The organism is Streptomyces sp. NBC_00212 (genome assembly GCF_045206365.1).
Lineage (GTDB): Bacteria > Actinomycetota > Actinomycetes > Streptomycetales > Streptomycetaceae > Streptomyces.
Window position 1 is genome coordinate 676,442 of sequence record NZ_CP108115.1, and the last position, 56,726, is coordinate 733,167.

The window sequence follows — 56,726 nt, forward strand, 5'->3', positions numbered from 1 at the left end:
GACGTTCTCCGGCCGGGTCACGTACGCCTGGAGCAGATCGAGGATCTTGCGGGACTCGGCCACCGACAGGCCGACGATCCGCTGGGCGAACCCGCCGATGAACAGGCCGCGTTCACCGGTCAGCGGGTGGACGCGGACGACCGGGTGGGCGGTCCGGAAGTTGATGGAGGTGAACTGGGCGCGCTGCTCGGCCTTGTCCTCGTCGACCTCCTCGTCCGGCACCGCATAGTCGTAGTCGTTGGTGTGCTCGGCCCACAGCGTGTCGGCGAGCAGTCGCAGCGGTTCCGGCAGGCTCCGGTACGCGGACGCCGAGTTGGCGATCAGGGTCTCGCCCCCGTACGGCGGGACGGTGATGCTGCGCAGGGTGCTGGCCTGCGGTGGGTTGAGGACGAAGGTGACGTCGGTGTGCCAGTGGTTGGCGCGGCCGCGCTCGCTGTCCACGGGCAGCACGTTGGGCGCGTCGTCGACGGCGGGCACGGTGGGGTGGGCGGTGGTCAGGTCGCCGAAGTGGCGAGCGAAGGCCTGCTGGCCCTCGTCGTCCAGGTCGATGTCCTCGAAGACCAGCGCCTTGTGCTCGTTGAGGGCGGCGCGCAGGGCGGCGACGCTCTCCGGGTCGAGCGGCCTGGCGATGTCGACGCCGGACACCTGGGCGCCGATGTGCGCGGTGACCTTGCGGATCTCTATGCCGGACATGGTGGGGTCCTTTCAGACTCGGGTGAGGGTCGGGGAGGTGGTGTGCTGGTTGGCGGGGCGCGGGAGGCCGTAACGGTCGCGCAGGGTGCCTCGCGGGCCGTACTCCGTGCGGAACAGGCCGCGGGCGCGCAGGATCGGCACGACGTGGTCGACGAAGAGGCCGAGGCCGGAGGGCAGGACGGCGGGCATGATGTTGAAGCCGTCGGCGGCGCCCAGGCTGAACCAGTTCTCGATCGCGTCGGCCACCTGCTCGGGCGTACCGGCGAAGGTGAGGTGGCCGCGCCCGCCGCCGAGGCGGCCGATGAGTTCGCGGACGGTGAGCCGCTCGCGCCGAGCGAGTTCCACGACGAGGGTGTAGCGGCTCTTGGCCCCCTCGATGTGGCTCTCCGGCGGCAGATCGGCGGGCAGCGGGGCGTCGAGTTCGAGAACGCCCGGCTCCAGGTTCAGCAGGCGTTCGAGCCGGTGGAGGCCGTGCTCGTGGACGATGTGCTCCTCCAGGACCCGCTCGTGCGCACGTGCCTCGGCCTCGGTGGAGCCGATGACCGGCACGATGCCGGGCAGGATCTTGAGGTGGTCGGGGTCCCGGCCGGCCGCACGCGCCCGGGTCTTGAGGTCGGTGTAGAAGGCCTGCGCGTCCCCCAGCGTCTGCTGCGCGGTGAAGACGGCCTCCGCGTACCGGGCCGCGAAGTGCTTGCCGTCCTGCGAGGAGCCCGCCTGCACGAGCAGCGGGTAACCCTGGGGGCTGCGGGGGACGTTGAGCGCGCCCTCGACGCTGAAGTACGTGCCTTTGTGGCGCGGCGGGTGGACCTTGCGCTCGTCGCCCCAGACGCCTTGCGCCTTGTCGGCGACGACCAGGTCGTCCTCCCAGCTGTCCCAGAGCTTGAGCGCCACGTCCAGGAACTCGGCGGCCCGCTCGTACCGAGTGGCGTGAGTGGGTTCGTCGTCGAGCCCGAAGTTGCGGGCGGCCTCGGCGCCTGCCGTGGTGACGATGTTCCAGCCCGCCCGGCCGCCGCTGATGTGGTCGAGGGAGGCGAACCGGCGGGCCAGGTTGTAGGGCGAGTTGTACGAGGTGGAGGCGGTGGCGATGAGCCCGATGTGCTCGGTGGCCACCGCAAGGGCGGTGAGCAGGGTGAGCGGTTCGAGCACCCCGGCCGGGCGCTGGCCCACGTTGCTGAAGAGGACGGGGCCGTCGGCGAGGAAGAGCGAGTCGAAGGTGCCGCGTTCGGCGATGCGGGCGAGCTCGCGGAAGTGGTCGAGGTCGACGCTCGCGTACGGGTCGCTCTCGGGCAGCCGCCACGACGCCTCGTGATGCCCGGTGCTCATGAGGAAGGCGTTGAGGTGGAGTTGGCGCCGGGTCACTGGTGGTCCTCCTGATGTTGTGCGTGCTCTTGGTGTGCTGTTACGCCGAGGGCGGTGAGCAGCCGTTCCCTGTGCTCTCCCCCAAGTTCTCGACTTCGCTCGAACAGGGAGGGGCCCCCATGGAGCGGGTCGCGGTACGAGCGCGGGTGCGGGCGCTCGATGGTCAGGTCGAGGCCGATGCGGCCCCGGTCGAGCACGAGGACCCGGTCGGCGAGGACGATCGCCTCGTCCACGTCGTGCGTGACGAGCAGGACGGAGGGCCGGTGGCGCTGCCACAGCTCGCGCAGGAGTGCGTGCATGCGGATCCGGGTCAGTGCGTCCAGGGCGCCGAACGGCTCGTCGGCGAGGAGGAGTTCGGGCTCACGGACCAGGGAGCGGGCCAGCGCGGCGCGCTGTGCCTCGCCGCCGGACAGCTCGTTGGGCCACGCCCGCTCGCGCCCCGCGAGCCCCACTTCGGCGAGGGCGGCGCGCCCGCGTTCGGCGGCCTCCTTGCCGTCCGTCCCGAGCAGTACGTTGTCGAGGACGCGGCGCCAGGGCAGCAGCCGGGAGTCCTGGAAGACCACGGACACGCGCTCGGGGGCGGCCAGTTGACCGCTGCCGGTGACCTGGTGGTCGAGCCCGGCGATGGCGCGAAGCAGCGTGCTCTTGCCGGAGCCGCTGTGCCCGAGCAGCGCGGTGAACTGGCCGGCCGGGAGGTCGAGGTCGATGTGGTCGAGGACCGTACGGCCGTCGAAGGAGCGGGTCAGTCCCGCGAGGCGGACCGCAGGGGCTTCCTCGACCGTGGTCAGTTGCTCAGCGTGCGTCGCCACGACAGCACCCTCCGTTCGACGATGCGGACCGCGCTGTCGGAGACGAGACCGAAGACGCCGTAGATCAGCAGGCCGACGAGGATGATGTCGGTGCGGCCGTAGTTCTGGGCCTGGAACATCAGGTAGCCGAGTCCGCTGGTGGCGTTGATCTGTTCCAGGACGACCAGGGAGAGCCAGGAGCCGGTCACGCCGAGCCGCAGGCCCACGAAGAAGCCGGGCAGCGCGCCGGGGATGACGATCTGCCGGACGAAGCGGACCCTGGACAGGCTCTGGACTTCGGCGAGTTCGACGAAGCGGTGGTCGATGCCGGACAGCGCGGCGTGCAGGTTCAGGTAGATAGGGATGTAGACGACGATGGCGATGATCGCGATCTTGAAGGTCTCGCCGATGCCGAGCCAGAGGATGAACAGCGGGATCAGACCGAGGGTCGGGATCGCCCGGTTGAGCTGGACGGTTCCGTCGATCAGCGCCTCGCCGACCCGGCTGAGCCCGGCCGCGAGCGCGAGGACCACGCCGGCGGTCAGCCCGAGTGCGAACCCGTATCCGGCGCGTTCGAGCGAGGTGAGCACATCGGTGGACAGCGTTCCGTCGCTCCACAGTTGACCGGCGGTACGCAGCACCGTCCACGGGGCCGGGATCGCGGCGGGGTCCAGTTGACCGGCGGCGGACGCGGCCGCCCACAGGGCGAGGACGAGACCCGGGCCGATGAGCCGGGAAGCGGGCAGCCTCTTGCCGGGCGCGAGGGCGCGGCGCCGGGCGCGAGGGCGCGGTGGGGCTTGCTCGGCGGGTGTCGACACCACGGGTGTCGCGGCGGTGGTGGTCATGGCCGTCACCTCTGGTACTCGGCCGGGACGGCCTTGGCCGCGAGACCCTCGAAGCGCCGGTCGAAGAGCGAGTCGACCTTGAACCTCTTCACGAAGCCGCCCTCGGCCAGCAGGTCCGCGGTCTCCTGCTCCCACTTCGCCGCCTCGTCCCAACTGGGCGGAAACAACGGCTTGTTGGCGAGCTTGGTGATCGACTGGGCCTGCGCGGTGGTGAGGTTCTGGGTCTTGACGTAGAACTCCTCGTTCCAGGCGTCCGGGTGCTCGTACGCCCACACCTGGCCCTTCGCCCAGCGGGGGACGTACGCGGCGACCGCGGCGGCCTTCGCGGGGTCGGCGAGGACGGAGGTGGGAGCCCACAGCAGGTTGAGGAGGTCCACGACGTCGGTCGGGATGGTGTGCGCACCCTTGGGCCCATACTGCTTGAGGTAGGCCGGGGCCTGACTGTTGGCGAGCGGGGCGATGTCGACCTGGCCCGCCTGGAGCGCGGTGAAGAACTGATTGCTCGTCAGCGGAACGAGGTGTACGTCGTCATGCGTCAACCCGGCCTGCTTCAGGGCCCGCAGCAGGACGACGCCCTGCGCCTGCCCCTGCGAGAAGGCCAGCTTCTTTCCCTTGAAGCGCTGGACGTCCCTGATGTCGCTGCCGGGCTTGGTGGCGAAGACGTAACTCGGCTTGCGGGTGATGTCGATCGCCACGATCTTCGCGTCGTACCCCTGGAAGTGCGCCTGGATCGGCGGGATGCCCGCGTTGTTGGCGACGTCCAGGGACTTGGCGCGGAAGGCGTTGATGACATCGGGACCGGCGCCGGTGTTCACCCAGTCCGACACGGTGAAGGGCAGGTCGGTCAGGCCCGCCAGCTTGAACTGGAGCTGTTGGACACCCTGGTACGAGGCGATCTTCAGGCTCGTGCCGGAGGGCACAGAGGCGGCCAGCGGGGCGGACGTGGACCCCTTGACCTTGGAGTCGGCCGCGCTGGCACCCGCACAGCCGCTGAGTCCGGCAGCGGCGGCGACGCCCAGCAGGGAGGACAGGAACAGCCGCCGGTCGACACCGGGCACGGCTGGGGACACTGGTGGCATGGAGGGACTCCGTGAAGTCAAGGGGAACTCAGAAGGACACAGCAGGGTGGAATTCGTGCGCCATTGCGGAATATGGGCACGGCGAAGTCAGGAAAGCCGGGAGGAGAAGTGCGCGCGGAATTCAGCGCACGCCGAAGGCGCCGTAGGGCTGGCCCGGTAGAGCTACCGGGGGGCAAGGCGGGCTCGACTGCGCTATTGCGTCAACGTGCCCGCAACAATGCGTCGCTTCGTCGTCGTACCAACCCGCCGGGCCGCCGCGTCACATCAGCAACAAAGGGTGCGGCCGATCCGCATCAGGTCGATGAAGCGGCACTTGATCAGCGGAACCTGCCGCGAGGGTGCCTGCGCGACGCCGGTGATCATCGAGTCGCGGACCTGCCGCGACTCGATGGTCACTGGGGAGAATTCCTGCGCGCTGCTCATGCCCAGAATGTTCGCGGCACGGCGCGACCCGTGTCAACATTCGGAGTTTCTGAATTAATTCGGCCCCGCCGACGCACCCGATATCGCCGACGCACTCAGCGGATCGCGGTAGAGCACGTCGAGAGCGACGGACCCGCCCGCCACGGCAAGGACGGAGTCCGGGAAGCTGCTGGGGACGACCAGCGCCGCACGCTCCTCCCCCACCGCCTCGCGCAACGCATCGAGGCAGTCGTCCCGGTACAACACCCCGGCCTCGGTGATGACGACCGTCTCCGGGTTGAGTACGTCGAGCAGCAACCGGGCCGCCCGCCCGACCATCCTGGCCCGCTCCACGAGGAGTCGTGCCGCGACCGGATCTCCGTCGGCGGCGGCGCGCACCACGTGCATCGGGTTCATCGTGCCGATGACACCCGCCTCGCGCGCCCGGCGGCACAACGTCCGTTCGCTCAACTCGACTTGGAGGCACCCGGTCCGGCCGCAGTCGCACGGCTCCGTACCGCCCAGCGGCAGATGGGCGATCGCCCCGGCCTGCGAGCGGGGGCCGTGGTGCACCTCGTCGTGGGTGGCGAAGGCGGCGTCCACCACATTGCCGACGAAGAGGTGCAGCACGCTCCGGCTCCCCCGCACCCGCCCGAACAGTCGCTCACCGTTGACCAACGCCCTTGCGTGTCCGTCCACTTGGACCGGCAGGCCGGTGTGCGCGCCGATGGCCTCGCGCACGGCCACGTCGCGCCAGCCGAGGAGCCCGTGCTCGACGATGGTGCCCGAGTCGCGGTCCACCCAGCCCCCGGCGGCGACCCCGATGCCCAGCGGCGTGCGGTCGCCGGCCTCCGCGAGGAGCGCGCCGAGCCCGTCGGCGGCGTTCGCGAGAACCCGCCCCGGCTCGGTGCCGTCGCCGTGACCGAGGCGCCGCTCGACGACCACCTGCCCGCGCAGGTCTAGCAGCGCGACGGTGGTGTACGGCACGGCCACGTGCACCCCGCCGACCACGAACCGGGAGGCGTCCAGATCGACCGGTATGTGCGGGCGCCCGGCCCCGTTCGACTGCCGGGGCGCGGCGGCCTCCCGGATCAGGCCGAGCGCGCCCAACCGGGCGCAGTGGTCGGTCACCGATGCCGGCGAGAGGCCGGTCAGTCGGGCGATGGTGCTCCGGGCGACGGGACCGTGCTCAAGGACGGACCGCAGGACGACGCTGGCGCTTGTTCTGCGCCGCGCACTGTCCGCTGCCCGCCGGGCAGCTGGGGGTGCTGTTGAAAGGGACATGGGTACTTCCTCGGGAGCTGGTCCGACACCGCGCCGTCTCGTGGTCGGCGGTCCGGACTCGCTCGGGCCGCCTCAGCTGGGGCGACAGGTGGCCGCGCCCTGGCGTCGCAGGTCGACATAGCGACGCGACGCGAAGTTCTCAGCCTGGGCGACCATGGCTCGAAGCTAGCAAACCGGCCGACGGCTGCCCAGGTGCCGCCCACGGTACGGACGGCCCTCTCGCCGTCAGCAGGATGTCCCGGGGCCGGGCGTGGAGTGCGGGTTGGCGGCCGGGCCCTCCGTGCTGAGCAGCACGACCACCGAGGACGGGTCGAGCCCCAGCATCGTACGGCGTTCGTCGGCGCCCACACCGGTGAGCACCGCCCGCAGTCCGGCGAGCGCCGCGGCGCCACAGGGGCCCGAGGAGACGCCGAGGTCCGCGAGGCGGGCGGCCGCGTGCGCGGCGTCGGAGTCGGTGATGGCGACGGCTGCGTCCAGGCCGTCGCGCAGGTAGGGCCAGGCGATGCTGGAGGGGGTGCCGCAGTTCAGTCCGGCCATGGTGGTGACGCCGGTGGTGATGCTGACGGGCGCACCGAGCGGGAGGCTTTCCAGGACGCAGGCCGCGGCCTCCGGTTCCACCGAAAGCAGCGCGGGGGCGCGCCCGGAGGGACGGCTGCGGTAGTGGGTGACCACGGCCTGGGCCAGCGACCCCACCCCCACCGGCACGGCTACGAGGCCGGGCCCCGCGGCGGCTCCGGCGGCCGTCAACTGCTCGTCGATCTCGGCGCAGAGGGTGGAGTAGCCCTCGACGATCCACCCCGGGATCCGCTCGTAGCCCGGCCAGGCCGTGTCCTGGACGAGGACGGAGTCCGCCGCCGCGCTCGCCTCGGCCGCCAGCCGTACGGCCTCGTCGTACGGCCCCGCGACCCGGGTGACCTGCGCCTGCTCGGCGGCGATGGCGGATGCCGCCTGCGGATGCACCCCCTGCGGCACGAAGACATGGGCGCGCTGCCCGAGCAGGCGGGCCATGCGGGCCACCGCGCGGCCGTGGTTGCCGTCGGTGGCGGTCACCAGCGTGACCGGGCCCGCACCCTCGCCGCTCGCCGCCCGGTCGGCGAGGATGCGGTGGACCGCCCAGGACGCCCCCAGCGCCTTGAAGGCGGGAAGGCCCAGCCGGCACGACTCGTCCTTGACGAAGACACGCGCGACTCCCAACTCCCCTGCCAGCAAGGGGAGTTCGGCCAGCGGGGTTGGCGCGTAGTCGGGCAGCGAGGCGTGGAAATCCCGTACGTCGGTGGGAGCGGGCTCACACCGCCAGTTACGGGCGCCGGGCCGCGCGGACCACGGCAGGGTACGGAAGGTGGAAGCGTTGTCTGGCACCCGACCAGGATGCGGCGGCGCCGTCCCATCGGTCCAGCGAATGCTTCCGACCTATACTCATCGAAAAATCCGACCTTGGGCCATGGGGAGCTGTCGAGACGAAGGCCCACGACGGCGAGGAGAGCGGACCGGCGATGTTCGATCTGCACCGACTGCGCCTGCTGCGCGAACTCAAGCACCGTGGCACGCTCGCGGCCGTCGCCGCGGCCCTGTCCTATGCCCCCTCCTCCGTCTCCCAGCAGCTCTCGCAACTGGAGGCCGAGGTCGGCGTCCCACTCCTCGAACCGGTCGGGCGGCGAGTGCGGCTGACCGAGCAGGCCGAGATCCTCGTCGCCCACACCGAAGCGGTGCTCGAACGCCTGGAGCGCGCGGAAGCGGACATCGCCACCTCCCTGACCGACCTGACCGGCACGTTGCGCATCGCCTCGTTCCAGACGGCCGCCCTGGCTCTGGTGCCGACCGCGCTCAGCCTGCTGCGTGACGCGCATCCGCACCTGCGCGTCCATGTCACGCACATGGAGCCGGAGAGCGCCCTGCCCGCCCTTCAGGCCCGGGACTTCGACCTGGTCCTCACCGAGTAATACCCCGGCGACCCCAACCCGCGCCCCGCCGAACTCGAAGCGGAGGACCTCCTTGACGACCTCCTCCGCCTCGCCCTGCCGAAGGCCGACATGCCGGGCACCGGGACTCCGTCGGCGGCGCTGCGCGCCCTCGCCGACCACCCCTGGGTCATGGAGCCCGAGGGCACGACCGCGCGGCACTGGGCCATGACCATGTGCCGCGACGCCGGCTTCGAGCCCGACGTACGGTTCGAGACCCCCGACCTCCTGCTCCACCTGCGCCTGGTCGAGCAGGAACACGCCGCGGCGTTCCTGCCCGACCTCGTGTGGAACGGGCGGCGCCCGACGGTCCCGCTGCGCCAACTCCCCCGCGGCCGGCGCACCCGGCGCGTCTTCACCGTCGTACGCCGCGGAAGCAGCCGCCACCCCGCGATCCAGGCCTGCCGAAGCGCCCTCCTCCGGGCGGTGGACCCGCCCTCCAACAAGGCGTGACAGCAAGGGAGTTCACGCCTGGTCGGGGGCTCGCAGGTCGTCCAGTTCGGCGGCGAAGAGTCGCCCGGGGTCGAAGCCCATCCCGGTGAAGTGGCCCGCGGCTTCCAGGGACAGCACGCCGTGCAGCCTCGTCCAGAAGGCCAGGGCTCGGCGGAGTGCGGCGGGCGGAGCGGGGTGACCCTCCGCCCACTGCCGGTGCTCCGCGAGGTGTGCGGCGAACGGTGACGCGGGGCCGTCCAGGGGCAGCGCCACGCACGCGTCGAGCAGCATCCTCATGATCTCGTCGGCGATGCCGGTGATGTCATCGGGCGCGTGGTAGCCGGGGACGGGCGTGCCGTAGACGAGGAAGTAGCGGTTGGGATCCTCCAGGGCCCAGTCGCGCAGCGCGTTCGCCAGGATGGCGATGTCGGGGCCGGACTTGGAGGCCTCAGTGGCCGCGCGGAGGGTGTCGGCGAGGCTCCGGTACGCGTCCCGGACGAGCTCGGTGATCAGTTCGTCGCGCCCGGCGAAGTACCGGTAGAGCGCGGGCCCGCTCAGCCCCATCTGCTTGGCGATCGCGTTGAGGGACAGCGCGGACGCCCCCGCTGTGGCGATCTGCTCCCACGCGTGCTGCTTGATCTCTCCCCGGACCTGCGCGCGATAACGCTCGCGCGGCGTCTTGGCACCCGACTCCGCCACTGGCCTGCCACCTCTCCGTACGGTCGCGGCTACAGCCGCCAGATTTAGTTAGAGGCTATCACGAAGGTTATTGACGGCTAGCGCTGCTGGGTGTTAGAACTTCAGGCGTTAGAGCATCTAGCAAACGGCAAACCATCTAAAGCCCACGAGGTGGCGGGCACGTCCAGCCTGTACGTCCGCCGCCCACCCGCACCGATCCGCACGCATGGCCACTCGCACCAACTCGCACCAACTCGCACTCAAAGGGGAACGTCATGTCAGCTTCAGAAGCAACGTCGTCGAACCGCCGCGTCCGCAGCACCAGCCTCCATACCGCCCTGGTCACCGTCCCACTCGCCGTCGCCGTCCTCGGCACCATGTCGGCGGCGCCCGCCGGGGCCGCCCCTCACCCCGGCACGTCGCTCACCTGCCGCGGGGAGGGCGTCGACCCGAATGCCCGCGTCCGCTACCGGACCGAGACCGTGATCCACGCGCCGCTGAGCACCATTTGGAAGCTGCAGACCGACGTGGAGCGCTGGCCGTCCTGGCAAGCCGTGGTCAAGACCTCGGAACGGCTCGACCAGGGCCCCTTCCGCAAGGGCTCGGCGTTCCTGTGGACGACCCCGGTACCGCCCAACCCCTCGACTCCCGCCACCAGCCTGGACATCACCTCGACCGTCCGGCAGATCAAGCACAACTCGTGCATCCGCTGGACCGGCCCCGCGATCGGTGAAGGTCTGCACATAGACGGCGTGCACGTATGGAACTTCACGAAGGTCAGGGGCGGCGTCCTCGTGCGCACCGAGGAGACCCACACCGGTCCCCAGGTCGACGCAACCGTCCCCGCCGCGACCAAGATCCTCAGCGATGGCCTTGAGGGGTGGCTGCGCGACCTGAAGTCCGCCGCGGAAGCGGGCCGGTCGCGCTGATTGCCGCGCCCGGCCGGGCCGTCGCCCTCCTCGCGTGCCTGAACGGGAGTTCTGGCTCGTGCCCGGAAAGGGTGGCCGATCGTCCCGAATGCCCCCTGGTTGTTCATCCAGTGCGTGTCTCGCCGAGACGACGTTTTCCGTGTGCTGAACCAGTCGTTTTCGGCCTCTGCCCCGGCTTCACTGGCCTGGATGCAGTGGTCGAAGCACGGGGGAAGACATGGATCTGAACACGGTGGCGGACGTGCGGGACGCGCGGCTTCGTGAGCCTTGGCAGCCCGGTGACGCGTGGCTGGGCGGCGGCACCTACCTGTTCTCCGAACCGCAACCGCACCTGCGGCGTCTGGTGGATCTGAGCCGCATGGGATGGGAGCCGCTGAGCCTCGGCGAGGACGGGGCGCTGGAGATCGCGGCGACGTGCACCATCGCCCAACTGTCGCGATTCGGGCGGCAGTTCACGGCTCGGGCGGCACCGTTGTTCGAGCGGTGCTGCCGGGCCTTTCTGGCCTCGTTCAAGATCTGGAACATGGCGACCCTAGGCGGAAACCTCTGCAACGGGCTGCCCGCGGGCCCCATGATCTCGCTGACCGCCGCACTCGACGGCTCGTGCCTGCTCCAGTCGCAGACGGGCTCGCTGCGGAGCGTCAAGGTCGTCGATTTCATCACCGGCGCGGGCCGCAAGGTCCTCGACGAGGGCGAACTGCTCCGCTCGGTCACCCTGCCCGCGCGGGCCCTGGCCTGCCACACGGCCTTCCGGCAGGCATCGCTGTACGGGCTCGGCCGCTCGGGCGCCCTGGTCATCGGAACGCTCGACCCCGTGGACGGCTCGATGGCGGTGACGATCAGCGCGGCGACCGTGCGGCCGTTCCGCCTCTGGTTCCCGCTGCCTCCGGACCGGGGCGAGCTGCGCCGGGCGATCGAGACGGCCGTCGGCGAGGACGACTGGTACGACGACATCCACGGACTGCCGGAGTGGCGGCGCCACATGGGGCTGCGCCTCGCCGAGGAAGTGCGCCACGAACTGACTCACCTCTCCGGGGACGGTGTGCGATGAGCTTCGACATCGAGGTCAACAATCAGCGCTTCGACACCGAGCCGAGGGCGGGCCAGTGTCTGCGTACGTATCTGCGCGAGCGCGGCTGGTTCGGCGTGAAGAAGGGCTGCGACCAGGGAGACTGCGGGGCCTGCACCGTCCACGTGGACGGCGAGCCAGTACACAGCTGCCTGTATCCGGCGGTGCGGGCGGAAGGACGGAGCGTGACGACCGTCGAGGGGCTCGCCTCGCCGGATGGTGAACTCCACCCCGTACAGCAGAAGTTCCTCGACGCCCAGGGTTTCCAGTGCGGCTTCTGCACCGCCGGATTCCTGATGACGACGGCCGCCCTCGAAGCCGAGCGGGGCACCGAGCACGACGACCACAAGCTGGCCGACCTGCCCCGCGCGTTCAAGGGCAACATCTGCCGCTGCACCGGCTATCGCGCCATCGAGGACGCCGTACGAGGCGTGCGGCACACCGAACGCCCCTGTGCGGGCAAAGCAGTTGGCAAAAGCATCGGCGCGCCGGCGGGCCCGCAGGTCGTGACCGGGACCGCGCGCTACACCTTCGACGTGGAGGTGCCCGGGCTCCTCCACATGAAGCTGCTGCGCTCCCCGCACCCGCACGCCCGGATCCTCTCCATCGACACCGCCGCCGCCCTGCGCGTGCCCGGGGTGCACGCCGTCCTCACCCATGAGGACGCCCCCGACACCCTCTACTCCTCCGCCCGCCACGAGCACCCCACCGAGGACCCCGACGACACCCGCGTCCTCGACGACACCGTCCGCTACGTCGGCCAGCGCGTCGCGGCCGTCGTCGCCGACAGCGAGCAGGCGGCCGAGGAGGGCTGCCGCCGGGTGGAGGTGGTCTACCAGGAACTCCCCTACGTCATCGACCCGGAGGAGGCGATGGCGCCCGGCGCCCCGATGGTCCACGAGGGCAAGGGGCCCGAGGTGCGGATCGCCCGCGTGGAGAACAACGTGGCCGGTGAGGTGCACGGCGAGATCGGGTCCGTGGCGGACGGCTTCGCCGCCGCCGACGTCATCTACGAGGAAACCTTCCGCACCCAGCGCGTCCAGCACGCCAGCCTCGAAACCCACGGCTGTGTCGGCTACTTCGAGCCCAAGGAGGACGGCACCGGGGAGCGCCTCACCATCCGCTCCTCCACCCAGACCCCGTTCCTGACGCGCCGCGCCCTGTGCGCCCTGTACGACCTGCCCGAGGACGAGGTCCGGGTCGTCGCGGGCCGGGTGGGCGGCGGCTTCGGCGGCAAGCAGGAGATGCTGACCGAGGACATCGTCACGCTGGCCGCGCTGAAACTGCGCCGCCCGGTGAAGCTGGAGTACACCCGGGCCGAGCAGTTCTACGGCGCCACCACCCGCCACCCCTTCAAGATCGGCATCAAGGTGGGAGCCCGCGCCGACGGCACCCTGACCGCGATCCAGATGCGCGTGGTCTCCAACACCGGCGCGTACGGCAACCACGGCCCGGCCGTGATGTTCCACAGCGTCGGTGAGTCGTTCGCCGTCTACCGTGCCCCGCACAAGAAGGTGGACGCGTTCTCGGTGTACACCAACGTCGTTCCGGCGGGCGCGTTCCGGGGCTACGGCCTCGGCCAGGTCACCTTCGCCGTCGAGTCGGTGATGGACGAGCTGGCCCGCCGGCTCGGCATGGACCCGCTGGTCTTCCGGGAGAAGAACATCATCGGCCCCGGAGAGCCCATGCACAGCCCGATCGGCGAGGAGGAGGACCTGCACATCGCCTCGTACGGGCTCGACCAGTGCCTGAACGTCGTCCGCAGGGCCATCGCCGAGGACGAGAGCTCCGCGAAGGCGCCCGAGGGCTGGCTGGTCGGCCAGGGCACGGCCATGGCGATGATCGCGACGGGGCCGCCCGGCGGGCACTACGCCGACGCCCGGGTGTCCCTCCTCTCCGACGGAACGTACGACATCGCCGTCGGCACGGCGGAGTTCGGCAACGGCACCACCACCGTGCACAAGCAGATCACCGCGGGCGCCCTGAACACCACCGAGGACCGCCTCACCGTCCGCCAGTCCGACACGGACGTCGTCCGCCACGACACGGGCGCCTTCGGTTCCGCGGGTACGGTCGTGGCCGGCAAGGCGGTCCTGCTGGCCGCGACCTCGCTCGCCGAACGGCTGCGGACCTTCGCCGCCCGGCACACGGGGGTGGCCCGCCACCTGTGCGTCCTCGGGCCCGAAGCGGTCGACTGCGCGGGCCGGGTGGTGACGCTCAAGGAGCTCCACGAGGCGGCCCGGGCGTCGGGCGCGCCGGAGGAGCTGGCCGCCGACGGTCACTGGGGCGGCTCGCCGCGCTCGGTCGCCTTCAACGCGCAGTGGTTCCGCCTCGCCGTGGACCCCGGCACCGGCGAGATCCGCATTCTGCGCAGTGTCCACGCGGCCGACGCGGGCAAGGTCATGAACCCGATGCAGTGCCGTGGCCAGGTCGAGGGCGGGGTCGCCCAGGCACTCGGCGCGACGCTCTTCGAGACGGTGCGCGTCGACGACCGGGGCGAGGTCACCACCGCCGCGTTCCGCCGCTACCGCCTCCCTCAGTACGCGGATGTCCCGCGCACCGAGGTCCACTTCATGGAGACCACCGACGCCATCGGCCCGCTCGGCGCCAAGTCGATGAGCGAGAGCCCCTTCAATCCGGTGGGCCCCGCCTTCGCGAACGCGCTGCGCGACGCCACCGGCATCCGGTTCACCGAAATGCCGGTCACCCGGGACCGCGTCTGGCTCACCATGGACCGACAGGCCCGCGAGGCCGCCAACTAGGGCGCGGGGCTTGGTACTTGACGGCTGGAAACCCGGCAGCGCTACTCGTCCTCCTGGTATGAGTGGCGCTGCTCGGTCCACGGGTCGGCGAGGTTGTGATATCCCCGCTCCTCCCAGAATCCGCGCCGGTCCCGCGTCATGTACTCGATGGCGCGCAGCCACTTCGGCCCCTTGTAGCCGTAGAGGTGCGGGACGACGAGGCGGAGTGGGAAGCCGTGCTCGGCGGTGAGGGTCTCACCGTTGCGGTGGGTGGCCATGAGGGTGCGGTCCGCGGCGAAGTCGTCGAGTCGCAGGTTGGCGTTGTATCCGTACTCGGCCCACGCCATGACGTGGGTGACCCGCGGGTCGGGCGGCGCCAGCTTCAGGAGGACGGCGGCGGGCACACCGTAGAACTCGTGGCCGAGGGTCGTGGTGCCCGACGCGCAGTGCAGGTCCGCCGTGATCGTCGCCGCGGGGAGCGCCATGACCTCGTCGAAGGTCCACGAGTACTTCTCACCGGTCGCGGTGGAGCCGAAGACCTGGAGGTTCCAGCGGTTGGCGCGGAACCGCGGCACGGGGCCGTAGTGGGACACCGGCCACCCCTTCACCACCCGCTGCCCCGGAGGGACGGGTTCGCTTCCCACCACAGACCTCCCTCTTCCTCCACATCGGAAACAGCAACAGCAAGATCAAAGTGGCATTAAGCCTTGCAGATGCTACCTCTTTCCGGCTGTTCACCTCTTGGATGATCGCCTGTACGCATACCGGCCATAGGGGCTTGTTTCTGTGGGCTGATCCAGTAGCCCCGCGACTGCGCACCTTGATTCACTTGCGGTACCGGGACGGGGCGGAGGAGTGGCTCTCGCCGCCACGGGGACACACCGGCAGGGAGGCCTCGTACGCCGTTCGCGGTTCGGCGCGCGGGGCCTCCTAGGGCCTGTCCGGCGGATCTGGTCGCCCACGAGGCGCCTGAACCTTTGTGGTCCTGGTGAGCGGGGGTCTGGTGCGTGCAGCTGCAAGGCGGAGGAATGAGGCGACGCGGAGCGTCGGCGATTGACGACAACGCCGCAGATGGGCGTGCCAGACCCCCGCGTCCCAGACAAGATCCGCCGGACAGGCCCTAAAGATTCCGGGGCTCGGGACCGCCCCCATGACACGACATCTCGGCACGAGAGATGGTCTGGCATATGCAGGCAGGGTGGGCGCATCCTTGCGTGGATGCCAGCCCCTGGGGCCGGATTAGCTCGAATGTAAGGAGTGGGCGATGGCCGTGGTCGTCGTACAGCAGGCGTCCGCCGGGGTGCCGGCCGCGGTGGGCGGGGCGCTCGGCGCGGCGGGTCTCACCGTCCGGCTCGTCCGGCTCGACGGGGGCGAGCTTCCCTCGATCGATCTCAGCGATGTCGAGGGTCTGATCATCCTGGCCGCGCCGCATCCCGCCGGCGCCAGCGGGCGGCCCCTGGTACGGGAAGCACTTGCCGCACAGGTGCCGGTCCTGGCCCTGGGGAGCGGCGCCGAACTGCTGGCCGAGGTGACCGCCACGGGTTCCGCCTCCAAGGGGCCCGCGGTGGAGCCGACCCGGGCCGCGAGCACCGACCCGCTCTTCGCGGGCTCCCTGCCCCCGGGCTTGCGGCCGGATCCCGCGGAGGTCGCCCTACCGCCCGGCGCCGTCGTCCTTGCCGCCGCCCAGGGGTACCCGGGCCAGGCGTTCCGTCTCGGCGGCAGCGCCTGGGGAGTGCGGTTCGCCGGGGTTCACGACGGCGAGGACGACACTTGGACGGGTCAACTCCTGTCCCGTTTCGCCATTTTGGTGGCGGCACGGGCCGAACACACCGCCACTCGGGCCTTCTTCACCCATCGAGCCGATGCCTGGGAAGAGCGGTTCGCCCACCAGACGCCGGCCTACGAGGCCGCGGCGTTCCGCATGCAACTGGGGCCCGGCGCAACCGCGTTGGACCTCGGGTGCGGCACCGGGCGGGCCATGCCAGCGCTCCGGGAACAGGTCGGGGCGCACGGCCGCGTACTCGGCATCGATGTCACACCGGCCATGCTGGCGGCCGCCGCCCGGCACGGCCGCACGCGGCACGGGCACCTGCTGGCGGCCGACTGCGCCCGGCTCCCCGTGCCCCGCCGATCCGTGCACGGAATCTTCTCGGCGGGGCTCCTCGACCACCTCCCCGACCCCCGCACCGCCCTCGCGGAGTGGGCCCGCGTCGCCACGTCCGACTGTGTGCTCCTGCTCTTCCACCCCTCCGGCCGCGCGGAGCGAGCGGCCCGGCACGGCCGCCCCCTCGACCCCGGCGACCTCCTCGCGGAGCACAATCTCCGCCCAGCCCTGGAGGTGACCGGCTGGAACCTGGACGAGTACGAGGACGCCCCCCATCACTTCCTGGCCCACGCCACCCTCGCCGGGTAGCCCGGCGGCGGGGGGAAACAGGCCCACGACCTTGTCACCACCCGCAAGGAGGCACCACATGGGCGCCGGAGACCACGGCAGTACGGTCCGGGAGCGGCTGCGCGCCATGCCGTAAGCACGGCGCGGGGAAGAAGAGCGAGGTCCAGACCCTCGCCGCCACGCACCACCGAGGGCACGGTCAGATCGCCATGGCCTCCTGGATCCAGCGGTTCACCCGGTACGGCAGCCACCACGCGAGCTCGCCCACCTCCAGGACCAGGCGCTCCTCCACGAAGTCGGCGAGGACCGCGCGGGGTACCGATGTGGCGGGGGCGCCGTAGGCCAGGGTCTCGATGACCTGCTGGTATTCGGGCTCATCGGCGGTGAAGCGGCGCAGGTCGCCCCAGCGGCGGTCGCGGATCTGGACGAAGCCCGGGCCCTGCCGCCACAGGCACTTGCAGAGGTAGTGCCCGTCGCGCCACCGGCGCAGGTCGCCGGCCGCGTCGGCGGGTCCCTCCAGGCGCTGCGGCGGCTGGAGGTGACTGAGGGTCCGCCAGGTGTCGTCGGCCGCCCCCGGGTCGAGCCGCAGCTTCCACTCGACCAGGACGGCCCGGGCCGTCAGATCCCGCACGAGGCTCAGGGCGCGTACGGCGCGGTCCGCTCTTCGCGGGTCGTTGAGGTCGACGGGCTCGGGCAGGCGGACGCGGCGTGCGCCCAGCTCCCACAGTCGGTCGCTCTCCTCGCCCATGGGCCCGGTCAGTTCCACCTCTCCCAGACACATCCCGGGCAGGGCGCAGGCGTCGGGGTCGTAGTCGCGCCAGGCGGCGACCGTGAGGGCCTCGGTGGCGGTGGTGAGGGCGGTGCTCATCGGCCTTGCTCCTCCTGCTGGTACTGAGTCGGACACACGCGGATTCAGACGCTCACGGGCTCAGGCCTGCCGGACTGTTCGGCGGCGTCGAGCGCGGCCTGCGCGTGGCGCATGAAGTCCAGGCGCAGCAGGTCCTCGTTGACGGCCGAGGGCGCGATGTGGACGTACTGGCCGCCGTCGGTGAAGACCAGGCCCAACTCCAGCCAGCTGTCGATGAGTTGCTGCACCTCGTGCTCCTCGCGCGCGGCGCCCTTGGCGCGGGCCGCGGCCTTGCGGGTCAGCGCGGCGGCCGTGTGCGGCTGGTCGAGGAGGCGGAAGGCGACCAGTTCGAACGGGTCGGTCAGCTCCATCGCGCGCCAGGCGAAGGTGCGCCGCCTGCTGACCAGGACGATGCGGTCGCCCAGGTCGGTGTGGGTGAGCCGGGCGTCCGCGTGGTGCTTCTTCCAGGCGTCGAGCGCGTTGTTCAGCGCGGTGACGGTGGGCGCGGTGATGCCGCGCTGCGGGGCCTCGAAGACGTACGCGAGGTCGTAGAGCTCCGACTCCGGCAGGTCGTAGGTGAAGCGGTAGTGCTCCTCGGGGCGCAGTCCGTCGAAGCCCAGTTCGGGGCGGTTGAAGTACGGGCTGAACCGCTCGATCGCGATGCGTGCGGAGAGGTCGACGGGCGGGTCGAGGTGTTCCAGGGCGGGGATCTGGGCGATGACCGGGTCGTAGTCCTCGGCGGTCTCGCCGGGGAAGCCGTGCAGGTAGTTCCAGGCGACGGAGAGGCCGGTCTCGGCGCCGTCGCGGAGCATGCGGACGTTCTGGCAGCCGCTGACGCCCTTGTCCATCAGGTCGAGCACCCGGTTGTTGAGGCTCTCGATGCCCGGCTGTACGTAGATGAGTCCGGCTTCGGCGAGCGTACGCAGCTGACTGCGGCGCATGTTGGCCTTGATCTCGATGTGCATCCGCAGGTCGTAGCCGCTCTCCATGATGCGCGGCAGCACCGAGGTGAGGTAGCCCATGTCGAGGATGTTGTCGACGAGGTACATGTCGAGCACCCGGTGGCGCCGGGCCAGCTCCATGATCTCTTCGAAGAACGTGTCCGGGCTCTTGGAGCGGAACTGCATGAACGAGCCGTTGAGGCCGCAGAACGTGCAGTGGTGCTTCTCGCCCCACCAGCAGCCGCGGGCACCCTCGACGACGAGCTTGGGCTCAACCCAGTTGCGGGCCACGGAGGCGGCGAGGCGCTCGAAGTAACCGCTGTAGTCGGGGGCCAGGATGGTGGCCGGCGGCAGCGGGCTCGTGGCCATCGGGTTGACGACGCTCCTGCCCTCGGCGTCGCGGTGGCACAGGCCCGGCACTCCGTTGAGCGCCTCTCCCCGGGCGCCTTCGCCGATCGCGGTCAGGAGCTGCGGGAAGGCGGACTCGCCCTCGCCGCGGATCACATGGTCCACAAACGGGAAGTTGCGGTGGACGGCCTCGCCCTGTTCGCCGTCGCAGTTGGCGCCGCCCATGACGGTCACGATGTGCGGGGCGAGCCGCTTGACGTGCTTGGCGGCGGCGAGGGCCGCGGTGTTCTGCTGGAAGGTGGAGGTGAAGCCGACGACGTCCGGTACGTACTCGACGATCCGCCGGGCGATCATCTCCACGAACTCCGGTACCTGGCGGTGCAGTTCCTGCGACATGTGCAGCCGCGACTTGCGCAATTTGCCCTTCATCGCGGCCGCGAACTCCTCGTCCCGCCAGGTGGGGTCGTCGTAGAGGGCGGAGGAGAACACCCAGTCGCCACAGCCCATGAAATAGGAGGAGAGCGCGTAGTACTCGTAGTCGTCGGCGGTGAATTCCGTACGTTCGGTGATCCAGTCGGTGAATTCGAGATTGGCGTGCAGGATCTCGGCGCGGGCGCCGGGCACGCGTTCGTCCACGCTGCGTTTCAGGATTCCCAGGGCCAGCGAGGGAAGGTCGATCGGCGACCAGGGCATATTGACCAGCAGGACACGCATGTCGGCTCCTCGGGAGGTGCGGAGACGTGACGGAAGTAGGGCCCGGGGGGCCGGAGTCGGGTGGGTGGTGCCGGCCGGCCCGGCGGCGGACCGCCGGGCCGGCCGCGAGGGTCAGTCCTCTTCGCCGTCCTCGGCGTTGCGGAACGGAACCTTGATGGTCACGCCGACGCTCGGCTTGCGGTTCTCCTCGTCACCCGCGAGCGGGTCATTGTGGATGATGTCCTTCTGCATGGCCGGAACTCCTCTCTGTGTGGGTGGTGCCTGTGCCTGTTCCGGCGGGCGCCGCTGAGCGCGCCCGTCCGGAATCCCCGGTCCGGTCGGAGCGGGGCGTTCGGGGGGTGGTGCGGGGCCGTCCGCGCAGTTCGCGGTCGAGGAAGACCACGGCGCGGCGCAGGACGGCGACGTGGTCGTCGGCCTCGTAGCCGTCGTGGCCCGTGTCGAGCCACATCGACTCGTGCCGTACGCCCGCGTGTTGGAGGGCGGTGAGGTAGTCGCGCACTTGGCCGGGCGGGCACTTGGCATCGCGGGTCGCGGCGGCGACGAGGAGGGGTGCTTGGACCGCGGCCGCGTAGTGCAGGGGTGAGCTCCGCTCGTACCGTTCGGGCACCTCGTCGGGGGTGCCGCCGAACAGCCGCTCGTCGAGCGCGCGCAGGGCCGGGGTGGCGGTGCGGTGGGCGGCCGCGCAGTCCGCGACGGGTTTGACGGCGACGCCCGCCTGCCACAGCCCGGGATTCACGCCGAGGGCGAGCAGCACCAGGTAGCCGCCCCAGGAGGTGCCCCACAGCCCGACCGCGTCGGCGCGGACGACGCCGCGGGCGGCGAGGTCGGCGCGGACCGCGATCAGGTCCTCGACCTGGGTGAGCCCGACGCCCTGGCCGAACGAGCGCCGCCAGCGCGGCCCGTATCCGGTGGAGCCGCGGTAGTTGACGCGTACGACGGCGAACCCGGAGGCGACCAGTGAGTGCACCACCCCGTCGTAGGCGTCCCGGTCGTGATCGGCGGGCCCGCCGTGCACCAGGAACACCGCGGGCACCGCGCCCTTACGTCCTTCAGGCAGGCTGAGCAGCGAGTGCACCGGGCCGTCCGGGCCCGGCGTCCACAACTCCCGGTGTTCGCCGGGTACTTGGCCCGCGATGCCGTGCGTGGGAGGCAGCGGGGTGTCCGCGGTGGAGGCCATGCGGGGCGGCGTCGCCGTGTCCGTCCAGAGGTAGTGCACATCGGATCCGGCGCGGGGCGCGGCGTCCAGCAGCGTCCCGCGCGGGGTCGGTACGGGTTCGGCGGTGCGCTCCGTCAGGCGCACGCGGTGCAGGGTGCTGCGGCCGTGCCGGTCCTGGCGGACCAGGAGGGAGCGGCCGTCAGGGTGCCAGCGGGCGGTGATCTCGGTGTCGAAGGCGCACCAGGAGTGCGTGACGACTCCTGTCTCCGGGCTCCAACTGGCAAGTGAATAATGGTCGTTGGACTCGCGAACGAGCAGCAGCTCGGCACGGTCGGAGACGGGTGCGAAGCCCAGCGCCCAGAGCCGGCCGCCTGCCTCGTCCCCCGTCAGTACCGCGCGTGTGGTGCCGTCGTCGGCGAGGACGGTCACGGCCCGCGCCGAGCCGGCCGCGCCGCTGAGCGCGAGGAGGCGGCCGTCGGGGGTGATCCCGGACAGGGTGGCGTGCCCGTCGACGCGCGTCACCTCGCGGGCGGTGCCCCCGCGCGGGCCGAGGTGGACGGCGGTCGACCGTGTGTCCCCGAGCCCCATGGCGACGCACGCGTCGGCACCGACGGCGAGGCCGCGCGGCTCGCCCTCGGGCACGCCCACCAGGCCCGGCCGGTCCGGCCCGCCCTCGAACGGCTGGAACCGCCAGCGTCCGGTGCCGTGTTCGTCCTCGTCGAACCACCACACGTGGGCGTCGCGGTCGATCGCGCCGTGCAGGGTGCCGTGCGGGCGGTCGGTGACCTGGCGGGACCTGCGCGTGGCGGCGTCCCAAGTGAACACCTCGCAGCGGCCGTCGGCGTCGCCGGTGAACACCATCCTGGTGGGATCCGCTGCGCACACCTCGGGCAGCGCGGCCCGGTACACCTGGTAGCGGCCGGTCATGCCGTCACCTCCGCGAGGCTGGACCGTACGACGGTCGTCCGCCAGGCCAGCGCCGCGAGGACCACCGCACAGACCACGGCGGGCGCGGCCGTCCCGACGCGGGTCACGCACACCCCTGCCAGGACCGGCGCGAGCGCGGCGGAGCCGCCCGCGGCGCTCGCGAGGACCGCTCCGGTACGGGCCTGCAGTCCGGGCGGGGTCTCCTGAAGGGCACGGGACTGGAGCACGACGCCGACCAGCGGCATCAGCAGGCAGAACACGCCGAACAGCGCGCCGTACGTCCAGGGCCCGTCGGCGGTCGCGAGCCCGGCCGCGAGCGGAACGAGCAGCCAGGACACCGTCACAAGGAGCCGCGCGGCCCCGATCCGGCCCGCGATGCGCGGCGCGGCCAGCGAACCGGCGAGCCCAGCGGCCCCCGACAGCGCGAGGACGAGCCCCATCGGCGCGCCGCCGTGGCCGCCTTTCTGGAGAGTGAACACGGCCCCGTAGTAGAGGGCGACGATCACGCCGTTGACGGTGGCGGTCCAGATCAGGACGAGCCGGAGGAAGGGTGACGTACGGACGAGGGCGAGCCCGGCCCCGAGCTCCTCCCGGATGCGGCGGGCGGGGTGTGGCCGCCGGGTCGTGGGAGCCGGAGCGGTTGCGCCGCTGTCCACCTCCACCTCAGGCGCGGCCCCCGCGTCGGCACACCGCTCCGGCCGCAGGTTGGAACTCAGCGCCCGTACGCACCCGGCGGCCACGGCGTAGGAGACGGCGTCCGCGAGGAAGGGCAGGGCGCGGGCGGCTTGGTAGAGCGCGCCGCCCAGCGCGGGGCCCAGGATCAGCGCGCCCTGGTCGCCCGCCGAGAGAGCGGCCACCACGCGGGGACATTCGGCGGGCGGGGCGATCATGGCCACGGTGCCGGCGGCGGCGGCCTCGTACACGGCGGTGGAGAACCGCTCCACCAGAACCGCGCCGAGCAACAGGGCGAGCGACGGGCGTCCCGCGGCCACGGCCACCGTCACGCCGGCCATGGCGAGCGCCGAGACCGTCGCGGACCAGAACATCACGGGTTTGCGCGCGCCCCGGTCGGCGGGGACAGCCGCGAGCGGGGCGAGCAGCAGCCCGGCGGCCGTGGACACCCCGGCGACGAGACCGACCACGGCCGCCGAGTGGCCGAGCCCGAGGAGCAGCAGCGGCAGAACGACACCGGAGGCCTGTGTGCCGAGCGCGTCGGAGGCGCTCGCGCACCAGAACAGCCGGACGTCACGGGACACGGGCCGACGGGCCGCCCGCTTGTCGGCGGCTGTGGTGCCGGGGCTCATCGGCGCCCCGCTGACACCACAGATGTCCCCGGTGCGCCCAGGGACTCCGGTTCACACACAGCCACCCCACAGTTGGTCAAGTTGCGAAGAATTTGTGCAGGAAGCGAAACGAGCGGGAGCGTAACCAGGCGTCCGCCGGAGTCACAAGGGTTCCGTCGGCGAGGCCGAAATCGGACTCCGTAAGGGCCGGGCAAAGAAACCGATTGCTTGATCGGGAGCGGGAGCCGCTCTGAGGGCTCGCGCCTGCCGGGGCGAAAGGGAAAGGGAGCGGAATCGTCCTCGGTGGCGTGGCGTCAACGCACCCCCGCTCCGCCCGTTCACTCAGGCGAACTTCCAGGCCGAACAGGCGAGTTGACGCACTCCGTCCGGCCGATGCACCTTCCCGCCGGCGAACCGCCGACCGCCCGCGGGCCCCGAACACCCCACGCCCGGCGGACCGCCGCCTCCTACCCCCCCCGAGCCCACCCGGCGCTCCCACGCACGCCCCGACGGCGATCCAGCGGAACGGTTCCATCCGGTGCGGTCATTGGCCGGAAACGTGCGAGGGGGAGGACGACCGGCGCGCACCGAAGGGGTGGGCGGGGCCGCGCGAACCCGGAACGCTTCCTACTTGTTCGGCCCCCGCAAGCGGCCGAACGCCTTCGTGATGGCGCCGAGCGGCGAGGCGTCCGTCTTGACCGGCCGCGGTCCGGGCAGCCGGGGCACACCGTCGCCGCCGTTCGCCTCGGCGAGCGCGGCGTGCGCCGCCTCGGCGGCCTCCCGGTACAGGTCGCGGGAGTTGGTCATGACATCGAGGGCCTCGGCGTACTTGGCGACCATGGCCTGGGCATGTACCAGTTCCTCGTCCGGGGTGAGCAGGTGCCAGCCCTGGCGCAGCCGCCTGAGGGCGGGCTCCGCTTCGGTGGGCATCGGCTGCGGCAGCGCGGCGAACTCCCTGATCCTGTCGAGGAGTTCGGTGGGTTCCGAGCCGTCGAGGAAGACGGTGCGGACGGTGTATCGCTCAGCCTCGTACCACGGGCTCTGGGGCGTGGTGGGCAGGACGACGGCGCCGCCGCGCGGCATCCGTACGTTCAGCTCCCGCTTCATCGCGAAGTCGGCGATCTGCGCCTGCTCGGGCGTGCCCCGGTGCTCGACCACCCGGTGCCGCAGGCTCGGCGGCAGGAACGTCGAGACCGGCCGCTGCCCCATCGCGTCCGGAGTCATCGCCTCGTGCACCACGACGTGGATGAACCAGCTCTGCCGGGTGCAGTCCCGCAGCAGGTGGCGCAGCTCGTCGTCGTCCTTCGGCAGGTGGTTCGTGCTCCGCAGGCGCAGGCCCGGCAGGGTGTCGTGGTCCCAGGCGATCTGGTCGCTGTCGGGCCAGAACATGGTGGCGGGCGAGGGCCAGTGCGCGTCCCACGCCCGCTCCGCCTCGGCGGCGACGATCCACGTGACGCCCTCGTCCCCCTTGCGGCGGCCCTCGGGTTCGTACGTGGTCAGCTGAGCGCGCACGGTGACGTCGTCGGCCACGCGCCAGCGGGCCTCGAAGAGACGGCGGGCCGAGGGGCCGGGGTCGGCGGCCTCGTCCCGCGGGTAGAGGGCGGTGGAGCGGGCCGCCTCGACGGGGTCGAGGTCCAGGAAGTCGTCGAGCACCCCGGCCGCCTTGAGGGCGATCAGGTTGCGCCGGACGTCCCGCTCGGGCTCGGGCCCGAGGTGGCGCCCGCGCCCCAGCCACGCGGTGTCGGGGACGGTGGTCGAGGAGGTGCTGTTCTTGGCCATGGAGTCGTTCTGTAGGCGATCGGGGCCCGACCAGTATGCTCTGCGGCCCTCCGTATGTAATCGGCACCAGGTCCACGACTTCGCCGTGCTGTACGGGCATACGTAGAGGTAGAGGTCGAATGGGACGCCGTGTGCCCCTGACGCGGGGGCTGCGCGGTGGGCACCTCGCGGTACTGGCCCGGTGGCGGCCCGGGCCCCGGCCGGGTCAGGACGTCGCCCGGGCCGCGTAGGCACGGACGTCCGCGTCGGGGTCCGACGTGGCCGTGGCCAGTGCGCTGCGCGCTTCGGGGTGCCTGGGCGGCCTCTCCGGCCAGGACGGGCAGCAGCCCGGCGAGAGTGCGCAGCAGGTGGACTTCCCGCAGCCGGACGGACCGACGACGGTCAGCACCTTCCCGGGCGCCACGCGCAGGTCGAGCGCGGCGAGCACGGGCGGGCTGCCCGGATGTCCCAACTCAGCGCTGTTCAGGTCGAGTTCAGCACCTTCGGGCACGGCGGTGGCGGGCGGTGTCGTCGTGGTGCTCATGCGACCGGCTCCTTCGCGGGGACGGCGGGAGTGACGGCTCGGCGGCTCACGGGACGCGCGGCCGGGCGGGGCAGCCAGTTGGTGGCACGGCGACCGAGCAGCTCCACTGCGGTGGAGGTCAGCCGGCCGAGCGCGCCGATGGTGACCATGCCGACGAAGACCCCGGGATAGTCGACGACGGTGTACGCCTGCCAGGTGCGGTAGCCCACCCCGTACTCCCCGGAGATCATCTCCTCGGAGATCGCACAGATCCACGAGACGCCGACGCCACCGACAGGCCGCCGAAGATGCCCGGCAGCGCGCCGGGAAGGACCAGCGAGAGCAGCACCCTCAGCCGGCCGCCGCCCATGGTGAGCACGGCCTCCTCCCACACCGGGCTCAGGGCGGGCACCGCGTGCCGGGTCGAGACGATCACGGGGAAGAAGGCCGCGGCGAAGGTGATGAAGACGATGCCCTGCTCGTTGGTGGGCAGCAGCAGGATCGCGACCGTCACGAGGGCGATGGCGGGCACCGGGCACGCCACCTCGATCAGCGGGCCGAGCAGGTCGGCGGCCCACCGCGAGCGGGCCACGGCCGTGCCGGTCGCCACGCCCAGGACCGCGGCGAGCAGGAAGCCGATCGCGATGCGGCGCAGGCTGAACCCCAGGTCCTGCCAGTACTCGGCCGTCCTGGCCCGGTCGACGAAGGCGGACGCCACCTCGCCGACCGTGGGGAGCTACTCGCACCTGAGCCACAGGTCGACGTCGAGCGAGGTGAGCAGCTGCCACAGTCCGAGCGCCCCGGCGAGCGAGGCGGCGCAGCCGCTCGATGCAGAGCACGTCGCTGTGTCCGGGCAGGCCGAGCCGGTGGCCACTGGGCCAGGGGCGCGGAGCGGGCCGACGGTGCGTACCTCGTTGGTGACCCGGCCGTGCTCGTTCAGGGTCTCGGCAAGACCCTGGAGCCGGTTCAGGCCGTGCGGGCGCTTCTCGCACACCACCACGGTGCCTACGCCGGGCTGCCGGTCGACCAGTTGCTCGTCGCGCAGCATTTCCAGGGCCTGGCGCACGGTGTTGCGGCTGGCCCGGTAGTCGGCGGCGAGGGTGTGTTCCAGGGGGAGCACACCGCCGGGGAAGCCGCCTGCCAGGATCTGGTGGCGCAGCAGGTCGGCGAGCTGCCGGGCCCGGTCGGCACGCAGCCGCCGGCGGCGCGCGGCGGCGACTGGAAGCGAGGCGGGGGCAGGTTCGGCTGGCATGGCAGGGAACGTACCGGCCGGGCCCGTCCGATGGTGTTGCCACAGCATTGCGCCACTTGACGCCGCATACGAACGCTTCTGACCTGTGGCTTCGCCAGAGGCGTGGCAAGATCTGCCACGTTCCCGCCCACAGGGTGGACACTCTGGGCGCCCTTGCGCCCCGGGGGAGCACCTCCAACGGTCAGCGGCGCGTGTTCTGAGCCCCCGTCCCCGACGGGGCGAGGACCGCGGCCGCCACGTGGTCGCGGAACCAACTGTGGCCGGGATCACCGGAGTTGCGGGGGTGCCAGGCCAGGCCCAGGTCGATGGGCGCCACGTCGAACGGGATGGGGAAGGTGCGCAGCCCCAGCGCGGCGGCGGTGCCGGGGAGCCAGTCGGCCAGGGTGAGGGCGACGAGGTCGTTGTCCCGGGCGAGGATCATCGCGCTCGTGTGGCTGGGGACGACGACCGCCACGCGACGTTGCAGCCCGCGTTCGGCGAGGGCCTGGTCGATGGGGCCGCGCCGTTTGCCGTGCCGGGAGATGCCTATGTGGTCGGCGGCGGCGAACCGGCGGGCGTCGATGCGCTTGCCGAAGAGGGGATGACCGGTGCGAGCCACCCCCACCAGGTGCTTCTGCGTGATGTGCCGGGTGCGGATCTCCGGCTCCAGCTGCCCGAGGACGCCGAGCTCCACGTCCACCGTGCCCTGCCGCAGCGCGGGCCCGCCCTCCAGCGCCTCGGGCAGGAACACCACGTCCACATGCGGGGCAGCCGCCCGGATCCGGTCGGTCAAGGGCCCGGCCACCCCCGCCAGGAGCAGATCGGTCGCCTGCACGGTGAAGGTGCGCTGGAGGTGGACGGCCTCGAAACCGGCCCCCGGCCGCAGGACGTTGTCGCAGCCACGCAGCAACTCACTGACCTCTTCGCGGAGTTCGAGGGCTCGGGGAGTGGGGACCATGCCCTGGCCGGCACGGACCAGGAGCGGGTCGCCCACCGCACGGCGGAGCCGGGCCAGGCTGCGGCTGACCGCCGCGGGTGACGTGCCGAGGCGCTCGGCGGCGCGGCTCACGCTGTTCTCCTGGAGCAAGGCATCCAGGACACGTAGCAGGTTGAGATCCATGAGGCGCCCCTGAGCTGTGGTTTTACGATGAAGTCAATGATGTAGTGCCAATTCTTGCATTGCTGAGGGGGCTTCTCGGGCGAAGAGTGGAGATGTCCGCGAGAACGCCGCGCCCACTGCGGCTACCGCCGGACCAACCACCCATCAGATAAAGGACATTGGCCATGCGACAGTCCCCCCGTGCCGGTCGAGAAGGCGATGTGCTGGCCGTGGTCAGCCAGAGCGGCCCCTCGGTCTCGTTCTTCGACGCCTGCGACGACCACTACCTCGGCTCGCTCGAAACCATCGCCCAGCCACACGAGTTGTGCTTCGATCCGACCCAGCGGCTGCTGTGGTGCTCGAACACGTACGACTCGGGCTTCTACGGCGCGAACAGCGGCCGGCGCACCGAGCTCACCCTCATCGACCCGGACACCCGCGGCATCGTCGAGGTCGTCGACCTCGCCCCCGAACACGCCCCGCACGGACTCGCGCTGGACGCGGCGCGCGGCCGCCTGTACGTCACCGTGGAGGGCTCCGACGACCGGTCCGGCGGCGTCCTGGTCATCGACACGCAGACCCGGCGGCCCCTGGGCCGGATCGACACCGGAGCACCCGGCTCGCACTGGGTCGTCATCGACGCGGCCGGCAGGACCGGGTACGTCACCAACAAGGAGGCCCGGTTCATGTCGGTCCTCGATCTCGAACGGGGCGTACTCGCCGCGAAGGTCGAGGTGGCGGGCAGTGAGGGACTCGCCGTCTCGGCCGACGGCACGCGCGCCTTCGTCGCCGCGCCACACTTGGGCCCGTCCCCCTCCGAGGAGGCAACACCCCCTGGAATCAAGGTGATCGACACGAAGACGGCGTCCGTCATCGACACCCTTCCGCTGGCAGACACCGTCATGCCGGTGCACCTCACCTCGACGGGCAGGCTGCTCGCGGGCGAGGTACGCATGGAGGACGACCCCACGTCCGGCGGCAGGCGCATGGCACCCGGCCGCCTGACGGTGTTCTCCGCCGACACCCACAAGCAGCTGGGCCAGGTCGAGGTGGGGCCCTGCCCGCTGACCATGACGTCGTCCCCCGACGGCCGCATCGCGTACGTGGCTTGCCACGCCTCATCCACCGTCGACGTCGTCGACCTGGAGACGCTCACGACCCTGAACCGCATCGATCACGCCGCGCTGGGCGAGGTGGGCGCCCACGGCCTGGCCTACATCCCCCGCCCGGCCTGACACCCACAGCTCGGGGGACGAGGCAAGTCCCTCTCCTGAGGTCGCTGTGCGAGGCTCCTCGCCCCGGCAGTGCGACAGGTCCCCGGACACGATGTCCGGGGACCTGTCAGGCGTTTCCCCCGCAGATCCGTGCCGGCCTACTTCTTCGCCTTCTTCTTGTCCTTCTTCTCAGCTCGGGTCTTCAGAGGCTTCTTCTTGGTGTCCTTCTTGGAGTCCTGCCCCTTCGCCATGCGCAACTCCGTTCGTCGCCCTGCGAGCCGATGACTGCTCGACGGTAGCCGCCACTCCCCACGCCCAACCAGCCATCCGCACGCCAATCGAGGTGCCGTCCTGGCTCAAGCACTCGAATCCGCGGAACCGACCCCCGCCTGAACGCGCCGTCCAGCATGGCTGGATTCCGTCGGTACCCGGCCAAACATCCCGCGGGCGCGATCATCGTATCGAGCTAATGTCCCCGACTTCCCTTGGTCCAGGGGGCGAACCGGCCGTTAGTGTCCTTCTGGCTCTGGACGGATTTCCGTTCGCATACCCGGATTACCCTGGTTTCCCTCCCCTTGCCCGGCGGCGTCCACGTGCGCCCGTCACCGCCCTGACCAAGGAGTGCGCGCCGATGACTGTTGATTCGAGCCCCGACACCCGACTGGAGCCGCCGCAGCAGTCCAGCCTGGGCACGGCGGCCGCCCGCAACCTTGCCACCACGACCAAGTCCGCCCCGCAGATGCAGGAGATCTCCTCTCGCTGGCTGCTGCGGATGCTCCCCTGGGTGGAGACCAAGGGCGGGGTCTACCGGGTGAACCGCCGCCTCACCTACACCGTCGGCGACGGGCGGGTGGAGTTCGTCCAGGACGGCGCCGGCGTCCGGGTGATCCCCAGTCAGCTCGGCGAACTGGCCCTGCTGCGCGGCTTCGACGACGTGGAGGTCCTTACCGGAATCGCCGATCGCTGCGTCCAGCGCGACTTCGGGGCCGGCGAGACGCTGGTCGAGCGCGGCGCGCCCGCGGACCGGCTCCACCTGATCGCCCACGGCCGGATCAGCCAGACCTCCGTCGGAGGGTACGGCGACGAGCTCGCCCTGGACGTGCTCGGCGACGGCGACCGGTTCGGCGAGATCGCCCTGCTCGACGAGAACGCCCGGTGGGAACACACCGCCACCGCCGAGACCTCGGGCACCCTGCTCACCCTGTCCCGCGCCGACTTCGCGGCCGTGCTGTCCGGGGCGCCGGGCCTGCAGGACCACGTCGAACGCTTCAAGTCCCTCCCCCGCCGGCGACAGAACCACCGCGGCGAGGCCGAGATCGCGATGTCCGCCGGCCACCACGGGGAACACGGCCTGCCCGGCGCGTTCGTCGACTACGAAGCCCGGCCGCGCGAGTACGAGCTCTCCGCCGCGCAGACCGTTCTGCGGGTCCACACGAGGGTCGCCGACCTCTTCAACGGGCCGATGAACCAGACCAAGGAGCAACTCAGGCTCACCGTCGAGGCGTTGCGCGAGCGCCAGGAGCACGAGCTGATCAACAACCGGGAGTTCGGCCTGCTCCACAACGCCGACTTCAAGCAGCGCATCCAGCCGCGCTCCGGCCCGCCGACCCCGGACGACATGGACGAGCTGCTCTGCCGCCGCCGCGGCTCCAAGTTCTACCTGGCGCACCCCAGGGCGATCGCGGCGATCGGGCGTGAGTTCAACGCGCGCGGCCTCTGCCCGGACCAGGTCGACCTCGGCGGCCAGCGGGTCCAGGCCTGGCGCGGGGTCCCGATCCTGCCCTGCGACAAGATCCCCATCACCAAGGAGAGGACCAGCTCGATCCTCATCATGCGTACCGGCGAGGACAACCAGGGCGTCATCGGCCTGCACCAGACCGGTCTGCCGGACGAGTACGAACCGGGTCTGTCGGTCCGCTTCATGGGTCTCGACGAGAAGGCGATCACGTCGTACCTCGTCAGCACCTATTACTCCGCCGCCATCCTCGTGCCGGACGCGGTCGGCGTCCTGGAGAACGTGCAGATCGCCCGCCGGCCCAGCTAGCGGACCCGGCCCGCCCGGCGTGGCGCCACCCCCCTTCCGGGGTGCTCGCGCACGCCCGAAACACCCTGGGCAAGACGCCCATCCCACCAAGGAGCCATGGATGCCCGCGCCTGAGCCGACACCTCCGCGGTCGAGCCTGCCCGAGGCCGCTGCCCACTTCGGGGCGTACGTCCTCACCGACGCCGCGGCCCGCGCCCGCGACATCACGGCCGCCACCGGCGGCCCGCCCGGTGCACCCGCCCTGCCCGCCCCGTCAGCCGACGTACCGGCACCGAGCGCCGGTCTGGAACGGGTCCTGCGCGGTCCCACGGGCCTGGGCACGGCGGGCCTGCGCCTGACCCTGCCGGAGGAACCGCCGGCGCCGGCTCAGGGCACGCCGGTCCCGGGCCTCTACCACCACCCGGTGCCCGAGCCCGACCCGGTGCGGGTCGAGGAGGTCAGCCGCAGGATCAAGTCCTGGGCGCTGGACGAGGTTTCGCTGTATCCGGACGACTGGGAGGAGGAGTTCGACGGCTTCTCCGTGGGCCGGTACATGGTCGGCTGCCATCCGGACGCGCCCACCGTCGACCACCTGATGATCGCCACCCGCCTGATGGTGGCGGAGAACGCGGTGGACGACTGCTACTGCGAGGACCACGGCGGCTCGCCCATCGGCCTCGGCGAACGCCTTCTGCTCGCCCACACCGCCCTCGACCCCCTGCACACGACGCGGGAGTACCAACCGGAGTGGGCCAAGTCGCTCCACTCGGACGCGCCCCGGCGCGCGTACCGCTCGGCCATGGAGTACTTCGCGCAGACGGCGAGCGCCTCGCAGATCGACCGGTTCCGGCACGACATGGCCCGGCTGCACATGGGATACCTCGCCGAAGCAGCGTGGGCCCAGCAGGACCACGTACCCGAGGTGTGGGAGTACCTGGCGATGCGCCAGTTCAACAACTTCCGCCCCTGCCCCACCATCACCGACACCGTCGGCGGCTACGAACTGCCGGCGGACCTGCACGCGCAACCCGCCATGCAGAAGGTCATCGCGCTCGCGGGCAACGCGACGACCATCGTGAACGACCTGTACTCGTACACCAAGGAACTCGACGCTCCCGGGCGGCACTTGAATCTGCCGGTCGTGATCGCCGAACGTGAGGGCCTCTCCGACCGGGACGCCTATCTGAAGTCGGTCGAGGTCCACAACGACCTCATGCACGACTTCGAGACCGAAGCCGCGGCCCTGGCCGCAGACTGCCCCGTCCCAAGCGTGCAGCGCTTCCTGCGCGGCGTTGCCGCATGGGTCGACGGCAACCACCACTGGCACCAAACGAACACCTACCGCTACAGCCTGCCGGACTTCTGGTAGGAAGAATGGAATCATCTGTGACCAGCACCGAACTCACCGCCACCGACGCCTCCGTCTTCATCCCGGGCCCGACGACGCCCTATCAGGGGGACATCGCGCGGTACTGGGACGGCGAGGCCAGGCCCGTGAACCTGCGGCTCGGCGATGTCGACGGTCTCTACCACCACCACTACGGCATCGGTGACGTCGACCATGCCGCGCTCGGCGACGCCGACGACAGCGAGAGCGAGAAGAAGCTGATCACCGAGCTCCACCGGCTGGAGTCGGCGCAGGCCGAGCTCCTCCTGGAACACCTCGGTGACATCGGGCGGGACGACACCCTGGTGGACGCCGGCTGCGGCCGGGGCGGCTCGATGGTGATGGCGCACCAGCGCTTCGGATGCAAGGTCGAGGGTGTCACCCTGTCGGCCAAGCAGGCCGAGTTCGCCAACCGGCGCGCGGGCGAACTCCGCATCCAGGACCATGTCCGCGCCCGCGTCTGCAACATGCTCTCCACGCCGTTCGAGACGGGGCAGGCCGCGGCGTCGTGGAACAACGAGTCGAGCATGTACGTCGACCTGCACGACCTCTTCGCCGAGCACTCCCGCATCCTGAAGGTCGGCGGCCGCTACGTGACCATCACCGGCTGCTGGAACCCGCGGTACGGCCAGCCCTCGAAGTGGGTCTCGCAGATCAACGCGCACTTCGAGTGCAACATCCACTCGCGGCGCGAGTACCTGCGCGCGATGGCCGACAACCGCCTCGTCCCGCAGGCCGTCATCGACCTCACCCCCGACACCCTGCCGTACTGGGAGTTGCGGGCCACGTCGTCGCTGGTCACCGGCATCGAGGAGGCGTTCATCAACTCGTACCGGGACGGGTCGTTCCAGTACGTCCTGATCGCGGCCGACCGAGTCTGACCGCCCGCTGACCGGGGAGGCCATGTCCTGGGACGGGCCTCCCCGGGACATGGCCGGAGCGCTCAACGGGCCGCCGGTCAGCCGCAGTTGACCCAGGAGTTGGACTTTATGTAGTGGGACGCGCCGTCGGACGCCACCTTGTATCCCCTGGGGACGACGCCACTGGATCCGCCGTGGTTCTTCGCCGAGTACCACTTGAAGTCACAGGAACTGCCGTGGTTGTACCACGACTTGAAGTTCTGGAAGACGGGGTACTGGGTCAGGTCGTCGTTGGTCCCCGCGACCTGCTGCCGGTGGCCGGTGTAGTTCGCCCCGGCCCAGACGCAGAAGTAGCCCGCCGGGCAGTCCGCCGCAGCCTGCGGACTGGCCTGTGCCGCACTGGCGCCCCCGACCAGCAGGCCACCGGTCAGCGCGACGCCACCGGCGATGGCCGCGAGTTTCTGGGTCATACGCATGTGTTATCTCCTCTGAGACATGGGTGGCCGCACCGAGCCAATCATGGGAGTGGCGGAACGCATTCGCGCCCAACTCCTATGGGCCCTCTCGGCTTTCCCCTCCTGACCCCGATGACGGTAGGGGAATCGACCGGACCAGCACATCCAACGAGGGTGTGGTGGCGGCTGCAACGACAGCGTTACTGACCTTTCCGATGGGTTGTCGGGCTGGTGTCATCTGTAGGTGGCGAGAGGCCGGTGCCGTCGAGGCAGCCGTCGATGAGGGCTGGTGTGTGCTGGATTCGCCGCAGGCCGCTGCGGACGGCCCGGACGAGGTGGTCGCGGTCGGCGAAGACGATGTTCGCGGTCACGGCCCGCCGCAGAAGGGACCAGATGCCCTCCACCGGATTCAAATCCGGTGAATACGACGGCAGCTGGACGATGGTCAGCCAGTCATGCTCGGCGGCATAGTCCCTGAGGTCGGCGCTGCGGTGGACATTCAGATTGTCCCAGATCACCACGACGGGCCCGCCGAGCTGGAGATGGGCCCGCACCAGCAGATCACGGTAGTCCCGCCAGGTGAACCCCCTTTGACTGCCCAGGTGATGGCCCTGGACGCGTGGGCGGTAGATGAGCCGGCTGCGCTCACCGGCCTTGTAGCAGGCGAGTGCGGCCAGGGTCACCCGTCCGCGGGAGGAGCCGTTGAACTGGATCACGGGGGTCTTCCCCCTCGGGGCCCAGGTCCGGCCGCGGTGCGACGTCATCGAGACAGCGGCTTCGTCCTCAAAGACGAGCCAGGCCCCGCGCGTCGCCGCGATGGCTTTGCCGACGGCCAAGTCTCCTTCACCCAGCCTGCGACGCCCGCCCCATCACGCTCCACCGCGCGCCGCGCAGGCTGCTGGCACGACCAGCCGTGACGCCGCAGCAACTCCCACACTCCGCGGATCGACAGCCACACGCCGAGCTTCTCAACGAGAAGGGTCTGCACCCGCGACAGGGTCCACCGCTCGTTCGGCCATCCGTGGAACACCGTCCCCCGCAGCAGTTCCTCCTCCAGTCCGGCGAACTCCTGCGGGCCGACCTTCGGACTCTTGGCCGGCCCCGAACAGCGCAAACCGGCCCTGCCGTGAGCCCTCCAGTCCCGCCTCCAGCGTTCGACCGAACGGACGCTCACCCGCAGGTCCTTCGCGATGACCGTGTTCTTCCCGCCCCGCTCAAAGCCCTCGGCTGCCAGCATCCGTACCCGTTCACGGGCGGCCTGTTCATGAGCCCGGAGCCCACCCCCTTGCGCGTATCGCATAGCCCAGGCATAGCGCGGAACACCGCCGACATCACGCCGACAACCCATCGGAAAGGTCAGTAGGCCGACACACCATGCAACCAGGGGTCTACAGCGCTGGTTGGAGGGACGGCGACCCACCGAAATAGTTCCCTGTGGCCAGTTCCATATCAGGGGCTGTCACCTCGACAGGAGCGGCTGGACCGGTGCCGGGGTGCGTTTGGCGGCGTGGCTCACGATGGCCGATTCGACGTGGGTGATGCCCAGGCCGACCAAGTCGTGGGAGAGGAAGCCGTAGAGGGCGGCCAGGTCCGGGAAGTACGCGGCCGCGTGCAGGTTGGAGGGGCCAGATGTCGCGAACGCGCCGTGCACAGAGGGGTGGTCGGCCAGGGCTCGGCCGGCGGCGGCCAGGTGGTCGGGGGCCACGTGCAGCATGAGTTTGGCCTCGATGGGCAGCCCGAGGCGGCGGGGCTCGACCAGGACCTGGGTGATCAGGCGTCCCTGGGCGGCGAGTTGGGCGAGGCGGCGGCGCACGGTGCTCTCCGGGTGGCCGGTGCGCGCGGCCAGAGCGGCCGCGGACAGGCGCGCGTCGGGGGTGAGCGCGTCGATGAGGGTCTGTTCCAGGGCGTCGGTGTCGACACCGTACGGGCCCGGAGAACCGGAATCGGATGCTTCGGGGGCTGGTTCGGCCGGGCTCAGGGCCGCGCGTTCGGGCGCGGTCAGCACTTGGTGTCGCCACTCGGAGGTGAGCCGGAAGACGTGCAGGATCGTGGCGGTCTCCAGCGACGTCACCGCCTGGGTGGACGGCAACTGCCGGAAGACCAATGGGTCGCGTGATCCCGGCTCGGTGCGGGCGACCGCGAAAATCTCGTCGCCCGAGGTCGTGACGTCGATGAAGGGGATGTCCTCGCGCGCCGCGAGCGCGGCCACGATCGTGTCGAGCTTTCCCCGCAGGACCCGGATGCGCAGGAACAGGGCCCCGGCCGAGCCGCCGTTGCGTGGCCGCGCGACCGGTGAGATCACCACGCGCACGGTGCCGTCGGCGCCGAGCGCCTGCAGCCGGCGGCGCACGGTCGCGGGGCTGAGCCCCAGCACGTGGGCCGCCCGCTCCGCGGTGAGGCGGCCGTCCCACTGCAACGCGGCCACCAGCCGCTGGTCCTGGTGACTCAGTACGGAATCCACCGATGCGCGCGCCATGAGGGCAAGTTTCGCCCATTCCGGGGTGCTGCGGGGCCCTTCGCCGTGAACACGGCCCAACCATGGATGTCATCCACTCCGCCCCGTCCTTGACGTACGTCGGCGGCTTTCACAGCTCCCGGAGACAGCACCCCGAGAACGACGGATCCACCATGGAGGTCCACATGCCCGTGTCCAAGCAACGGGAAAAAGTACGCTTCGCCAGCGGCGGCACCTCATGCGCCGCTTGGCACTACCCGGGGTCCAACGGCGGCTGCGTGATCATGGCCGGCGGAACCTCGGTGACGAAGGAACCGGCCTCGGACCTGTTCGCCGCGAGGTTCAACGAAGCGGGTTTCGCCGTCCTCGCCTTCGACCACCGGCGGTTCGGGGAGAGCGGGGGCGCGCCGCGCCAGATCGTCCGCATCGACGAGCAGATCGCCGACTGGCACGCCGCGATCGAGTTCGCGGCCGGTCTGCCCGACGTCGATCCGGACCGGATCTCGGTCTGGGGTTTCTCGCTCGCGGGCGGCCACGTCTTCCACGTCGCGGCCGACCACCCTCGACTGACCGGCGCGATCGCTCAGACCCCGCTGGTCGACGGCCGCGCGGTCGCTCCCAACGCGCTGCGTTCCATGACGCCTTCCGCGCTGATCCGGCTCCTCGGGCTGGGCGTCGCGGACGCGCTCGGGGGCCTCGTCGGGCGTCCGCCGATCCTGATCCCGACCGCCGGACCGCGCGGCGCCGTCGCCTCGCTCACCACGCCCGACGCCATGGACGCCGACCGGGCGCTCGACCCCGAGCGCCGCCACACGAACTGGGACCAGACGGTGGCCGCGCGGATCGCCCTACAGGTCGGCAGGTACCGGCCGGGCCGCCATGCCTCCCGGATCCGGTGCCCGCTGCTGGTGGTCGTCTGTGACCAGGACCAGAGCGTGCTCACCGCTCCCGCCGTCGAGGCGGCCGGGAACGCGCCGCAATCCGAAGTGGTCCACCTCCCCGGCCGCCACTACGCCCCGTTCCTCGAATCGCACGAACAGGCCGCCGAGGCGGAGATCGCGTTCCTGCGGAAGCAGCTGGATCGCCACGATTCCCGCGTTCCCCCGTCTCCCGGCGAACAGTTCACCCGCTGATCGGCCTGTTCACGCCGCGCCGTAAACCACCCACGTTCTCCGACGCGTGCTGCTCGTTCACGCCGGAGGTCCCAGGACCCGGGCCGGGGTCACTCCGGTCCGGGGGCAGGTGTGGCCGGCGGAAGCGAACAGGGCGCGGGTACGGGTCATCACCAAGAGCCTCTCCACCGCGGGGCCCGCCGCCCGAATGCTGATCGTCTTGCCCTGTGCCAGAGCACGATGACGAATACGGAGCACCGCGTTCAGTCCAGAACAGTCGCAGAAGCCGACCCCGTGAAAGTCGAGGACCAGGCCGCCCTCCGAGCGGTCCAATGCCCTGCGCAAGTGCTGGTACAGAGGCTGCGCAGTGTCGAGGTCGAGCTCGCCTTCGACCAGGACGACCGTGCGTCCGCGATCAGCGGGCGTCGACGGTTGCGCGAAAGGACCTATCTCGGTGCCCCCGGCTCGCGGGGACAGGCCTGGAGCTGTCATGGCAGCCTCCCCAAGAGGACTCCACCCGGCTACGTCCGTCCCCATTAATCTCCCCTCCGCCCCGTCATGCGTCAAGCGATACCGGAAATGGAATTCCGCCTTTTTGTTGCGTGAAATCGGCGTCCTACGGGGAGGGACGGGCGACGGGCCACAAGCACGTACAGGGTGGACGTTCCACGCCGGCCACGCCCGCCTCCCGCGCCGATCGCGGAAACCCGCGCCGCCAGCATGCGCGGGTCACCCGAACGCCACGCTCCAGGCGCGCGGGGCCCGTAGCCGTGATGGCGTGGAGTGCTGTCCACTGTACGGAGGACTGTCATGTACGAAATGCACGTCGGCATAGCCGTCAGCGGCGCCCGCCCGGTGTGGCACGTCGTCGCCCACGGCCAGCGCGCCGCCCTGTGCGGCCAGCCTTTCGGCCCTGAAGAGGACACGCAGACCGATCACCACTGCCTGCCGTGCATGACGGCCTTCCAGCGCCGCATGCAGGTGACCGAACCCGCGTGACCTCCAGACACTCGCATGCCGTTCAGGTGGAGGCCGTTTCGCCGATGATGAAGTCGATCAGGGCCGGGAGCCCTCCCTCGGCCAGGACGTGGCGCTGACGGTCGGCGCCCGTGCCCTGGCGCAGGAGACGGTGGAGGAGGGGATCGACGTGGCGGCCGTCGCCGTGTTCCGCGAGGACCGGGGCGATGTGCTGGGCCAGCTGGGCCAGGACATCACCGGCGGGGCGGGGGCGGCCTCCGGGGTCGATGAGGGTGGTGCCGAGGCCGTGGCGGGCGGCGTGCCACATCGCGGCCTGGAGCAGTTCGGGAGGGCAGGCCGGCTCGGGGACGGCCTCCTTTTGCTCGCGGATGGCGGTGGCGGCCAGGGCGCGGACGATTCCCGCGAGCATCACGGCGTCGTCCGCGCGTAGCTGGACGTCCATGCAGCGCACTTCGAGCGTGGGGTAGCGCTCGGAGAGCCGGGCCTGCCAGTAGAGCTGCCCCGCGTCGGCGACGGTTGCGGACGCGACCAGCGCGGCGATCCGTTGTTCGTAGTCCTCCAAGTCCTCGAACCGCGGCGGCAGCCCGCTGACCGGCCAACGGCTGAACGAGGGGGTGCGCCAGCTCGCGAAGGCGGTGTCGTTGCCTTCCCAGAACGGGGAGTTCGCCGACATGGCCAGGAGTGTGGGCAGCCAGACTCGGAGGCGGTTGAGGACCGCCACACCCACTTCCCGATCCGGCATCCCGACATGCACGTGCATCCCGTTGATCAGCATGCCGTCGACGAGGTGACCGCCCTTCCTGCTCAGTTCCAAATACCGGCGCTTGTCCGTGACCGGCACGGACTCCGTGCCCGCCACAGGAGCCGCGGCGGTCGCCGCGAGCCGGCACCCGGCCCGCTCCGAAGCAGTGCCCAGGGCATGGCGCAGACGCAGCAGATGACCGGCTACTTCCTCCAGGCTGCCGCACACGGGCGTGGCGGCCTCGACCTGGGCCTGCAGCAGCTCCAGCTGCACCTCGTCGTCCTCGGCCAGCGCCTCCAGCCCCGCGGCGCGGCGCACCTCCTCGGACAGAGGCACGGGGTGGCCGGTGACCGGATCAAGCAGCAGGTACTCCTCTTCGACCCCGATGGTGATCATGGCCAGTGACTACCCGCCGCACGGCCGACCGTACCGGCACCCGCCTCACCCGCGCCCCGACCACGGGGCCTTGTGCCGGTGGGGCCGCCGAAGGGGCGCCCCCGCTGTGGTCAGGCCTTGCCCTGCATGTCCCGTCGTGCGGGGTTGCTCTGCTCGGCGGCCTTGGGGTCCTTCGCGTCCGCCTCGGCGCGAACCTCCCGTTCGATGCGCTCACCGATCGACTTGTCGATGTTGGACCAGTACTCGAAGGCGCGTCGCAGAACCGGCTCGGTGACCCCGTTGAGGAGGTGGCCCGCGACGTTGTCCACCAGCCGGTCCCGGGCCGCGTCGTCCATGACCTCGCGCACCATGGTGCCTGCCTGGCCCCAGTCGTCGTCCTCGGCATGAGAGACGTAGGCCGAGCGGGTGATCTCCCCGTCGGTGTGCCAGCTGGGCGGGTTCCCGTACCGGTCGGTGTCGGCCGCGGGGCCGCCCTTCGAGTTCGGCGCGTAGACCGGGTCGACGGTCTTGCGGTACGCCATCGCCCCGTCCTTCGAGTACGTGTTCACCGGAACGACCGGGGCGTTGACGGGCAGTTGCTGGTAGTTGCCGCCGATCCGATGACGATGCGCGTCCGCATACGAGAACAGCCGGCCCAACAGCATCCGGTCCGGGCTGGGGCCGATCCCGGGGACGAAGTTGTTCGGCTGGAACGCCGCCTGCTCGATCTCCGCATGGTGGTCGGTGGGATTGCGGTCCAGAGTCATCCGGCCCACTTCGATCAGCGGGTAGTCGCCGTGGGGCCACACCTTGGTCAAATCGAACGGGTTGAACCGGTATTCCGCCGCGTCCTCGTACGGCATGACCTGCACATGCAGAGTCCAGCTCGGATACTCGCCGTCGCGGATGTGCTCGAAGAGATCCCGCGTGTGGTGGTCGGTGTCGGCCGATGCCATCTGGTCGGCCTCGTCCTGAGTGAAGAACTCGATGCCCTGGTCGGTCTTGAAGTGGTATTTCACCCAGAAGCGCTCACCCTGGGCGTTGATCCACATGTAGGTGTGGGAGGTGTAGCCGTTCATGTGCCGCCAGGTGCGGGGGATGCCACGGTCACCCATGAGCCACGTGACCTGGTGAGCCGACTCCGGCGAGAGGGTCCAGAAGTCCCACTGCATGTCATGGTCGCGCAGATTGTTGTCCGCGCGGCGCTTCTGGGACCGGATGAAGTGCTGGAATTTCATCGGATCCTTGACGAAGAACACGGGGGTGTTGTTACCCACCATGTCGTAATTGCCCTCGCTGGTGTAGAACTTCACCGCGAAGCCGCGCGGGTCCCGCCAGGTGTCCGGGCTGCCGCGCTCTCCTGCGACCGTGGAGAACCGGACGACCAGTTCGGTCCTGGCGCCGGGCTGGAAAAGCGCGGCGCGGGTGTAGGCACTGACGTCACCGGTCACTTCGAAATGCCCGAAGGCACCGCTCCCCTTGGCGTGCGGCTGACGCTCGGGAATCCGCTCCCGGTTGAACTGCGCCATTTGCTCGATCAGGTAGGAGTCCTGCAGCAGGACCGGCCCACCAGGGCCGACGGTGAGCGAGTGTTCGTCACTCTCCACCGGAGCGCCGGAATCAGTGGTGGTCGGCTCACGCGAAGTGTCGGTCATCGATCTGTCCTCCGTCAGACGGTGCAAGGCGAAACACTGGTCAATCAACGGCACGACGTCGCGCCGGCCCGTGCTGGGCGAGTCGGCGGCTCAGCTCGTCCAGGGGAAGCCGGGCTCGACAGACCCATCGCTCCTCCTCGTCACATGTCGCCCCCTTCGCGGTCCGCCAGTACCCCTGAGCGGCGTACCCACACCCCCTACCTCTAGCCGCCGTACGCCGCTCCCGCCAGCCGGACGCCCCGCACGGCCCGGTGGGGTCAGCCGACGGGGGAAGCGGTGTGCACGGTCGTCGTCGGGCCTGCTGCCGGGGCGGCTCACGCGTGCGGCGGGCCGTGGCCGGAGTTCGAGGAGCCGGAGACCCAGGTCGACCGACCTGCTGTGCTCGCGACCGTGTGAAGGTCGCAGCGCGGGGCGAACCCGTCCGGCGCGGTCACGGTGCTCCGGGCCGTCGGCCGAGCTCACCCCCGTGAAGCTCGGCCTCGACCCGGCCGGCACCGCCACCACTCCCCCTCGACACTTCAGTGGCGGAGAAGCATTGGTAACGTACACCAGAGTGACTGTCCGGCGTCAACCAAAGTGTTGCCGGGGGCCGGCCCGACGGGCTTCGAGCAACACTGTGGTGGGCAAAGGCTCGACATCACACCAAGGAGGTCGTGTACGTGGAGGATGACGAGTCGCCCACCTTCGCCCAACTCCTGGACCACCTCTTCCGCGAGGTGCACCCCCCTTCCCGGGGGCCCTACACCTACGCGGAGGTCGCCGAGGGAATCCGCAAGGCCGCGACCGGAGAGGGGCGTGGGGTGACGGCGAGTGCCATCCAGCAACTGCGCACCGGGGCCAAGCGGAACCCGACGCGGCACACCATCAAGGCCCTGGCCGACTTCTTCGGCGTACCGGCGGGCTACTTCGTCGACAGCGCGGCCGCCGAACGCACCAAGGCGGAGATCGGCCTCCTGGCCGCCATGCGCGATCAGGACGTGCGCAAGGTGGCCCTGCGCGCCAACGGCCTGAGCGTCGACAGCCTGAAGATGCTGTCCACCGTGATTGAACAGGCCCGGAAACTCGAAGGACTGACCACCGACGACCCCGCGCAGGACCTCGACCTGGACGACTGAACCCCTCACCGGGCGACGATCACGCGCTCCCCGCGCCCCGACACGGCACCCCCTTGCGACAGCTCGACGGCAGGGGGCATCAGGTGTTTCCCGGCACAAGCCGGGCACCCCGAGCCGCAGGGCCCGACGGCGGCGGCACCCCGCCCTCGAAGCGGAGTCGCGATCATGTCAGCATGGGGCCCGCATACCGGGCTTCCAGCCAGAGGTGTGCCCCGGCCGACCGCCCCCGACCGGCGTCACCGGAGTGAGGACATGGACCTTGAGCAGCTTCGCGCCACGTGTGAGGCGCGCGTCGAGGCGCTTCGACTCCCGCACCGCTTCACTACCCGCGACCTCCGCGACGCCGTGGCCGAGCAACGCGGACGCCCCATCGTCCTGCGCCCCTTGAGCACTCTGGGCGCCATGGACGCTCCGTGCGGCATCCGCCTGGAGACCCCGGACGCCGACCTGTTGTTCTACGAGGAGGCCACCTCCCCCCTCCACCAGAACCACATCCTCGCCCACGAGATCAGCCACATCATCTGCGACCACCCCGGCAGCCTGGAACTGGACCAGGACACCCTGCGCGCGATCGGGTTCAACCCCACCCTCGTGCGGCGCATGTCCGGCCGGACCAGCTACACCAGCGAGGACGAGCGCGAGGCCGAGGTGATGGCCAGCGTGATCCGACAACTCATGTACCGGGGACGCGAAGGCCCGTCGAGCCGGCCCACCAGCGGCGCCGAGAGCTGGGACGCGCTGTTCGCCGAGCCACACAGGAAGAATCGCCACCGGAAATGATCAACATCGTGTTCACGGGCACGGCCGTCGTGCTGCTGTGCTTCGCCGCCTACTGGGTGCGCGGACGCGGCGGACACCGCCCCACGGGCACCTGGGCGATGGCGGCGCTGCTGACCTCGTTCGCCCTCGCCTTCGCCTCCTACGCCCCTGCCGTGGAGCGCGCGGTCGAATCGGTGGTCCCCGATGTCGCCCGCCTCCTCAGCAACACCTTCACCCTGACGGCGGCCACCTCGATCCTCGCCTTCCTCTTCCAGCTCAATCTGGACCGCGAACGGGCCCACCGGCAGATCCGACTGCGCGTCATCGCCCTCGTGATCTCCGTCGCCGGCATGACCGCCTTCTTCGCCGCCGAACAACTCACCGGACGCAACCCGGTGTTGTACGCGTGCTACGTGCTCATCTACATCTCCTACCTGGTGTACGCGGCCAAGGACTTCATGCTGCAGACCTGGGTCCAGTCCAAGCGCTCGTCCCGCCGCAGTCAGCGCTGGGGCCTGCGCACGACTTCGGCCGGCTGTGGCTTCGCCCTCGTCTACGCCGCGTACAAGCTCTTCGCCCTGGTCTCCATCGGGCTCGGCCTGGGGCTCGTGCCCGACAACGCCCGGTGTTCGAGCCCGCTGACCCCCGTCCGCTGTACGTTCAGCGTGACCGCGCCCGCCGTCGCCGTCCTCCTCATCACCGTCGGACTCACCCTCCCCGCCCTGCTGTGGCCCCTCAGCCAACTGCGCCGCCGCCGCTGGGAACGGAACTCGTTCACCGCCCTTGAACCCCTGTGGCGGGAGGTCACCTCGGCGGTCCCCGAGGTCGTGCTCGACCCGGGCAGCACCGAGGCCGGCACCCACGACCTCGACTTCCACCTCCACCGCCGGGTCATCGAGATCAACGACTGCGTGCTGGCCCTGCGCCGGTACCGTCAGGCATCGGTACGGGACGCCGCGGCGGCCGAGGCCGCCCGCCGGGGCACGGCCGACACCCCCGAGGGCGACGCCGAGGTGGAGGCGGCGGTCATCGCCGCGGCCGTCGACGCGAAGCGCGCCGGGCTCCCCCTCGACGGCGACGAGGCCCCGCCCGCCGCAGGCACCCGCTCCCGCAAGGGCGACCTCCCGGCGGAGACCGCTTGGCTGCTGCTCGTGGCGGACGCCTACGCGCGGCGCCCGGCAGCCGAGAACGCGGGCGTGGCCTCATGACCGCCCCGCGGCAGGACCCGCTGCGCGATCCGCGCTTCTTCGCCGATCCCTACCCCACCTACGACCGGCTGCGCGAAGGCTGCCCGGTGCAACGCATTCCCACCGGCTCCGGCGGACACCACGCCTACCTGATCACCGGCCACCCCGAGGCCCGCGAGGCGTTCACCGACCCCCGTCTGTCCAAGGACACGGCCCGCTTCTTCGCCGGCCGTCCCTCGAACCGCGACCTGCACCCGGCGATCTCCCGCAACATGCTGGCGAGCGACCCACCCGCGCACACCCGCCAACGGCGGGTGGCGACGCCCCTGTTCACCACCGGACGCGTCCGGGAACTGCGCCCGTACATCACCCGGGTCGTCGACGACCTCACGACCGCGTGGCGACCGGGCACGGAGGTCGACCTGGTGGCGGACCTGGCGGTGCCCCTGCCGGTCACCGTCGTCTGCGAGCTCCTCGGCGTGCCGGAATCCGACCGCGCCACGCTCGCCGGCTGGTCCCACGACCTCTTCGACGCGACCGACAACGGCCGTATCGACGCCGCGTCGCACCGGATCGGCGACTACCTGACCCATCTCGTCGACACGGCTCGCGCCACCCCCGGCGACGGCCCGCTCCACTCCCTCCTGCGCGACTGCGACGAGGGCGGCCTCGACCGGGACGAGGCCGTCTCCCTGGCCGCCCTCCTCCTGGTCGCCGGGCACGAGACCACCACCCACTTCATCGGCAACGCGGTCCTGGCCCTGCTCCGGCACCCGGAAGCCTTCGACCGCCTGCGCCAGGACCCGGACCTGATCCCCGGCGCCCTGGACGAACTGCTCCGCCTCGACTCGCCGGTGAGCGTGGCCACCTTCCGTCACAGCACGGAGGACCTGCGCGTCGGCGGGGTCGACATCCCGGCCGGCTTCCCGGTGCTCATCGCCCCCGGGGCCGCGAACCGCGACCCGGCCGCGTTCCCCGACCCGCACCGCCTCGACCTCGATCGCGACGCCGGCGGCCACCTCTCCTTCGGCCACGGCATCCACCGCTGCCCGGGCGCCCCCCTGGCCCGCGCCGAGGCGGAAATCGCGCTGCGCACCCTGGTGATCCGCTTCCCGGACCTCCATCTGGCCGTCCCCGCACCATCCCTGACCTGGCGTCGAACCCGCCTCACCCGCGGCCTGGCCACCCTCCCCCTGATCCTCTGACCCACAACAGGTCACGCTGCGCGTCAGAAGGCTTTCTCGATCGGGGGCCGACACCAAGGAATTCCGTAGTAAGGAACTAGGGAAAGCAGGGTCGGCCGGAATTCCCGGCGACCCTACGCTGGCCGGGTGCCTCATTCTCCTCTTTCCGAACCATCTGATCCTGCTGGTTCCGCCGAATTCGGCCTCATGGAGGCCGTGGCGGTGGCCGCCACCGATGTCGGGCTTCGGATACGCGGGCCGGGCAGGTGCGAGATCGACGTCGGCCCGCGCACCTACGCGCTGACCGCGGAGCCGGACGCCGTACGGCAGTTGGCGGACGTGCTGACCCAGGTCGTGCCCACAATACGGCGCAGCGCACCGGTCCGCCGGCAGCTGTCGCCGGACGACGCGCGGCGGCTGGAACCGTTCGTCAAACGGTTCCGGGACATGGGGATTCTGCTGTTTCCCGGGGAGAAAGTCCGCCTCGACGACGAGCCCGGCCGTCGGTTGTATTCCTATATCTGCCGGCGGAGCGAGGATCCGGATCGGATATTCGCGGGCCTCCGGGAGAAATGTATTGCGGTGTCCGGTCCCGAGGAGGTCGTCTCCGTCTGGTCGCCGCTGCTCGCGGAACAGGGCCTGAGCGTCGCGGAACACGGCCGGGACATCACGGAGCACGGCCCGAGCCCCTCCGGTTCGGCCCCCGCCCTGCGGATCGTCGTCGCCTGTGATGAAGCCGGTCTCGCCGCGGCCAACCGGCGGCTGTGCGCCGAGGCCACCGACTGGGTGCCCGTACTGTTCGGTGCCCAGCGCGTGCGGATCGGCCCCTGGGTGCGGGTCGGCGAGTCGGGCTGCCTGCGGTGCCACCTCCCCGCGCGCCCCACGCGGCAGGCGTTCCGCCCGGCCGGATGGGCCACCTTCCAACCGGGATGTCTGCACTGGGCCGGCGGCCTCGTCGCCCACCTCGCGCTGCGCAGCCTGCTCCCCATGAGCGCGGAGCACGCCTGGGGCCGGGTCACCACGCTCGACGTGTCCAGCGGGGAGCAGTCCTCGGTCACCACCTGGCGCGACCCCTTCTGTCCCGACTGCGCCGCACACGCCCCCGCCGCCCGCGAGTGGGTGGCCCCATGACCCTACGCACCCTGATCGAGGCCCTCGGATTCGCCGTACGCCCCTATCCCCTGCCCGCCCGCCTCCGCGGCACCGCATACGCCCTGGTCCCCGCCGAGCACCGCACCCCGCGCCTGGAACCGTCGGGCGCGGCGATCCCGCTACTTGCCCTGACGGCCAGTCAGGAACCGCAGGCGGCGCTCCGGATCCTGGCCGCCCGAGCGGCTCAACTCAGGCTCGGGGATGCGGAGTTCGGCATCGGCGCCGCCGTCACCCGGGAAGTCGCCGTGCGCGAGGCGCTTCGCGATGCCCTGGAGCGTCGCACTCCGCCGACCGTCGCACACCGGCTCACGGCATGGTCCGACACCGTACGGTCGCCCCTGCATCCCGCATGGGACGTCCAGCTCGACTGCCATCTGTACGGCGACGTCGACTCGGCGCCCTGGGTGGGGGCGGTCCTGCGACGGGACGACCGGGAGATCCGGGCCTTCGGCTGCGGCACGACGGTCCGGGGCGCCCTCGGCCGCGCCCTGGACGAGGTGTTGACCCTGGCCGCCGAGGACCGGTGGAGTGCGCCGGACAAGGATCCGGAGTTCGTCGGGGAGGTCGTGGGTGTCCCGGAGGGCGAGTGGGTCGAGCCGGCCGGCGCCGAGCTGCGGACGGTGCACGACGGCCCAGGCGGCACGGTCGTCCAGTGCCGCCTGCCCGGGATCGCTCCCCGGCCGGAGCCCGTCGGCCGCCTCGCGCCGGTCGATCTCTCCCTCGGCGGCGACCCGGAACTCGCCCGGATCTCCCGCACCTTCCACGAGAACTCCAAGATCCGCGCCGCGTTCCGCACGCTTCCCCCGGTCGACGTCGACCGTCTCGCCCCGGACACCCGCCGCGAGCTGGCTCGCCCGTACCGCGACTACGGCCGCACCCGGACCGAGCAGCCGTGGCCGGTGCAGGGTGCCCGCCCTCTGCTGCCCCTGGACACCGCGCTGCGACGGCGTCGATCGGCGGCGCCCATGAGTCGCCGACCCCTCCAACTGGCAGACGTGGGACGCGTGTTGGAGCTGTCCGTCGGCATCACCGGAACGGCGCGCACTCCCGACGGGGTCGAACTGCCGTTACGGGCCACGCCGTCGGCGGGCGGGCTCTGCTCGTACGACCTGTTCGTACTGGCCCGGCACGTCGAAGGGCTCACGCCGGGCGTGCACTACGTCCATCCGGGGCGCCGAGTCCTGCAACTGGTCGCTGACGACTGCCCGTTCGAGGACGTGGCCGCGCACACCGGCTACGCCGGGCGGGTCGGGGAGGCGGCGGCCGTGGTGGTGTTCGTCGCCGCGTTCCGCCGCGGCCGGTGGAAGTACGGGGAGCGCGGCTACCGCATGGCCCTCATCGAGTGCGGCCATGTCGCGCAGAGCGTGGTGACCGCGGCGGCGGCGCTCGGCCTGGTGGCGCATCCACTCGCGGGGTTCGTCGACGACTACTTCGACCGGCTGGTCGGGGTGAACGGCACCGACGACGCCGTCGTCCATCTGACTCTCCTGGGGGAGGCCCAAGCATGATCAGGGAAGACAGCGTCATCCGGCTCGTTCCCGATGTCCGGCTGCACCTCCAGGACGACCACAGTGGCTTCGTGGAAGCACCCGGTGGCGTGCGGCGGCTGCGCGGCAGCGGCCTGCGGCTGCTCGCCGACCACCTGCTGCCCCGGCTCGCCGAGCCTGCCAGGGCCGCCGACATCGCCGTGGCCCTCTCCCCCGAGGTGCCGCGCGCGCGGGTCCTTGAGCTGCTCGAAGGGCTGCGGGAACAGCGGATCGTCGAGTACGCGCAGGGCGATCGGCCGCCGGGCACCGGGTCGGTCGCGGTGCTCGGGCCCGCCGCGCTCACCTGTGACCTCGTGGCCGTACTGGGTCGGACGCGGGTGGCGGTGCACGACCTCGGCGACCCGGCGCAGCCGCCGTCCCGCGCTGCCGATCTGCTCATCACGGCCACCGCTTCCGTCTTCGACCCGGGCGCCGCAGCGGTCAACGAGCGGTGCGTGCGCGAGGATCTGCCCTGCCTGTTCTTCGGCCTCCTCCCGGGCGGCGCCGCGTTCGCGGGACCGCTCTGGTCGCCGGGGCGTACGGTCGCCTGCTACGCCTGTCTGCGTACCCGGATCTTCTCCAACTCCGTGCACGGGCCGGTGTGGAGCGCCTACACCGCCGCCCTCGCCGCGTCCGGGACGCCCGCCCTGGACCAGCGGGTGCCGCCCTGGACCGCGGCCCGGCTGGCCGGCGCGGTGGCGCGGCGGGCGACGGCCTGGCTGGAGCGGCGCGATGACGACCCGCCGGGTGAGCTCCTCTGGCTGGACGAGGACGGCGGCGAGACCACGCGTTTCGTGCTGCCGGTACCGACGTGCCCGGTCTGCGGGGGCCGCGAGAGCGCCGGGACCGAGGCCGCGGCGCCGCTCACCGCGGCCGTCGACGACAAGGTCGGCGCCGTACACACGGTCTCCGTGCGCCGGGCCGAGAGCGGGCCCGCGATCTACCTGGCCGGCAGCACCTCCCCCGACCTGTCGTTGCTGCGCCCGAACCTGGGCGTGGTCCGCAACGGGGGCGCCGGGTTCGCGAAGAAGGAGGCCCTGAACGCGGCGATCGGGGAGTCCCTGGAGCGCTGTGCGGCGGGGCTGTACCGCTCGTCGCGGCTGCGGACGGCGTCGTACGCGCAGTTGGGCGAGGAGGCGGTCGCGCCGGGCGCGTTCGGTCTCTTCAGCGCCGAGCAGTACGCCTCCCCCGGTTTCCCGTTCGCGCCGTTCACCGAGGACACCCGGGTGCGCTGGGTGCGCGCGACCCGCTGGGCGGACGGGGCGCCGTGCTGGGTACCGGCCTCCCAGGTGTACCTGTACTACCGCCGCACGAAGGAGGAGGCTCCGATCGCGGCGTCGATCTCCACGGGCCTGGCGGCCGGGCCCACCTTCGCGGACGCGGTCCTCGGCGGCCTGAGCGAGATCGTCGAGCGGGACGCCCTCGCGATCTCCTGGCTGCACCGGCTGCCGCCGCGCCCGGTCCCCGAAGAGGTCGTCGCCGCCTCGTCGCAGGTCAGCTACCACCTGTCCGGTGCGTCCGGCTGGCGCGTCTCCTTCTACGACGTGTCCCTCGATCTCACCCCGCCGGTCGTCGTCGCCGTCATGGACCACCGCGGCGCCGGTGGGCCCGTCCTCTCCTTCGGGGCCGCCTGCCGCCGCTCCCCCGTCCGGGCCGTCGAGAAGGCGTTCCTGGAGGCCGCCCAGGGGCTGACGTACGTGCGGCGCCTGGTCAAGGCGTACGAGGGCTTCGACGCCGCCTCCGGCTTCGATCAGGTCGACGAGTTCAACAAGCACGCCATCCTCTACACCCGGCACCCCGAACTGCGGCCGCGCGCGGGCTTCCTCGTCCATCCGAGCGTGCCCACGCCCTGCGACCGCCCGGCCCGACCGACCCCTGAGGACCTCCCGGCGGCAGCCGGGGACGACGTCGACCTGATCGTCAAGGAGCTCGCCTCGATCGGGCTGCACACCTACGTCGTCGACCTGACGACCCCCGACACCCGGCGGCTCGGCGTGCACGTCGTCCGGGTCCTCGTGCCCGGGCTGCAGCACCTCTCGGGCGCCCACCGGTTCCGGCTGCTCGGCAACCCCCGGCTCCACACGGTCGTACGCAAGCTGGGCTTCGACTCGGTCCCGGACAACCCGTATCCGCACCCGCTCCCCTAGGAGACCTGCCATGGCAGCCCGTTTCGTCGCCGTCCCGTCCCTGGCGGTGGTCCGCAAGGAGGACTTCGCCTCCACCTCCCTGATCCCCGAGGCGTACGCACGTCACATCACGAGCCGCTGCCTGCCGCCGGACCACGCGCCGGTGCACTGCTCGGTGTCCGGCGAGGCGGTCGGCTCGGGCGTCCGGCTGCGCTTCTCCTCCAAGGTCGACGGGCTCGGCGGACCGGCCATGCTCACCCACAAGTTCTTCTTCGTCGACGGCGAGGAGACCCGGGAGCGCTTCCACGTGGTCACTCCGGAGAGTCCCGAGGTCACGACGGATCTGCTGGTCCTCTTCGACGGCCGGGAGCGCGACTACTGCCACGCCTCGGTGTACGACGCCGAGAACAGGCTGCTCGCGGTGCACGCGATCGTCTTCGACAAGGACGGACGCACCACCCCCTACCCGTTCACCCAGCGATACGTCTCCCCGCTCCACCTCGGCCGGGCCGACCTGACGGAGACGGTGGACGACACCGGCCGCCGCGTCCTGCGCTTCACCGTCGGCCTGACCGGTCTCACCGAGCCGGCCACGGTTGCCCTCGCCCGGCAGGGCATGGGCTGGATCGAGCGGGTGGAGCTGAGGTGCTCGCCGCGGCAGCCGGAGGTCCATCTCGACCTGCCGCTCGATGACAACCCGCTGCTCGCGTGCGGGGATTGGGTCCTCATCGCGGTGGACGAACAGGACCGCTTCCTCGCGCAGACGCTGGTGACGGTGCAGAGCGCGCCGTGACGGACCTGCGGGTGACCCCCTCCGGTCTCCGGCTGATCGCCGTTCCCCACCGCGGATCCCCGCTCGCGGCGGTGCTGCTGCGCCTGCCGGTGGGCAGCGCCGACGAGTCGCCCGGCGCGGAAGGAACGGCCCATGTGCTCGAACACCTCGTCGTGCGCTGCTCGTTGGCGGGCGGTCTGGTCGGTGACGGAGTGCCGATGTCGGCCCGCACCGGCAGGGAGGCGACGGTGTACGAGACGGTGGTGCGACGGGCGGACACACTCACGGCGGTGCGCGCCCTGGGTCGGATCTTCGATGAACTGGACGTATCCGTACCGGAGTTGAGCGCCGAGGTCATCGCGATCCGGGAGGAGCGCGCGGAGCGCTGCGCCGATCCCTCCTGGCAGCTCCGGGAGGCGTTGCTCGGGGCGTTGTGGTCGGGGACGTCGTGCGCACACCCGGTGCTCGGGAGCGCGCGGGTGCTCGACGCGCTCACCCCGCGACCACTGCGTGACGCCCATCGGAGGTGGTACGACCCGCGGGACGCGACCCTCGTCATCGTGACGGACGGAGCGGCCGAGCTGGTGCCCGAGGTGACCTCGATGGTCTCGGGGTGGGGGCCGGGCCGGCCGGGCCGTGCGCCCCACGCACTCGTACAGCCCGCGTCACCGGGCGCCGAGGTGACATACGGGTCCGCGTCCGGGGTCGCCGTGGCGCGTCCGGGGGCCGCGTCGGCGGTTTCGGTTCTGGCCTGCGATGCCGTCAAGGCGGCGACCGGTCTGGTCGTGCAGACTCTGCCGCTGCGAGGGTGGTTGTGCGTGTGGGCCCTCATGGCGGCATCGGGGGCGCGGCCCGCGCGTCAGGCGCTCCTGAACGCCCTCGCAGCCACCCGCGTGCGGCTCACCGCGCCGGGTGGGGCTGACTGGCTGCGGGCCTCGGTGCTCATCCCCCGACTGCGGGCTGAGGGCGATGTCGAGGCGGTCGCTCGCCGGTACGCCGAGCCGCTCGCGGGCGAGTTGACCGCCGGTTCCGTGGAGGAGGTCGCTGCCGTGCTCACTCAGTGGCGGGGCTGGTTCACGCAGGAGCTCGGATGAACGACCGCGGCGTGGCAGCCGCGCCGCACCTTGTCTTCGCCCTGCCCGAGGGTCCCGCGGGCCCCGTCGCAGCGGCGAGTCTGGCCGTGCCGCTCGCCGGGGTCTCCCGGCCCGCGCTGCTGGCCGCGCCCCTGGTCGCCGCGGGGTGGGCGCGGGCGGTGGCCCGGGCCGCGCGGGCGGAGGGACTGGTCTGCCGGGTGGAACCGGTGGTGACGGCCGACCTCGCCGGGGTCACCGCCGAAGTCCTGGGCAGCGAGAAGGAGTTGTTGCGTCTTCTGCCCGACTGGTTTCCGAGGGAAGGGTCGGCCGTGGATGCCGGGGTCCTGGACCGGCTGCGCGCCGAATGCCTGGTCCGGTCGTCGTCCGGCGAACGCGGCCCCGACCTGGTCCGGCGGGCGCTGTTCGGGGGGCGGCACCGGTACGGCATCGTCCACGGGGAGCGCGTGCGCCGCATCCGGACGGCCGATGCCCGGGAGGTCGAGGCGGCCGCGGCCGAACTGCTCGGGGAGCGCCCCGCGTTCCAGCCCTTCGATACCACCCCCGCCCTCGCACCCCGGACCGTCCCGATCGAAGGGCCCCGCTCCCACTACCTCCTCGGCACGCCGGGCGTCCCCCTGTCCTCCGGCCGGAAATCCGCCCTGCACCTCGCCTGGGCCCTCCTGGGCGGCAGAGAGGGCATCCTCGACCGGGTGCTGCGCAAGGAGCGTCAACTGACCTATTCCGTCGCCGCGTTCAGCCGGGAACTGGCCGAGGGCGGGTACGGCATGTGTTTCGCCGGGTGCCGGCCAGAGGCGCTGGACGAGGTCGCCGGGTGCGTGCGCGCGGCGCTGGGGGAACTGGGCCGGGCCGCCGTGGCGCCCGATCCGCTCAGGGCGGCGAAAGAGCGGTTGATCGTCCAGCGGTATCGGGCGCTCCAGTCGGAGCGGGCCCTGGCCGAGCGGCTCGTCGCGTATCGGGTGGCGGGCCTGGGGCAGGCCGAACTCGACGGCTATCCAGCGGCGTTGGCGGCGGTGAGCGGTACGGAGGTGAGCGCCGTCGCCCGGGACCTGCTCGCGCCGGAGCGGTTGATCGAGGTCCGGATGATGGGTGCGGCCGAGCGGTGACGGGGGAGGCACCGCCCGACCGCGGTCTGTGGGTTCCTGCCGCGGCCCGCGACGTTGTGCCGCGGTCAGACGAGTCCGAACGCGGAGGCACGTTCCACCGCCTCCAGTCGGCTGCGGGCGCCGAACTTCGACAGCAGGTGGCGTACGTGGTACTCGACGGTGTTCTCGGTGACGTGCAGGGCGTGGGCGATGTCCTGGTTGCGCAGGCCGCGCCGGAGCAGGTCGAGGACTTCGTGTTCGCGCCGGGTGAGGTGCGGGGTGGGGCCGGTGGAACGTTCCTGGAGCAGTTGGAAGAAGCTGCGGTCGGTGACGTTGACTCCGAGTTCGTGGGCGATGCGGATCGCTTCGGCCGTGCGGTGCAGGTCGGCGGTGTCCTCCAGGTAGACCCGACAGCCGCGCCGCTGCCAGCGTTCGCAGCGGCGCCAGTCGCGACGGGGGCCGAGGATCGCCAGCTTCAGGTCCTCCCGGATCGCCTTCGCCCGGGAGAAGGTGCGGTGGATCTCGCTGTCGTCGATCCGTTCACCCACCAGCATCCATTCGGCCTGGACGGAATGGATGGTGGCGGCCAGCAGATCGGAGTCCGCGCACTGATGGATCTCCATTCTTCCCTGCAGGATGCTGCCCGAAGGTAATCGTTCGGCCGCCTTCCACCAGCCCACGAGCACCACCGCACATTCGTCTCTGTCCGTCGTCACACAATTCGGTGAAGACAATTCGAAGGCCATAATCCCTTCCGATACAGGAATGCGGGGACCGAGGCGGAAATAAAGACGATCACGGACGCGCATATGCAAGAGTCATGTAAACATACGAAGTGGGGCAACTGTCAAGCTTGTCTCAGTCGCGTGGTGGCCAGATTTCACTTCCCGGCCCTCGGATTTCCGTGGATCCCGCCTAAGGAAATCCGTGGGATCCATGGATCGCGCGTCATGAATTCTCGCCGCGCGATGCGTTTTCCTGCGCCGCCATGGCCGCTCTGATCATCCCCAGCTCCTCCCGGATGCCCTCCAGAGCGTCGGCGATACGGCCGAGAGCGTCCGGCGCGGGGAGCTCGGCGGGCTCGGGGGACGCGCGGGACGCGGGCGACTCGACGGGTTCCGGGGATGCGAGGTGCGCCGCCGCGACGGCGGAGGGCGCGCCCGCCCCGTCGGGCACCACGTATCCCGCCAGACCCATCAATTCCCAGTAGTCCAGGCCGAGCACCTGGGCGAGCCGGTGCAGCACGCGCGGCGAAGGGGTGCCGACGTAGCCGCTCTCCAGCTTGAACAGATAGCCCGACGAGATCTCGGCCTCCGCCGCCGCCGACTGCGTGGACCGGCCGCGCGCCTCACGGGCCGCTCTGATCCGGTCCCCCATGCGCTGGGTCGGCCGGGGGGTCTGTTGCTTGGTCACATTCACTATGGTAGTCACATTCACTATGGAGTACAAGCATCCGAAGACGACCCGCAGCACGGCGGCGCTCACCGTCGCGTCCCTGGCGCTGGCCACCGACGCGCTCGTGTACGGCATGGCGGTGCCCCTGCTGCCGAAGCTCACCTCCGAGAACGGCGCCGAGCCACTCGACGTCGGCATCCTGTTCGCCGTCTACGCGGCCGCGCTCGTGGCCGCCACACCTCTGGTCGGTGCCTGGGTGGACCGCCGGGGCAACCGTCGGCCCATGCTGGCCGGGGTGATCGGTCTGGCCGCGGCCACCCTGCTGTTCGCGTTCGCCCACGACACGACCCTGCTGCTCGTGGCGCGAGCGCTGCAGGGCGCCGCCGCGGGCGTGGTGTGGACGGCCGGCCTGTCCCTGATCGCGGCCACCCACGCACCGGCCGAGCGCGGCAGGGCCATGGGCATGGCCCTGTCCTCGTTCGCGGTGGGCATGCTGATCGGCCCACCCCTGGGCGGACTGCTGAGCGGCTGGTTCGACCCGCGCGCGCCCTTTCTGCTCGCCGCCGTGCTCGCCGTCGCCGATGGCGTGGCCCGCTGGTACCTCGTGCCGCGCGAGGGCGCCGTCGCCGCGGCGCGCGGCACACTCTCGGAGATCCGCGGGCGTGCCGGTCTGGCCCTGGTGGCGCTCCTGACGGTGGCGGGCGCCGCGCTGCTGGCGTTCATGGAGCCCATCCTGCCGCTGCACCTGTTCACTACAGAGAATGCCGGTGTCGGCGCGGTCGGCCTGGTCTTCGGCGCGGCCGGTGTCGCCGCCACACTCGCCCCGCCGGTCGCGGGGAGCCTGCTGCGCACGGTCACGCCGGGTCGGGTCGCCGCGGGCGGCTGCGTGGTCGCCGCCGTCGCGATGCTCGCCCTGGGCTCGGTGCACGGCCTGATCGCGACCGCCGCCGCGCTCGCCGCGGTGACCGTCGGCGCCTCGTTCGTCCTCACCCCGACCATCACCGTCATGTCGGAGATCGCCGAGGCGAAGCAACCACCGGCCTACGGCGCGGTGTACGCCCTCTATACGCTCGCTTACACGGGAGGGCTCACGATCGCCCCGCTCAGTGCCGGCTGGGCCATGCAAGGACTGGGTTTCACCGGGGCCGCCCGGGTCGCGGCGGCTGCTGCGGTGCTGGTCGCCGCCGTACTCCTGGGCCAGCGCCTGCGCCGTCCGAAATCCGCGCCGGCCGGTGCGGAAACGCCGTCCGGATCAGAGAAATCCGCTTGACCGCTCGGATCACCGGGCCCGGCGGAACAATTTCTCAGAAGGTTTAACTACGGAATTCCGTGATGGCCTCCGCTCTCCTGGCTCTCGTAGTGTCGTTCGGGCCAGATCACCCGCGAACGAGGGGAGACGAATATGTTCGACATCGAGATCACGGTCGTCGACGAGCAGGTTTCCAGTCTCGAAGAGATCGGCATGGACGAGGGGTGTAGCAGCAGCTCTTCCTGCAGCTCGCTCGACATCTCCGACGTCGACTTCGAGTAGCGACAAGTCGTACGCCGTCAGCGGTCCGCGGCATCCGCCGCGGGCCGCGCACTTTGCCCACCGGAGAAAAGAACGCGCCAGAGAAGCGAGCGGAGGGTCATGCCCAAGCCATTCGACGTGGTCGTACGCGGCGGACGCTGGTTCGACGGCACCGGGGCGGCGTCCGCCGTGCGGGACCTGGGCATCGAGGACGGCGTGGTGACCGCCGTCTCGGCCCGCCCGCTGCACGCCCGCGAAGGCGGGCGGACGATCGACGCCCGGGGGCGCTGGGTCCTGCCGGGCCTTCTCGACATCCACACCCACTACGACGCCGAGGTCCTGCTCGACCCGGGGCTGCGCGAGTCGGTACGGCACGGCGTCACCACCGTGGTGATGGGCAACTGCTCGCTGTCCACCGTGTACGCGACCCCGCTGGACTGCGCCGATCTGTTCTCGCGCGTCGAGGCCGTACCGTACGACTGCATCCTCGACGCGCTGACCGCGCACCGCTCCTGGGACTCGGCCGAGGGGTATGTCGACGCGCTGGACAAGCGGCCGCTCGGCCCGAACGTGGCGGCCTTCCTCGGCCACTCCGACCTGCGGGCGCACGTGATGGGGCTCGGCCGGTCCGTCGACCCGAAGGAACGGCCCACCGAGCGGGAACTGCGCCGGATGGAAGAGCTCGTGGCCGCGGCCCGCACGGCGGGCCTGCTCGGTCTCTCCACCATGACGAGCCCCTTCTCACGGCTGGCCGGGGACCGCTACCGCTCCGCCCGGCTGCCCTCGACCTACGCCTCATGGGGCGAATACCGGCGGCTGCACCGCACACTGCGCCGCACCGGCGGCATCCTGCAGAGCGCCCCGAACCCGGCGATGCCGCTGAACACGCTGCTGTTCCTCGCCGCCGCGGCCGGCCGGGCCCGACCGGCGCTCCGAACCACCCTGTTGACCGCGATCGACCCGAAGGCCGCCCCCGGCCTGGCCACCGCGCTGACCCGCACCACCGCCGTCACCAGTCGGCTGCTCGGCACGGACCTGCGCTGGCAGCACCTGCCGGTGCCGTTCGAGCTGTACTCCGACGGGATCGACCTG

Annotated in this window: 49 protein-coding genes and 3 pseudogenes (2 of these 52 running past the window's edge); 24 read left to right on the forward strand and 28 right to left on the reverse strand. The window is 71.2% G+C overall.

Going from position 1 to position 56,726, the window contains the following annotated elements:
* The 8 genes from OHA17_RS03530 to OHA17_RS03565 form a co-directional block, all read right to left on the reverse strand.
* Positions 1-693, reverse strand: partial view of a TauD/TfdA dioxygenase family protein gene (locus OHA17_RS03530; RefSeq protein WP_406503935.1) — the 5' portion only. The gene continues 204 nt to the left of window position 1, outside the view; the window shows 693 of its 897 coding nt (coding positions 1-693); its start codon is at positions 691-693; its stop codon lies off the left edge, out of view.
* 12 nt (positions 694-705) lie between these two features.
* Positions 706-2,052, reverse strand: coding sequence for an LLM class flavin-dependent oxidoreductase (locus OHA17_RS03535; RefSeq protein WP_406503937.1), 1,347 nt, complete (start codon positions 2,050-2,052; stop codon positions 706-708).
* Positions 2,049-2,861 (reverse strand): ABC transporter ATP-binding protein, encoded by an 813-nt coding sequence (locus OHA17_RS03540; protein ID WP_406503939.1) that lies wholly within the window; start codon positions 2,859-2,861, stop codon positions 2,049-2,051. Before OHA17_RS03540 ends, OHA17_RS03535 begins: the two co-directional genes overlap by 4 nt.
* Positions 2,837-3,685 carry an ABC transporter permease gene (locus OHA17_RS03545; RefSeq protein ID WP_406503941.1) on the reverse strand — a complete coding sequence of 283 codons (849 nt, stop codon included), beginning with the start codon at positions 3,683-3,685 and terminating at the stop codon, positions 2,837-2,839. Before OHA17_RS03545 ends, OHA17_RS03540 begins: the two co-directional genes overlap by 25 nt.
* Before the next feature lie 5 nt (positions 3,686-3,690).
* Positions 3,691-4,764 carry an ABC transporter substrate-binding protein gene (locus OHA17_RS03550; protein ID WP_406503942.1) on the reverse strand — a complete coding sequence of 358 codons (1,074 nt, stop codon included), beginning with the start codon at positions 4,762-4,764 and terminating at the stop codon, positions 3,691-3,693.
* Between the two features lie 264 nt (positions 4,765-5,028).
* Entirely contained in the window at positions 5,029-5,187 is a 159-nt protein-coding gene (locus OHA17_RS03555; protein ID WP_406503944.1) for a hypothetical protein, read from the reverse strand.
* 54 nt (positions 5,188-5,241) lie between these two features.
* Positions 5,242-6,450 (reverse strand): ROK family protein, encoded by a 1,209-nt coding sequence (locus tag OHA17_RS03560; protein ID WP_406503946.1) that lies wholly within the window; start codon positions 6,448-6,450, stop codon positions 5,242-5,244.
* 225 nt (positions 6,451-6,675) lie between these two features.
* Positions 6,676-7,809, reverse strand: a complete 1,134-nt coding sequence (locus OHA17_RS03565) for a diaminopropionate ammonia-lyase (protein WP_406503948.1) — start codon at positions 7,807-7,809, stop codon at positions 6,676-6,678.
* Between the two features lie 134 nt (positions 7,810-7,943).
* Here OHA17_RS03565 and OHA17_RS03570 point away from each other — a divergent pair.
* Positions 7,944-8,861, forward strand: a pseudogene (locus OHA17_RS03570) (LysR substrate-binding domain-containing protein).
* A gap of 12 nt (positions 8,862-8,873) precedes the next feature.
* Here OHA17_RS03570 and OHA17_RS03575 read toward each other — a convergent pair.
* A complete protein-coding gene (locus OHA17_RS03575; protein WP_406503950.1) occupies positions 8,874-9,539 on the reverse strand; it encodes a TetR/AcrR family transcriptional regulator in 666 nt (221 codons plus the stop codon).
* 254 nt (positions 9,540-9,793) lie between these two features.
* Here OHA17_RS03575 and OHA17_RS03580 point away from each other — a divergent pair, with 254 nt between their 5' ends.
* From OHA17_RS03580 to OHA17_RS03590, 3 genes are all read left to right on the forward strand, one after another.
* A complete protein-coding gene (locus OHA17_RS03580; protein WP_406503952.1) occupies positions 9,794-10,447 on the forward strand; it encodes an SRPBCC family protein in 654 nt (217 codons plus the stop codon).
* A 217-nt stretch (positions 10,448-10,664) separates the two neighbouring features.
* Positions 10,665-11,498, forward strand: a complete 834-nt coding sequence (locus OHA17_RS03585; protein ID WP_406503954.1) for an FAD binding domain-containing protein — start codon at positions 10,665-10,667, stop codon at positions 11,496-11,498.
* On the forward strand, positions 11,495-14,278 hold the full coding sequence (locus tag OHA17_RS03590) for a molybdopterin-dependent oxidoreductase (RefSeq protein WP_406503956.1): 2,784 nt from the start codon (positions 11,495-11,497) through the stop codon (positions 14,276-14,278). Before OHA17_RS03585 ends, OHA17_RS03590 begins: the two co-directional genes overlap by 4 nt.
* A 41-nt stretch (positions 14,279-14,319) precedes the next feature.
* Here OHA17_RS03590 and OHA17_RS03595 read toward each other — a convergent pair whose 3' ends face one another.
* Positions 14,320-14,904 (reverse strand): molybdopterin-dependent oxidoreductase, encoded by a 585-nt coding sequence (locus OHA17_RS03595; protein WP_406503958.1) that lies wholly within the window; start codon positions 14,902-14,904, stop codon positions 14,320-14,322.
* Between the two features lie 617 nt (positions 14,905-15,521).
* Between OHA17_RS03595 and OHA17_RS03600 the strand changes: the two genes are divergently transcribed.
* Positions 15,522-16,670 (forward strand): methyltransferase domain-containing protein, encoded by a 1,149-nt coding sequence (locus OHA17_RS03600; RefSeq protein WP_406503960.1) that lies wholly within the window; start codon positions 15,522-15,524, stop codon positions 16,668-16,670.
* 178 nt (positions 16,671-16,848) lie between these two features.
* On the opposite strand, the gene OHA17_RS03605 is transcribed toward OHA17_RS03600, so the two are convergent.
* The 9 genes and pseudogenes from OHA17_RS03605 to OHA17_RS03645 form a co-directional block, all read right to left on the reverse strand.
* A complete protein-coding gene (locus OHA17_RS03605; RefSeq protein WP_406503962.1) occupies positions 16,849-17,517 on the reverse strand; it encodes a DUF5825 family protein in 669 nt (222 codons plus the stop codon).
* Between the two features lie 44 nt (positions 17,518-17,561).
* Positions 17,562-19,499 (reverse strand): RiPP maturation radical SAM C-methyltransferase, encoded by a 1,938-nt coding sequence (locus tag OHA17_RS03610; protein WP_406503964.1) that lies wholly within the window; start codon positions 19,497-19,499, stop codon positions 17,562-17,564.
* 205 nt (positions 19,500-19,704) lie between these two features.
* Complete coding sequence (locus tag OHA17_RS03615; protein WP_406503965.1) at positions 19,705-21,582, reverse strand: S9 family peptidase; 1,878 nt, start codon at positions 21,580-21,582, stop codon at positions 19,705-19,707.
* Entirely contained in the window at positions 21,579-22,886 is a 1,308-nt protein-coding gene (locus OHA17_RS03620; RefSeq protein ID WP_406503967.1) for an MFS transporter, read from the reverse strand. Before OHA17_RS03620 ends, OHA17_RS03615 begins: the two co-directional genes overlap by 4 nt.
* A 606-nt stretch (positions 22,887-23,492) precedes the next feature.
* Positions 23,493-24,644 carry a hypothetical protein gene (locus OHA17_RS03625; protein ID WP_406503969.1) on the reverse strand — a complete coding sequence of 384 codons (1,152 nt, stop codon included), beginning with the start codon at positions 24,642-24,644 and terminating at the stop codon, positions 23,493-23,495.
* Between the two features lie 205 nt (positions 24,645-24,849).
* Positions 24,850-25,167, reverse strand: a complete 318-nt coding sequence (locus OHA17_RS03630; protein ID WP_406510942.1) for a hypothetical protein — start codon at positions 25,165-25,167, stop codon at positions 24,850-24,852.
* Positions 25,164-25,936, reverse strand: a pseudogene (locus OHA17_RS03635) (ABC transporter permease). Before OHA17_RS03635 ends, OHA17_RS03630 begins: the two are co-directional and overlap by 4 nt.
* Positions 25,937-25,955: 19 nt before the next feature.
* A pseudogene (locus OHA17_RS03640) lies at positions 25,956-26,398 on the reverse strand (GntR family transcriptional regulator); the annotation flags it as partial.
* Positions 26,399-26,579: 181 nt separating this feature from the next.
* On the reverse strand, positions 26,580-27,497 hold the full coding sequence (locus OHA17_RS03645) for a LysR family transcriptional regulator (RefSeq protein WP_406503971.1): 918 nt from the start codon (positions 27,495-27,497) through the stop codon (positions 26,580-26,582).
* Positions 27,498-27,661: 164 nt separating this feature from the next.
* On the opposite strand from OHA17_RS03645, the gene OHA17_RS03650 reads away from it, so the two are divergent.
* The 4 genes from OHA17_RS03650 (at position 27,662) to OHA17_RS03665 (ending at position 32,981) form a co-directional block, all read left to right on the forward strand.
* Positions 27,662-28,711 carry a YncE family protein gene (locus OHA17_RS03650; RefSeq protein WP_406503973.1) on the forward strand — a complete coding sequence of 350 codons (1,050 nt, stop codon included), beginning with the start codon at positions 27,662-27,664 and terminating at the stop codon, positions 28,709-28,711.
* Positions 28,712-29,321: 610 nt separating this feature from the next.
* Positions 29,322-30,734 (forward strand): family 2B encapsulin nanocompartment shell protein, encoded by a 1,413-nt coding sequence (locus OHA17_RS03655; protein ID WP_406503975.1) that lies wholly within the window; start codon positions 29,322-29,324, stop codon positions 30,732-30,734.
* Between the two features lie 100 nt (positions 30,735-30,834).
* Positions 30,835-32,082 carry a family 2 encapsulin nanocompartment cargo protein terpene cyclase gene (locus OHA17_RS03660; protein WP_406503977.1) on the forward strand — a complete coding sequence of 416 codons (1,248 nt, stop codon included), beginning with the start codon at positions 30,835-30,837 and terminating at the stop codon, positions 32,080-32,082.
* A 17-nt stretch (positions 32,083-32,099) separates the two neighbouring features.
* Positions 32,100-32,981 (forward strand): geranyl diphosphate 2-C-methyltransferase, encoded by an 882-nt coding sequence (locus OHA17_RS03665; RefSeq protein ID WP_406503979.1) that lies wholly within the window; start codon positions 32,100-32,102, stop codon positions 32,979-32,981.
* A 77-nt stretch (positions 32,982-33,058) separates the two neighbouring features.
* On the opposite strand, the gene OHA17_RS03670 is transcribed toward OHA17_RS03665, so the two are convergent.
* From OHA17_RS03670 to OHA17_RS03685, 4 genes are all read right to left on the reverse strand, one after another.
* Positions 33,059-33,436: a peptidase inhibitor family I36 protein gene (locus OHA17_RS03670; protein ID WP_398873423.1), complete on the reverse strand. Its 378-nt coding sequence runs from the start codon at positions 33,434-33,436 to the stop codon at positions 33,059-33,061.
* Between the two features lie 179 nt (positions 33,437-33,615).
* Positions 33,616-34,179, reverse strand: coding sequence for an IS630 family transposase (locus OHA17_RS03675; RefSeq protein WP_406503981.1), 564 nt, complete (start codon positions 34,177-34,179; stop codon positions 33,616-33,618).
* Positions 34,176-34,715, reverse strand: coding sequence for a winged helix-turn-helix domain-containing protein (locus OHA17_RS03680; RefSeq protein WP_406503983.1), 540 nt, complete (start codon positions 34,713-34,715; stop codon positions 34,176-34,178). The genes OHA17_RS03675 and OHA17_RS03680 overlap by 4 nt, the downstream gene beginning before the upstream one ends.
* A gap of 159 nt (positions 34,716-34,874) precedes the next feature.
* On the reverse strand, positions 34,875-35,891 hold the full coding sequence (locus tag OHA17_RS03685) for an Lrp/AsnC family transcriptional regulator (protein ID WP_406503985.1): 1,017 nt from the start codon (positions 35,889-35,891) through the stop codon (positions 34,875-34,877).
* Positions 35,892-36,055: 164 nt separating this feature from the next.
* Between OHA17_RS03685 and OHA17_RS03690 the strand changes: the two genes are divergently transcribed.
* On the forward strand, positions 36,056-37,003 hold the full coding sequence (locus OHA17_RS03690; protein WP_406503987.1) for an alpha/beta hydrolase: 948 nt from the start codon (positions 36,056-36,058) through the stop codon (positions 37,001-37,003).
* A 57-nt stretch (positions 37,004-37,060) separates the two neighbouring features.
* Here the strand turns inward: OHA17_RS03690 and OHA17_RS03695 are convergent, their stop codons facing one another.
* The gene (locus OHA17_RS03695; protein ID WP_406503989.1) at positions 37,061-37,474 is read right to left on the reverse strand and encodes an STAS domain-containing protein; all 414 of its coding nucleotides are present in this window, start codon (positions 37,472-37,474) and stop codon (positions 37,061-37,063) included.
* A gap of 318 nt (positions 37,475-37,792) precedes the next feature.
* Here OHA17_RS03695 and OHA17_RS03700 point away from each other — a divergent pair, with 318 nt between their 5' ends.
* The gene (locus OHA17_RS03700) at positions 37,793-37,981 is read left to right on the forward strand and encodes a hypothetical protein (RefSeq protein ID WP_406503991.1); all 189 of its coding nucleotides are present in this window, start codon (positions 37,793-37,795) and stop codon (positions 37,979-37,981) included.
* A 22-nt stretch (positions 37,982-38,003) separates the two neighbouring features.
* Here OHA17_RS03700 and OHA17_RS03705 read toward each other — a convergent pair whose 3' ends face one another.
* Complete coding sequence (locus OHA17_RS03705; protein WP_406503993.1) at positions 38,004-39,098, reverse strand: glutamate--cysteine ligase; 1,095 nt, start codon at positions 39,096-39,098, stop codon at positions 38,004-38,006.
* A 110-nt stretch (positions 39,099-39,208) separates the two neighbouring features.
* The gene (locus tag OHA17_RS03710; protein ID WP_406503995.1) at positions 39,209-40,732 is read right to left on the reverse strand and encodes a catalase; all 1,524 of its coding nucleotides are present in this window, start codon (positions 40,730-40,732) and stop codon (positions 39,209-39,211) included.
* A gap of 659 nt (positions 40,733-41,391) precedes the next feature.
* Here OHA17_RS03710 and OHA17_RS03715 point away from each other — a divergent pair.
* The 10 genes from OHA17_RS03715 to OHA17_RS03760 all read left to right on the forward strand — a co-directional run bounded on the left by OHA17_RS03715 (position 41,392) and on the right by OHA17_RS03760 (position 52,750).
* Positions 41,392-41,847, forward strand: coding sequence for a helix-turn-helix domain-containing protein (locus tag OHA17_RS03715; RefSeq protein WP_398873410.1), 456 nt, complete (start codon positions 41,392-41,394; stop codon positions 41,845-41,847).
* A 252-nt stretch (positions 41,848-42,099) separates the two neighbouring features.
* Complete coding sequence (locus OHA17_RS03720) at positions 42,100-42,627, forward strand: regulator component (protein WP_406503998.1); 528 nt, start codon at positions 42,100-42,102, stop codon at positions 42,625-42,627.
* A complete protein-coding gene (locus tag OHA17_RS03725; RefSeq protein ID WP_406503999.1) occupies positions 42,624-43,814 on the forward strand; it encodes an MAB_1171c family putative transporter in 1,191 nt (396 codons plus the stop codon). The genes OHA17_RS03720 and OHA17_RS03725 overlap by 4 nt, the downstream gene beginning before the upstream one ends.
* Positions 43,811-44,998: a cytochrome P450 gene (locus OHA17_RS03730; protein ID WP_406504001.1), complete on the forward strand. Its 1,188-nt coding sequence runs from the start codon at positions 43,811-43,813 to the stop codon at positions 44,996-44,998. Before OHA17_RS03725 ends, OHA17_RS03730 begins: the two co-directional genes overlap by 4 nt.
* 201 nt (positions 44,999-45,199) lie before the next feature.
* Positions 45,200-46,108, forward strand: coding sequence for a hypothetical protein (locus OHA17_RS03735; protein WP_406504003.1), 909 nt, complete (start codon positions 45,200-45,202; stop codon positions 46,106-46,108).
* On the forward strand, positions 46,105-47,637 hold the full coding sequence (locus tag OHA17_RS03740) for a SagB/ThcOx family dehydrogenase (protein ID WP_406504005.1): 1,533 nt from the start codon (positions 46,105-46,107) through the stop codon (positions 47,635-47,637). Before OHA17_RS03735 ends, OHA17_RS03740 begins: the two co-directional genes overlap by 4 nt.
* Complete coding sequence (locus OHA17_RS03745) at positions 47,634-49,802, forward strand: TOMM precursor leader peptide-binding protein (RefSeq protein WP_406504007.1); 2,169 nt, start codon at positions 47,634-47,636, stop codon at positions 49,800-49,802. Before OHA17_RS03740 ends, OHA17_RS03745 begins: the two co-directional genes overlap by 4 nt.
* Positions 49,803-49,812: 10 nt before the next feature.
* Complete coding sequence (locus tag OHA17_RS03750; protein WP_406504009.1) at positions 49,813-50,574, forward strand: DUF5944 family protein; 762 nt, start codon at positions 49,813-49,815, stop codon at positions 50,572-50,574.
* The gene (locus OHA17_RS03755; RefSeq protein WP_406504011.1) at positions 50,571-51,647 is read left to right on the forward strand and encodes a M16 family metallopeptidase; all 1,077 of its coding nucleotides are present in this window, start codon (positions 50,571-50,573) and stop codon (positions 51,645-51,647) included. Before OHA17_RS03750 ends, OHA17_RS03755 begins: the two co-directional genes overlap by 4 nt.
* On the forward strand, positions 51,644-52,750 hold the full coding sequence (locus tag OHA17_RS03760) for a M16 family metallopeptidase (protein WP_406504013.1): 1,107 nt from the start codon (positions 51,644-51,646) through the stop codon (positions 52,748-52,750). The genes OHA17_RS03755 and OHA17_RS03760 overlap by 4 nt, the downstream gene beginning before the upstream one ends.
* Before the next feature lie 65 nt (positions 52,751-52,815).
* Here the strand turns inward: OHA17_RS03760 and OHA17_RS03765 are convergent, their stop codons facing one another.
* Positions 52,816-53,352 (reverse strand): response regulator transcription factor, encoded by a 537-nt coding sequence (locus OHA17_RS03765; protein ID WP_406504015.1) that lies wholly within the window; start codon positions 53,350-53,352, stop codon positions 52,816-52,818.
* Positions 53,353-53,677: 325 nt separating this feature from the next.
* Positions 53,678-54,142, reverse strand: a complete 465-nt coding sequence (locus OHA17_RS03770) for a helix-turn-helix domain-containing protein (RefSeq protein WP_398873389.1) — start codon at positions 54,140-54,142, stop codon at positions 53,678-53,680.
* A gap of 25 nt (positions 54,143-54,167) precedes the next feature.
* On the opposite strand from OHA17_RS03770, the gene OHA17_RS03775 reads away from it, so the two are divergent.
* From OHA17_RS03775 to OHA17_RS03785, 3 genes are all read left to right on the forward strand, one after another.
* Entirely contained in the window at positions 54,168-55,394 is a 1,227-nt protein-coding gene (locus OHA17_RS03775) for an MFS transporter (protein ID WP_406504017.1), read from the forward strand.
* A gap of 132 nt (positions 55,395-55,526) precedes the next feature.
* On the forward strand, positions 55,527-55,655 hold the full coding sequence (locus OHA17_RS03780; RefSeq protein ID WP_267887021.1) for a hypothetical protein: 129 nt from the start codon (positions 55,527-55,529) through the stop codon (positions 55,653-55,655).
* 99 nt (positions 55,656-55,754) lie between these two features.
* Positions 55,755-56,726 carry the 5' portion of an amidohydrolase family protein gene (locus OHA17_RS03785; protein ID WP_406504020.1) on the forward strand. 789 nt of this gene lie beyond the right edge of the window, so only the first 972 of its 1,761 coding nucleotides appear in the window; the start codon lies at positions 55,755-55,757; its stop codon lies off the right edge, out of view.

What these genes read in the sequence shown, in the direction of transcription:
- OHA17_RS03545 (WP_406503941.1), bottom strand. Translation starts at nt 3,685, where the DNA reads ATGACCACCACCGCCGCGACACCCGTGGTGTCGACACCCGCCGAGCAA.
- OHA17_RS03550 (WP_406503942.1), bottom strand. Translation starts at nt 4,764, where the DNA reads ATGCCACCAGTGTCCCCAGCCGTGCCCGGTGTCGACCGGCGGCTGTTC.
- OHA17_RS03555 (WP_406503944.1), bottom strand. Translation starts at nt 5,187, where the DNA reads ATGAGCAGCGCGCAGGAATTCTCCCCAGTGACCATCGAGTCGCGGCAG.
- OHA17_RS03560 (WP_406503946.1), bottom strand. Translation starts at nt 6,450, where the DNA reads ATGTCCCTTTCAACAGCACCCCCAGCTGCCCGGCGGGCAGCGGACAGT.
- OHA17_RS03580 (WP_406503952.1), top strand. Translation starts at nt 9,794, where the DNA reads ATGTCAGCTTCAGAAGCAACGTCGTCGAACCGCCGCGTCCGCAGCACC.
- OHA17_RS03585 (WP_406503954.1), top strand. Translation starts at nt 10,665, where the DNA reads ATGGATCTGAACACGGTGGCGGACGTGCGGGACGCGCGGCTTCGTGAG.
- OHA17_RS03590 (WP_406503956.1), top strand. Translation starts at nt 11,495, where the DNA reads ATGAGCTTCGACATCGAGGTCAACAATCAGCGCTTCGACACCGAGCCG.
- OHA17_RS03600 (WP_406503960.1), top strand. Translation starts at nt 15,522, where the DNA reads ATGGCCGTGGTCGTCGTACAGCAGGCGTCCGCCGGGGTGCCGGCCGCG.
- OHA17_RS03605 (WP_406503962.1), bottom strand. Translation starts at nt 17,517, where the DNA reads ATGAGCACCGCCCTCACCACCGCCACCGAGGCCCTCACGGTCGCCGCC.
- OHA17_RS03610 (WP_406503964.1), bottom strand. Translation starts at nt 19,499, where the DNA reads ATGCGTGTCCTGCTGGTCAATATGCCCTGGTCGCCGATCGACCTTCCC.
- OHA17_RS03615 (WP_406503965.1), bottom strand. Translation starts at nt 21,582, where the DNA reads ATGACCGGCCGCTACCAGGTGTACCGGGCCGCGCTGCCCGAGGTGTGC.
- OHA17_RS03620 (WP_406503967.1), bottom strand. Translation starts at nt 22,886, where the DNA reads ATGAGCCCCGGCACCACAGCCGCCGACAAGCGGGCGGCCCGTCGGCCC.
- OHA17_RS03625 (WP_406503969.1), bottom strand. Translation starts at nt 24,644, where the DNA reads ATGGCCAAGAACAGCACCTCCTCGACCACCGTCCCCGACACCGCGTGG.
- OHA17_RS03630 (WP_406510942.1), bottom strand. Translation starts at nt 25,167, where the DNA reads ATGAGCACCACGACGACACCGCCCGCCACCGCCGTGCCCGAAGGTGCT.
- OHA17_RS03645 (WP_406503971.1), bottom strand. Translation starts at nt 27,497, where the DNA reads ATGGATCTCAACCTGCTACGTGTCCTGGATGCCTTGCTCCAGGAGAAC.
- OHA17_RS03650 (WP_406503973.1), top strand. Translation starts at nt 27,662, where the DNA reads ATGCGACAGTCCCCCCGTGCCGGTCGAGAAGGCGATGTGCTGGCCGTG.
- OHA17_RS03655 (WP_406503975.1), top strand. Translation starts at nt 29,322, where the DNA reads ATGACTGTTGATTCGAGCCCCGACACCCGACTGGAGCCGCCGCAGCAG.
- OHA17_RS03660 (WP_406503977.1), top strand. Translation starts at nt 30,835, where the DNA reads ATGCCCGCGCCTGAGCCGACACCTCCGCGGTCGAGCCTGCCCGAGGCC.
- OHA17_RS03670 (WP_398873423.1), bottom strand. Translation starts at nt 33,436, where the DNA reads ATGCGTATGACCCAGAAACTCGCGGCCATCGCCGGTGGCGTCGCGCTG.
- OHA17_RS03675 (WP_406503981.1), bottom strand. Translation starts at nt 34,179, where the DNA reads ATGACGTCGCACCGCGGCCGGACCTGGGCCCCGAGGGGGAAGACCCCC.
- OHA17_RS03680 (WP_406503983.1), bottom strand. Translation starts at nt 34,715, where the DNA reads ATGCGATACGCGCAAGGGGGTGGGCTCCGGGCTCATGAACAGGCCGCC.
- OHA17_RS03685 (WP_406503985.1), bottom strand. Translation starts at nt 35,891, where the DNA reads ATGGCGCGCGCATCGGTGGATTCCGTACTGAGTCACCAGGACCAGCGG.
- OHA17_RS03690 (WP_406503987.1), top strand. Translation starts at nt 36,056, where the DNA reads ATGCCCGTGTCCAAGCAACGGGAAAAAGTACGCTTCGCCAGCGGCGGC.
- OHA17_RS03695 (WP_406503989.1), bottom strand. Translation starts at nt 37,474, where the DNA reads ATGACAGCTCCAGGCCTGTCCCCGCGAGCCGGGGGCACCGAGATAGGT.
- OHA17_RS03700 (WP_406503991.1), top strand. Translation starts at nt 37,793, where the DNA reads ATGTACGAAATGCACGTCGGCATAGCCGTCAGCGGCGCCCGCCCGGTG.
- OHA17_RS03705 (WP_406503993.1), bottom strand. Translation starts at nt 39,098, where the DNA reads ATGATCACCATCGGGGTCGAAGAGGAGTACCTGCTGCTTGATCCGGTC.
- OHA17_RS03710 (WP_406503995.1), bottom strand. Translation starts at nt 40,732, where the DNA reads ATGACCGACACTTCGCGTGAGCCGACCACCACTGATTCCGGCGCTCCG.
- OHA17_RS03720 (WP_406503998.1), top strand. Translation starts at nt 42,100, where the DNA reads ATGGACCTTGAGCAGCTTCGCGCCACGTGTGAGGCGCGCGTCGAGGCG.
- OHA17_RS03725 (WP_406503999.1), top strand. Translation starts at nt 42,624, where the DNA reads ATGATCAACATCGTGTTCACGGGCACGGCCGTCGTGCTGCTGTGCTTC.
- OHA17_RS03730 (WP_406504001.1), top strand. Translation starts at nt 43,811, where the DNA reads ATGACCGCCCCGCGGCAGGACCCGCTGCGCGATCCGCGCTTCTTCGCC.
- OHA17_RS03740 (WP_406504005.1), top strand. Translation starts at nt 46,105, where the DNA reads ATGACCCTACGCACCCTGATCGAGGCCCTCGGATTCGCCGTACGCCCC.
- OHA17_RS03745 (WP_406504007.1), top strand. Translation starts at nt 47,634, where the DNA reads ATGATCAGGGAAGACAGCGTCATCCGGCTCGTTCCCGATGTCCGGCTG.
- OHA17_RS03750 (WP_406504009.1), top strand. Translation starts at nt 49,813, where the DNA reads ATGGCAGCCCGTTTCGTCGCCGTCCCGTCCCTGGCGGTGGTCCGCAAG.
- OHA17_RS03760 (WP_406504013.1), top strand. Translation starts at nt 51,644, where the DNA reads ATGAACGACCGCGGCGTGGCAGCCGCGCCGCACCTTGTCTTCGCCCTG.
- OHA17_RS03765 (WP_406504015.1), bottom strand. Translation starts at nt 53,352, where the DNA reads ATGGAGATCCATCAGTGCGCGGACTCCGATCTGCTGGCCGCCACCATC.
- OHA17_RS03775 (WP_406504017.1), top strand. Translation starts at nt 54,168, where the DNA reads ATGGAGTACAAGCATCCGAAGACGACCCGCAGCACGGCGGCGCTCACC.
- OHA17_RS03780 (WP_267887021.1), top strand. Translation starts at nt 55,527, where the DNA reads ATGTTCGACATCGAGATCACGGTCGTCGACGAGCAGGTTTCCAGTCTC.